Source organism: Nostoc sp. CMAA1605, assembly GCF_021596505.1.
In the GTDB taxonomy this organism is placed as follows: domain Bacteria; phylum Cyanobacteriota; class Cyanobacteriia; order Cyanobacteriales; family Nostocaceae; genus Trichormus.
Genome location: NZ_PJIZ01000048.1, coordinates 1 through 56063, shown reverse-complemented (window position 1 = coordinate 56063; position 56063 = coordinate 1). Strand labels below are relative to the sequence as shown.

The 56063-nt window shown below is 39.9% G+C and carries 50 protein-coding genes and 2 pseudogenes; 24 read left to right on the top strand and 28 right to left on the bottom strand.

What is annotated here, in order from left to right:
- The coding region (locus tag CV014_RS17145) for an S-layer homology domain-containing protein (RefSeq protein WP_236143131.1) at positions 1-671 on the top strand (671 nt) is incomplete at its 5' end.
- Between the two features lie 242 nt (positions 672-913).
- Here CV014_RS17145 and CV014_RS17140 read toward each other — a convergent pair.
- The 3 genes from CV014_RS17140 to CV014_RS17130 form a co-directional block, all read right to left on the bottom strand.
- Positions 914-2077: a helix-turn-helix domain-containing protein gene (locus CV014_RS17140; RefSeq protein ID WP_236143130.1), complete on the bottom strand. Its 1164-nt coding sequence runs from the start codon at positions 2075-2077 to the stop codon at positions 914-916.
- Between the two features lie 914 nt (positions 2078-2991).
- Positions 2992-3375 carry a beta-lactamase hydrolase domain-containing protein gene (locus CV014_RS17135; protein WP_236143129.1) on the bottom strand — a complete coding sequence of 128 codons (384 nt, stop codon included), beginning with the start codon at positions 3373-3375 and terminating at the stop codon, positions 2992-2994.
- A 136-nt stretch (positions 3376-3511) separates the two neighbouring features.
- Positions 3512-3679 (bottom strand): hypothetical protein, encoded by a 168-nt coding sequence (locus tag CV014_RS17130; RefSeq protein WP_236143128.1) that lies wholly within the window; start codon positions 3677-3679, stop codon positions 3512-3514.
- A gap of 898 nt (positions 3680-4577) precedes the next feature.
- Between CV014_RS17130 and nifJ the strand changes: the two genes are divergently transcribed.
- From nifJ to CV014_RS30135, 6 genes and pseudogenes are all read left to right on the top strand, one after another.
- On the top strand, positions 4578-8228 hold the full coding sequence (gene nifJ, locus CV014_RS17125) for a pyruvate:ferredoxin (flavodoxin) oxidoreductase (RefSeq protein ID WP_236143127.1): 3651 nt from the start codon (positions 4578-4580) through the stop codon (positions 8226-8228).
- 97 nt (positions 8229-8325) lie between these two features.
- On the top strand, positions 8326-9357 hold the full coding sequence (locus CV014_RS17120) for a dihydroorotate dehydrogenase-like protein (RefSeq protein WP_236143126.1): 1032 nt from the start codon (positions 8326-8328) through the stop codon (positions 9355-9357).
- Between the two features lie 225 nt (positions 9358-9582).
- On the top strand, positions 9583-10662 hold the full coding sequence (locus CV014_RS17115) for an ATP-dependent 6-phosphofructokinase (RefSeq protein ID WP_236143125.1): 1080 nt from the start codon (positions 9583-9585) through the stop codon (positions 10660-10662).
- Positions 10663-10715: 53 nt separating this feature from the next.
- Positions 10716-10970: a hypothetical protein gene (locus CV014_RS17110; RefSeq protein WP_236143124.1), complete on the top strand. Its 255-nt coding sequence runs from the start codon at positions 10716-10718 to the stop codon at positions 10968-10970.
- 24 nt (positions 10971-10994) lie between these two features.
- Positions 10995-11120 (top strand): annotated as a pseudogene (locus tag CV014_RS17105) (IS5/IS1182 family transposase); the annotation flags it as partial.
- 113 nt (positions 11121-11233) lie between these two features.
- Positions 11234-11365, top strand: coding sequence for a hypothetical protein (locus tag CV014_RS30135; RefSeq protein ID WP_268964752.1), 132 nt, complete (start codon positions 11234-11236; stop codon positions 11363-11365).
- A 9-nt stretch (positions 11366-11374) separates the two neighbouring features.
- Here the strand turns inward: CV014_RS30135 and CV014_RS17100 are convergent, their stop codons facing one another.
- Entirely contained in the window at positions 11375-13315 is a 1941-nt protein-coding gene (locus tag CV014_RS17100; protein ID WP_236143123.1) for a tetratricopeptide repeat protein, read from the bottom strand.
- A 288-nt stretch (positions 13316-13603) separates the two neighbouring features.
- Entirely contained in the window at positions 13604-14071 is a 468-nt protein-coding gene (locus tag CV014_RS17095) for a toll/interleukin-1 receptor domain-containing protein (RefSeq protein WP_236143122.1), read from the bottom strand.
- A gap of 345 nt (positions 14072-14416) precedes the next feature.
- Here CV014_RS17095 and CV014_RS17090 point away from each other — a divergent pair, with 345 nt between their 5' ends.
- Positions 14417-15409: a glutathione S-transferase family protein gene (locus tag CV014_RS17090; protein ID WP_236143121.1), complete on the top strand. Its 993-nt coding sequence runs from the start codon at positions 14417-14419 to the stop codon at positions 15407-15409.
- A gap of 324 nt (positions 15410-15733) precedes the next feature.
- Here the strand turns inward: CV014_RS17090 and CV014_RS17085 are convergent, their stop codons facing one another.
- A complete protein-coding gene (locus CV014_RS17085; RefSeq protein WP_236143120.1) occupies positions 15734-16480 on the bottom strand; it encodes an ABC transporter ATP-binding protein in 747 nt (248 codons plus the stop codon).
- A 116-nt stretch (positions 16481-16596) separates the two neighbouring features.
- Between CV014_RS17085 and CV014_RS17080 the strand changes: the two genes are divergently transcribed.
- The gene (locus CV014_RS17080) at positions 16597-17148 is read left to right on the top strand and encodes a Uma2 family endonuclease (RefSeq protein ID WP_236143119.1); all 552 of its coding nucleotides are present in this window, start codon (positions 16597-16599) and stop codon (positions 17146-17148) included.
- A 48-nt stretch (positions 17149-17196) separates the two neighbouring features.
- Here CV014_RS17080 and CV014_RS17075 read toward each other — a convergent pair whose 3' ends face one another.
- From CV014_RS17075 to cysE, 7 genes are all read right to left on the bottom strand, one after another.
- Positions 17197-17973, bottom strand: a complete 777-nt coding sequence (locus CV014_RS17075; RefSeq protein ID WP_236143118.1) for an ABC transporter ATP-binding protein — start codon at positions 17971-17973, stop codon at positions 17197-17199.
- 41 nt (positions 17974-18014) lie between these two features.
- Positions 18015-18944: a branched-chain amino acid ABC transporter permease gene (locus CV014_RS17070; protein WP_236143117.1), complete on the bottom strand. Its 930-nt coding sequence runs from the start codon at positions 18942-18944 to the stop codon at positions 18015-18017.
- A 23-nt stretch (positions 18945-18967) separates the two neighbouring features.
- A complete protein-coding gene (locus CV014_RS17065; RefSeq protein ID WP_236143116.1) occupies positions 18968-19570 on the bottom strand; it encodes a Uma2 family endonuclease in 603 nt (200 codons plus the stop codon).
- A 21-nt stretch (positions 19571-19591) separates the two neighbouring features.
- The gene (locus CV014_RS17060; RefSeq protein WP_236143115.1) at positions 19592-20542 is read right to left on the bottom strand and encodes a branched-chain amino acid ABC transporter permease; all 951 of its coding nucleotides are present in this window, start codon (positions 20540-20542) and stop codon (positions 19592-19594) included.
- Positions 20543-20654: 112 nt separating this feature from the next.
- Complete coding sequence (locus CV014_RS17055) at positions 20655-21872, bottom strand: ABC transporter substrate-binding protein (protein ID WP_236143114.1); 1218 nt, start codon at positions 21870-21872, stop codon at positions 20655-20657.
- A 224-nt stretch (positions 21873-22096) separates the two neighbouring features.
- Positions 22097-22687: a Crp/Fnr family transcriptional regulator gene (locus tag CV014_RS17050; RefSeq protein WP_236143113.1), complete on the bottom strand. Its 591-nt coding sequence runs from the start codon at positions 22685-22687 to the stop codon at positions 22097-22099.
- Between the two features lie 178 nt (positions 22688-22865).
- Positions 22866-23594 carry a serine O-acetyltransferase gene (gene cysE / locus CV014_RS17045; RefSeq protein ID WP_103136644.1) on the bottom strand — a complete coding sequence of 243 codons (729 nt, stop codon included), beginning with the start codon at positions 23592-23594 and terminating at the stop codon, positions 22866-22868.
- 350 nt (positions 23595-23944) lie between these two features.
- Between cysE and CV014_RS17040 the strand changes: the two genes are divergently transcribed.
- Together CV014_RS17040 and CV014_RS17035 are read left to right on the top strand one after the other, a co-directional pair.
- Entirely contained in the window at positions 23945-24397 is a 453-nt protein-coding gene (locus tag CV014_RS17040) for an RrF2 family transcriptional regulator (RefSeq protein WP_225977528.1), read from the top strand.
- Positions 24398-24690: 293 nt separating this feature from the next.
- Positions 24691-25527, top strand: coding sequence for a class I SAM-dependent methyltransferase (locus CV014_RS17035; RefSeq protein ID WP_236143112.1), 837 nt, complete (start codon positions 24691-24693; stop codon positions 25525-25527).
- 171 nt (positions 25528-25698) lie between these two features.
- Here CV014_RS17035 and aroA read toward each other — a convergent pair whose 3' ends face one another.
- On the bottom strand, positions 25699-27048 hold the full coding sequence (gene aroA, locus CV014_RS17030; protein ID WP_236143133.1) for a 3-phosphoshikimate 1-carboxyvinyltransferase: 1350 nt from the start codon (positions 27046-27048) through the stop codon (positions 25699-25701).
- An 896-nt stretch (positions 27049-27944) separates the two neighbouring features.
- On the opposite strand from aroA, the gene CV014_RS17025 reads away from it, so the two are divergent.
- Positions 27945-28457: a hypothetical protein gene (locus CV014_RS17025; RefSeq protein ID WP_236143111.1), complete on the top strand. Its 513-nt coding sequence runs from the start codon at positions 27945-27947 to the stop codon at positions 28455-28457.
- Here CV014_RS17025 and CV014_RS17020 read toward each other — a convergent pair.
- From CV014_RS17020 to CV014_RS17010, 3 genes are all read right to left on the bottom strand, one after another.
- Positions 28419-28637, bottom strand: a complete 219-nt coding sequence (locus CV014_RS17020; protein ID WP_236143110.1) for a hypothetical protein — start codon at positions 28635-28637, stop codon at positions 28419-28421. The genes CV014_RS17025 and CV014_RS17020 overlap by 39 nt on opposite strands.
- Positions 28615-29196 (bottom strand): thioredoxin family protein, encoded by a 582-nt coding sequence (locus tag CV014_RS17015; RefSeq protein WP_236143109.1) that lies wholly within the window; start codon positions 29194-29196, stop codon positions 28615-28617. The genes CV014_RS17020 and CV014_RS17015 overlap by 23 nt, the downstream gene beginning before the upstream one ends.
- 256 nt (positions 29197-29452) lie before the next feature.
- Positions 29453-29668: a chlorophyll a/b-binding protein gene (locus CV014_RS17010; RefSeq protein ID WP_236143108.1), complete on the bottom strand. Its 216-nt coding sequence runs from the start codon at positions 29666-29668 to the stop codon at positions 29453-29455.
- Positions 29669-29818: 150 nt separating this feature from the next.
- Between CV014_RS17010 and thyX the strand changes: the two genes are divergently transcribed.
- From thyX to CV014_RS16995, 4 genes are all read left to right on the top strand, one after another.
- Complete coding sequence (thyX, locus tag CV014_RS17005) at positions 29819-30541, top strand: FAD-dependent thymidylate synthase (RefSeq protein ID WP_236143107.1); 723 nt, start codon at positions 29819-29821, stop codon at positions 30539-30541.
- Between the two features lie 46 nt (positions 30542-30587).
- Positions 30588-30839 (top strand): DUF433 domain-containing protein, encoded by a 252-nt coding sequence (locus tag CV014_RS17000; protein ID WP_236143106.1) that lies wholly within the window; start codon positions 30588-30590, stop codon positions 30837-30839.
- Positions 30823-30948: a hypothetical protein gene (locus tag CV014_RS30130; protein WP_268964750.1), complete on the top strand. Its 126-nt coding sequence runs from the start codon at positions 30823-30825 to the stop codon at positions 30946-30948. Before CV014_RS17000 ends, CV014_RS30130 begins: the two co-directional genes overlap by 17 nt.
- 261 nt (positions 30949-31209) lie before the next feature.
- Positions 31210-31908: a dCTP deaminase domain-containing protein gene (locus CV014_RS16995; RefSeq protein ID WP_236143105.1), complete on the top strand. Its 699-nt coding sequence runs from the start codon at positions 31210-31212 to the stop codon at positions 31906-31908.
- A 12-nt stretch (positions 31909-31920) separates the two neighbouring features.
- Here CV014_RS16995 and dcd read toward each other — a convergent pair whose 3' ends face one another.
- Together dcd and CV014_RS16985 are read right to left on the bottom strand one after the other, a co-directional pair.
- On the bottom strand, positions 31921-32502 hold the full coding sequence (gene dcd / locus CV014_RS16990) for a dCTP deaminase (protein WP_442946919.1): 582 nt from the start codon (positions 32500-32502) through the stop codon (positions 31921-31923).
- 86 nt (positions 32503-32588) lie between these two features.
- On the bottom strand, positions 32589-33125 hold the full coding sequence (locus CV014_RS16985; RefSeq protein ID WP_236143103.1) for a P-loop NTPase family protein: 537 nt from the start codon (positions 33123-33125) through the stop codon (positions 32589-32591).
- A 331-nt stretch (positions 33126-33456) separates the two neighbouring features.
- On the opposite strand from CV014_RS16985, the gene CV014_RS16980 reads away from it, so the two are divergent.
- From CV014_RS16980 to glmS, 3 genes are all read left to right on the top strand, one after another.
- On the top strand, positions 33457-34041 hold the full coding sequence (locus CV014_RS16980) for an adenylate kinase family protein (protein ID WP_236143102.1): 585 nt from the start codon (positions 33457-33459) through the stop codon (positions 34039-34041).
- Between the two features lie 310 nt (positions 34042-34351).
- Complete coding sequence (gene rph, locus CV014_RS16975; RefSeq protein WP_236143132.1) at positions 34352-35086, top strand: ribonuclease PH; 735 nt, start codon at positions 34352-34354, stop codon at positions 35084-35086.
- 378 nt (positions 35087-35464) lie between these two features.
- Complete coding sequence (glmS, locus tag CV014_RS16970; RefSeq protein WP_236143101.1) at positions 35465-37339, top strand: glutamine--fructose-6-phosphate transaminase (isomerizing); 1875 nt, start codon at positions 35465-35467, stop codon at positions 37337-37339.
- Between the two features lie 158 nt (positions 37340-37497).
- Here glmS and CV014_RS16965 read toward each other — a convergent pair whose 3' ends face one another.
- From CV014_RS16965 to CV014_RS16935, 7 genes and pseudogenes are all read right to left on the bottom strand, one after another.
- A complete protein-coding gene (locus CV014_RS16965) occupies positions 37498-40614 on the bottom strand; it encodes a HEAT repeat domain-containing protein (RefSeq protein ID WP_236143100.1) in 3117 nt (1038 codons plus the stop codon).
- A complete protein-coding gene (locus CV014_RS16960; RefSeq protein ID WP_236143099.1) occupies positions 40611-40931 on the bottom strand; it encodes a hypothetical protein in 321 nt (106 codons plus the stop codon). The genes CV014_RS16965 and CV014_RS16960 overlap by 4 nt, the downstream gene beginning before the upstream one ends.
- Positions 40932-41023: 92 nt before the next feature.
- Positions 41024-41182 (bottom strand): hypothetical protein, encoded by a 159-nt coding sequence (locus CV014_RS16955; protein WP_236143098.1) that lies wholly within the window; start codon positions 41180-41182, stop codon positions 41024-41026.
- Positions 41183-41253: 71 nt separating this feature from the next.
- Entirely contained in the window at positions 41254-42696 is a 1443-nt protein-coding gene (locus tag CV014_RS16950; protein WP_236143097.1) for a RecQ family ATP-dependent DNA helicase, read from the bottom strand.
- An 87-nt stretch (positions 42697-42783) separates the two neighbouring features.
- Positions 42784-43645: pseudogene (dapF, locus tag CV014_RS16945) on the bottom strand (diaminopimelate epimerase).
- A gap of 103 nt (positions 43646-43748) precedes the next feature.
- Positions 43749-45353: a 2-isopropylmalate synthase gene (locus CV014_RS16940; RefSeq protein WP_236143096.1), complete on the bottom strand. Its 1605-nt coding sequence runs from the start codon at positions 45351-45353 to the stop codon at positions 43749-43751.
- 84 nt (positions 45354-45437) lie between these two features.
- Positions 45438-45959 carry a LabA-like NYN domain-containing protein gene (locus CV014_RS16935; protein ID WP_103136109.1) on the bottom strand — a complete coding sequence of 174 codons (522 nt, stop codon included), beginning with the start codon at positions 45957-45959 and terminating at the stop codon, positions 45438-45440.
- A 665-nt stretch (positions 45960-46624) separates the two neighbouring features.
- Between CV014_RS16935 and CV014_RS16930 the strand changes: the two genes are divergently transcribed.
- Entirely contained in the window at positions 46625-48964 is a 2340-nt protein-coding gene (locus tag CV014_RS16930) for a serine/threonine-protein kinase (protein WP_236143095.1), read from the top strand.
- A 182-nt stretch (positions 48965-49146) separates the two neighbouring features.
- Here CV014_RS16930 and CV014_RS16925 read toward each other — a convergent pair whose 3' ends face one another.
- A complete protein-coding gene (locus CV014_RS16925; protein WP_236143094.1) occupies positions 49147-49875 on the bottom strand; it encodes a rhomboid family intramembrane serine protease in 729 nt (242 codons plus the stop codon).
- A 543-nt stretch (positions 49876-50418) separates the two neighbouring features.
- Here CV014_RS16925 and CV014_RS16920 point away from each other — a divergent pair.
- Positions 50419-51111, top strand: coding sequence for a class I SAM-dependent methyltransferase (locus CV014_RS16920; RefSeq protein ID WP_236143093.1), 693 nt, complete (start codon positions 50419-50421; stop codon positions 51109-51111).
- A gap of 338 nt (positions 51112-51449) precedes the next feature.
- On the opposite strand, the gene CV014_RS16915 is transcribed toward CV014_RS16920, so the two are convergent.
- The gene (locus tag CV014_RS16915) at positions 51450-52304 is read right to left on the bottom strand and encodes an Rpn family recombination-promoting nuclease/putative transposase (RefSeq protein ID WP_236143092.1); all 855 of its coding nucleotides are present in this window, start codon (positions 52302-52304) and stop codon (positions 51450-51452) included.
- A 69-nt stretch (positions 52305-52373) separates the two neighbouring features.
- On the opposite strand from CV014_RS16915, the gene xseA reads away from it, so the two are divergent.
- The 3 genes from xseA to CV014_RS16900 form a co-directional block, all read left to right on the top strand.
- Positions 52374-53591 carry an exodeoxyribonuclease VII large subunit gene (xseA, locus tag CV014_RS16910; RefSeq protein ID WP_236143091.1) on the top strand — a complete coding sequence of 406 codons (1218 nt, stop codon included), beginning with the start codon at positions 52374-52376 and terminating at the stop codon, positions 53589-53591.
- A gap of 177 nt (positions 53592-53768) precedes the next feature.
- Entirely contained in the window at positions 53769-54002 is a 234-nt protein-coding gene (gene xseB / locus CV014_RS16905; RefSeq protein WP_103136103.1) for an exodeoxyribonuclease VII small subunit, read from the top strand.
- A 776-nt stretch (positions 54003-54778) separates the two neighbouring features.
- Positions 54779-56063 (top strand): GAF domain-containing protein (locus CV014_RS16900; RefSeq protein WP_236143090.1); only part of this gene is annotated, 1285 nt, incomplete at its 3' end.

Sequence of the window (56063 nt, the reverse complement as noted above, 5' to 3'; positions counted from 1 at the left end):
AACCTATTCCAACACCAACGCCAATACCTACACCAACACCCAAACCAACGCCAATACCTACACCAACACCAACACCCGCACCAATTTCTGTAGATTTAAAAGATATCGCAAATCATTGGGCTGCACCATTTATTCGAGAATTAGTTAAACAGGGAATCATCAGTGGTTTCCCAGACGGTACATTTAAACCAGACGCGACGATGACACGCGCACAATACGCTGCATTGTTAGTGAAAGCATTCAACCCAGCACCAAACCGGGCTGTAGTTAGATTTAAAGATGTACCGGAAAACTTTTGGGCGTTCAAGGTAATTTTACAGGCATATCAAGGACTATTTCTTTCTGGTTATCCTGATGGTAGTTTCAAACCAAACCAGAATATTCAGCGTGTGCAAGTGATAGTCTCCTTAGTTAACGGGCTAGGATTAGGACTACCTACTAACGCTGCTAACGCTATTAAAATATTCGATGATCAGGCTAAGATTCCTGAATATGGTAAAAATCAGGTAGCCAAAGCCATTGAAAAGAAAATTATCGTCAATTATCCCAATACTAAAATACTCAATCCTACCCGCGATGCAACACGCGCCGAGGTAGCTGCAATAGTCTATCAAACTCTAGTTGATGCTCGTCGTGTAGTGGCAATTAACTCGCCTTACATTGTTGGTTAAGGCTGTTGCTTAAGGCAAAAGGTAAAAGGCAAAAGTAAAAAAGTAGAAAGAAAGATACTTTTGCCTTTTTATACTGTTTTTTGATGTAAATGCACTTTATTACTTACTGTAGAGACATTGTATGCAACGTCTCTACATCATTTATTTGGTGCAACCTTATAGAGAATTGGTATTACTTTTTACTGCTTTTGGGACTGGGAAATCAGGAAAAATCCCCTTAATTTCCTTTTTCCTGCTAATCTCTAATTTCTTACGATTATATGTTTTCTTGAATCAAAACTAATCAATCCCTGTTGTTGTAATTTACCGATTAATCTTGTAATTGTAACTCTGGTAGTACCGCAAGCACTAGCGATATCTTCATGAGTTAAGCGAATATTTAAACGATATCCATCTGATACAAGTTCGCCAACTTCTTGTTTCAGAAATTGTAAAAAATAATTTAGCCTATCTTCTAATTTTCGCTTACCAGAAAGGAATAATAGCGATTCTGTTTGCTTTAATCTCTGATTGATTTTGGGGCAGATAATATGGCTAAGTGTGGAATTTAAAGATAATTCATTTAAATGAATCGATATTAACTCTACATCTGTTAAAGATGTAGCTTGGTAAATAGCTAAAGATGTCATACTAGAACCAAATACCATTCTGGGTGTTGCTAATCCTAGTAAAATTTCTTCTCCGGTTTCGCAGAAAGTATTTAACTTGACTAATCCTTGGCGAACATAGAAAATGCCTAAAGGGTTTAAGGGAATATCTTCACCTTTACTGTATATATGAATCGGACGATTCTGACACAAAAATTCATCATGGTTAATTGCTGCTAGATTATTAGATTCATGCTGATTCATATGACGTAATAACCATCGCAAACCAGTAGGTTTACCAGATTGGTTACGAACTACTGTTACTGTTAAACTAGCATCAAAAGCTTTATCTCTACCTGCTTGAACGCGTAATAGTATTTCTTTACTGCTATCAGAATGCAATAGCTGATTGAGTTCAAGGCGTAAATTTTCTCGTTCTTCAATAGAGATAAAGTTAAGCATTGATTGCCCAATTAACATCTGCTTAGAAACATTTAGCAATTTAACTGTGGTTAGGTTTGCTTCTTGAATAATCCCTTCAACATTAGTTACAAAATAAGCATCTGGTGCAAATTCAAATAAATCATAATAATGCAGTCTTTCTGCTTCTAATAGACTTCTGGTTTGTAAAAGTTCTGCATTGTGCTGATAAAGTTGTTCAGCTGCTAACTGTACCATCTTAGAATTACTATAAAGTTCTTTAAAGGCTTGCGGTAGTAAATCTGGTGGAATCCAAGGTAGAACGCTAGCAGTTTGATATAAATCTGCTAACTGTTTGTGTAGTGCTTCAGCTCGTTGGATAAATAATTCTATATTCACTTTAAATTTTTATTACTTAATTGCAGCATTGATTTGAGATTCCAAGTTTTAGATTTTAAATCTTGAATCATGGGATTATTTTTGATAGTCCTATCGAAACAGCAAGCTAAAGCCCCGTTCCTTTTGGGGTGAACAAGTCTAAAATACTCGTTGCACTGTGTCCGGTACGCTATCATAAATTGAAAATATTCCAGCTGCGTCACTTTGTGGGCGCAGTCAATCCCAACTTACATTCTCTAAAATCTAAAATTGTTCACAGTGATGAAATTTAAAATCAACGGCAAATCTACATTTATCCTGAGATTTAGAGAATTGGAGTATTTAACGCAAAACAGCCAGCAATACCATTAAACCATTAAAAATCACTATTGAATTGAAACTAACTATAGATTTTCTCCGAAAAACTGTTTAATGATTCTTGGAGTTGCTTATTTTGACAAGCCAACCCGTGATTGTATATTTTTTCATCGTAAAATTCTTCTATCCTTAGTAGTAGATTTGAAATGTTCCGTGATTGAAAGGTGTAGCTCTGAATATTCCAAAAAAAGACCGTATTGACTTGTCATTAACGATAACGAAAATCTCTCAGCTATACTTCTGTCAGTAGCGTCAAATCTCTACTACTTTATATATAGATGTAACTTTATATTAGTTTGTATTCGGCAATACAGTGGTTTGTAATGTGAGTGCTGAGTTGTGAGTGCTGTTAGCGGTAGCGCGGCGTTTAGCCGGTGCTGAGTAAAAATCTTAGTCGCTCTTTTATGCAAAACTTATAAAATAAGTTTTATCGGGACTGTCTAGCTTGATGGTAATGCTTTTGCAAACTGTTCTCTGTCTTTGTTTGATACAGTTTGGTTAATTTTATTCTTAAAAAGAATTGTTAAAAATTTTTATTTTTAGGCAGAAAAATAAGATTATATTAAACCCAGACTCATTGTTAACTCAATAGCCTTTTCAAAGGTAATACCTTGTTTAGTCGCAATATACAATAAGGCTATTACTGCTGAACGTATAGAATTGTCACAATGAATTAAAGCTGGCTTAGGTAATTCATTGATGATTTGTAGGACTTGCAGTGTAGTTTGACAGTTAATTTCTTCAACTTTGGTAGGTATATTAAGATAACGCAAACCAAGAAATTCTAGTTTATCTTTTTCATCATCTAGCCAGCCTTTTTCATCGGGCGATCGCAAATTCAATATAGACTTATAACCATCAACAAGAAGTTGGGGAAATTGCTCTGGAGTAATTTGCCCTGCGATGGATAATTCATGGTTAATTTTTCTGATAATATCCATATCACAGCTTTGCCATAAAAGTTAGTAGTAAGGTGGTTAGCCTTACTACGCCGATTAAAACTGTTTAAACTTGCAAGCATTTTAATTGAATTTTTCAGCTTAAATCCAATTGAAAACATGACTTGTACTTTGGAGTTTAGAAATCTTGTTTTTTGGGAATGTCACCATTAAAAGGCTGTACACCCGTTGCTGGATAATTGTCATCTCTGACGCTGAATATTCTAGAAACTGCGCCAGAAAGGTAGTTAATTAATTGTTGACCTAAGTTTTTCATATTTTGTAATAAGCTCTTAACAGTAAACATAAATTTCCTCCTTGTATATAGTGGTTAAATACCGATGGAATGGGAATCATTTCTGGAATTGTATTTATCTGATAACTCTGTTGCATGAATTTGCCAACATCTTTCAAAAAACTGAATTAGATCATAATTCCAACAATTCTCTAATATCTGTCGATTGTGATAAATGTGCCAGAAAATAAGAGGATTAAAAACAGTATCATGATGAATAATCGGCTGATTTAAAAAGATGCCAATTGCTTTGATGAAGCTTTTGAAATGTTTTTGCTTGAACATTGAAAATAGCAACTTAAGATGTCAAGGTAATAAATTTTTAATGAGAAATAGTAGATAAATAAAGCCAGCATCGCTTTTCGATGAACCCATTAGCGAAGTTGGATACTCATAGCTAATTCCTCTCGTTGATGACAACCATGACTTCTGAATCAACTACCTAAAAAGATGACTGTAGAAGTGATAGTTGTAACCAGTATGTTTGGGAAGCAAGCTATTGAGGCTGTCCAATTACTGCTGGCGGTTTCTACATTTTTAATTTATGGCAACAATTTGAGGAACTTGTGAGGAAATTGCTCAAAGGGAAATTTTTTTTTAGTTTCAGGTTAAATCTTCTAAAAGTTAGTATTTTTACTTACTGTATTGTTAATTTCATTAATTATTTAATCAGAGAAAAATTGCCCAATCACGCTGTAAAAACTGGCTCAACTGACACACGGAAAACTCTACAGCTATTTTCTTGTGATTGGGGGATTCTCCTCACAAGTTCCTCAAACTTTCATTTTAGTTTGAAAAGGGAATCTTCCCTAGACTCCTATTTGTACAGACAAGACTAATCAAGTCAATACACCAAAAATTACACATCTAAACAGTAAAAATTATTATCTCTTATTTTTGAGACACAACTATGAACAAAAAAAATTTTGCAACTATAGATGGTAATGAAGCTGTGGCTCAAGTTGTCTATCGACTCAATGAAGTTATAGCTATTTATCCTATCACCCCATCTTCACCGATGGCGGAATGGGCGGATGCTTGGGCTAGCGAAAATAAACCGAATATTTGGGGTACTGTACCAGCCGTAGTGCAGATGCAGAGTGAAGGCGGAGTTGCAGGTGCGGTACATGGGGCTTTACAAACGGGGTCACTAACAACTACATTCACTGCATCCCAGGGATTATTGCTGATGATCCCGAATATGTATAAGATTGCTGGGGAACTTACACCTACAGTATTTCACATTGCGGCGCGATCGCTAGCAGCCCAAGGCCTATCAATTTTTGGCGACCACAGCGATGTTATGGCTTGTCGGGGTACTGGTTTTGCTATGTTGTGCGCTGCGTCCGTCCAAGAAGCCCATGATTTTGCTTTAATTTCCACAAAAGCAAGCCTAGCATCACGCATCCCTTTCTTACACTTTTTTGACGGCTTCCGCACTTCCCATGAAGTCAATAAAGTGGAACTATTAACAGATGCAGATTTACAAGCACTTATTCCTGATGAATTAATTTTGGCTCATCGTTCACGGTCATTAACGCCAGATAAACCCGTATTACGTGGTACAGCCCAAAATCCCGATGTCTATTTCCAAGCCAGAGAAACTGTTAACCCCTATTATCTAAGCTGTCCTGACATTACGCAACAAGTCATGGACGAATTCGCCCAACAAACTGGAAGACAATATCAACTATTTGAATATCACGGCGACCCCACAGCCGAACGCATCATTATTATTATGGGTTCTGGTTGTGAGACAGTACATGAGACAGTAGATTATCTCAACACCCAAGGCGAAAAAGTCGGTGTCATGAAAGTGCGCCTATATCGCCCCTTTGATAACCAAAGATTTCTCGCCGCCTTACCCCCCACCACTCAAAGCATCGCCGTTTTAGACCGTACCAAAGAACCAGGAAGCATAGGCGAACCTTTATATCAAGATGTAGTCACAGCACTAAATGAAGCAAATCCAAAATCCAAAATCCAAAATCTAAAATTGGTCGTTGGTGGTCGCTACGGTTTATCATCCAAAGAATTTACACCCGCAATGGTGAAGGGAATTTTTGATAATTTAGCCCAACCTACACCAAAGAATCATTTTACTATCGGCATTAACGATGATGTCACCCACACCAGCTTAGACTATGACCCCAACTTCAACATTGAACCAGACAATATAGTTAGAGCTATCTTTTACGGTTTAGGTGCAGATGGGACAGTAGGCGCAAATAAAAACTCCATTAAAATTATTGGGGAAGAAACCGATAACTACGCCCAAGGCTACTTTGTTTACGACTCCAAAAAATCCGGTTCTGTCACCGTTTCACACCTGCGTTTTGGTTCGCAACCCATCCGTTCTACTTACTTAATAACCAAAGCCAACTTTGTCGCTTGCCATCAGTGGGAATTTTTAGAAAAGTTTCCCATCCTCCAAGACATTATACCAGGCGGCACTTTCTTAATAAACGCTCCTTTCGACAAAGAAGAAATTGGGCAACAACTCCCAGAGACTATCAAAGCCCAAATTCAAGAGAAACAACTGAAAGTTTATGCCATCAACGCCTACAAAGTAGCCCGTGAAGCAGGGATGGCTGGCAGAATTAACACCGTGATGCAGGTTTGTTTCTTTGCTTTATCTGGAGTATTGCCCAGAGAAGAAGCCATTGCAGAAATTAAAAAATCGATTCGCAAAACCTACGGTAAAAAAGGCGAACAAATCGTCCAAATGAATATTCAAGCCGTAGATACAACTTTAGATAACTTATATGAATTGGGGACTGGGGACTGGGGACTGGGGACTGGGGACTGGGGACTGGGGACTGGGAAAGAATTATCTTCCCATGCCCAATGCCCCATGACCAATGCCCCACCTTTTGTCCGCGATGTCTTAGGTAAAATTATTGCCCGCGCGGGGGATGAATTACCTGTAAGTGCTTTACCTGTTGATGGGACATATCCCACGGGGACAGCGAAATGGGAAAAACGCAATATTGCCCAAGAAATTCCGGTTTGGGACACTAATGTCTGCATTCAATGTGGAAAATGTGTGATGGTATGTCCCCACAGTGTAATTCGCAGTAAGGTTTACGAAGAACAAGAATTAGAGAATGCGCCACCTACTTTTAAGAGTGCTAACGCTAAAGATCATGATTGGCATGGGTTAAAATTTACCATCCAAGTAGCAGCAGAAGATTGTACTGGTTGCGGTATCTGCGTGGATGTGTGTCCGGCTAAGAATAAAGCTGAACCGCGCAAAAAAGCAATTAATATGCAGCCACAATTACCCCTACGGGAAACAGAAAGGGAAAATTGGGATTTCTTCTTGAGTTTGCCTAACCCCGATAGACGCAACTTAAAGCTGAATCATATTAATCAGCAACAGATGCAAGAACCGTTATTTGAATTTTCTGGGGCTTGTGCGGGTTGTGGCGAAACACCCTATATTAAGTTAGCCACACAATTGTTTGGCGATCGCATGATTGTTGCTAACGCCACCGGTTGTTCTTCCATTTACGGCGGTAATTTACCTACTACCCCTTGGACATATAACGCTGAAGGACGGGGGCCTGCTTGGTCAAATAGTTTGTTTGAAGATAACGCCGAATTTGGCTTAGGTTTCCGTATTTCTATTGATAAGCAAACGGAATTTGCTATTGAATTATTACAAAAATTAGCGGAGGAAGTAGGTACAGAACTAGTAGATCACCTGCTAAATAATCAGCAAAAAGATGAAGCCGATATTTGGGAACAACGCGATCGCGTTAAAATGCTCAAGCAACGACTCACAGAAATAGCCAACCCCCAAGCGCAACAACTCCTGAGTCTGGCTGATTACCTAGTGAAAAAGAGCGTTTGGATGATAGGGGGTGATGGTTGGGCTTATGATATCGGCTACGGTGGCTTAGATCACGTCATCGCTAGTGGACGCAATGTGAATATCCTCGTTCTTGACACAGAGGTATATTCCAACACAGGCGGACAAATGTCTAAATCTACACCAAAAGGGGCTGTAGCTAAATTTGCGGCTGGTGGTAAACCTGCGGCGAAAAAAGACTTGGGTTTAATTGCAATGACCTACGGTAATGTTTACGTGGCGAGTGTCGCAATGGGCGCAAGGGATGAACATACCCTTAAAGCATTTTTAGAAGCTGAAGCCTATAACGGCCCTTCGCTAATTATTGCTTATAGCCATTGCATTGCCCACGGCATTAACTTAAGTACAGCAATGCAGAATCAAAAAGCTGTCGTTGAATCTGGGAGATGGTTGCTATATCGTTATCACCCTGATTTAACCAAACAAGGTAAGAATCCTCTACAACTTGACTCACGCTCACCGAAGCTATCAGTAGAAGATTCCATGTATTTAGAAAATCGCTTCAAGATGTTAACAAAAATTAACCCTACCGTGGCTAGACAATTACTGCAAGAAGCGCAAAATGATGTGAATACAAGATGGCAAATGTACCAATACCTAGCAGCCAGACAAGTTGTTAATGCTAATCATAAGTCATCAAAAATCAATGATCAAAACGGCTCAAATGCAGAAGGAGTAGGAGTTTAATAGTTTAATGCTGTAAGTCTTATTACTTACAGCATATGTATATTTGTATAACTTCCTAAAATTTTAATCCCATTAAATCAGCAGGAAAAATATCAACATGGATTTAACAACAACTTACATGGGGATGAGGTTGCGATCGCCGCTTGTGCCTTCAGCCTCTCCCTTGACAGGAGATATTGATAACATTGTGTGGATGGAAGATGCAGGCGCAGCCGCTATTGTCCTCCCATCACTGTTTGAAGAACAGTTAAGCATGGAAACTTACGAACTCCATCATCATCTCACCTACGGCACAGAAAGTTTTCCTGAATCTTTGACTTATTTCCCTGAACCAGAAAATTTCCGTCTAGGCCCAGACGAATATCTAGAGTTAATCTACAAAGCCAAACAAAAAGTAAAAATCCCCTTAATTGCCAGTCTTAACGGTTCTTCCTTAGATGGTTGGACAGATTACGCCAGAATGCTTGAGCAAGCAGGCGCAGCCGCCCTAGAATTAAACATTTACTCTGTACAAACTGATCCAGACAAAACCAGCGACCAGATAGAACAAAGCTATATCAATATGTTCCAGGTCGTCAAAGCCGCCGTTGCCATTCCTGTCTCAGTAAAACTGAGTCCCTATTTTACCAACATGGCAAACATGGCAAAACGTTTTGATCAGGCCGGAGTTGACGCTTTAGTATTATTTAACCGCTTTTACCAGCCAGACATTAACTTAGAAACCCTAGAAGTACAACCCCACGTACTATTAAGTACCCCCCAAGCCATGCGTTTACCTCTGCGCTGGATTGCCATTCTTTACGATCGCATCCATGCCGACTTAGCCGCCACAAGCGGGATTCACACTGCCCATGATGTCTTAAAAATGCTTATGGCTGGGGCAAACATTACAATGCTGTGCGCTGTCTTATTACGACATGGCATTAACCATTTGCGGTGTATAGAACAAGAAATGCGCGAATGGATGGAAAAGCACGAATACGAATCCGTCCAACAACTACAAGGCAGCATGAGCCAGAAAAACTGCCCCAACCCCAGTGCCTTTGAACGCGCCCAATATATGCGCGCTTTGCAGACATATAAACCAGAATGGGGCAGAATTTACGAACCTTCTTATTATCACGGTTGATGTTGGGCATGGGGCATAGGGCATGGAGCATAGGGCATAGGGCATGGGGCATGGGGCATAGGGCATAAGGAATTGACTATTAAAAATACAATTCTCTTCTTGTCTTCCTTGTCCCTTTAATTTCCCAATTCCCAATTCCCAATTCCCCATGCCCAATTCCCAATTCCCAATTCCCAATTCCCCATGCCCAATTCCCCATGCCCAATCCCCAATCCCCAAATTAATATGCGAAAAAGAATAGGTATTCTCACTAGTGGCGGTGATTGTCCAGGTTTGAATTGTGTAATTCGTGCAGTTGTTAGCCATGCCACACTGACTTATGATTGGGAAATTTTAGGTATTCCCTATGCCACTCAAGGTTTACTAGAACGGCAAGCGATCGCTCTCAATCTCCACGGTTGGGATTTGCGCGGTATTGACCCCTTACTTAATATGGGCGGTACAATTTTAGGCACAATTAATAAGGGTGACACCCTAACTCATGTAGATGATATCCTTGCCAGTTATCAAGCATTGGCGTTAGATGCCTTAATTGCTATTGGTGGTGATGGTAGTTTGGGAATTATTAATCAACTGGCAAACCAAGGTAATTGGAATTTGGTGGCTATTCCCAAAACCATAGATAATGATGTCGCCATGACAGAACGCGCCATTGGCTTTGATACCGCAGTCAATACCATTGTGGATGCTTTAAATCGTCTCACCTTTACCGCCGCTAGTCACGATCGCGTCATGATTGTTGAAGTTATGGGACGCACAGCCGGACATTTAGCCCTACACGCTGGTATTGCTGGGGGTGCAGATGTAATTTTAATTCCAGAAGTCAACTACACAATTAAGGGATTATGTCAACATATAGCCGAATTGCGCGATCGCTGGAAACGAAAATTTGCGATCGTTGTAGTAGCTGAAGGTGCAAAGTTGTGCATGGAAGATATGTGTAACACCACAGATACTACATCTCCAATCCCTACTTCTTCCCCCAAATGCGGTATAGGTCAATATGTTGCAGAGCGAATTGCCCAATTGAATGACGATATGATTGATACTAGGGTTTCTGTTTTAGGGCATATTCAACGAGGTGGTATTCCCTCAGCACTAGACCGTTTAACGGCTACTGTTTTCGGCAAAGCAGCCGTAGATTTAGTAGCTCAAGGACAGTTCGGTAAAATGTTAGCATGGCAATATGGGGAAGTTGTACCCGTTCCCATCTCCGAAGCCGTAGCCCAAAGTCCCCTACACGTTGATCCTCAAGGTTACTTAATCCAAAGTGCGCGTTCTCTGGGAATTTATGTTGGCGAGTAGAAAAAAGCAAAAGGCAAAAGGCAAAAGGCAAAAAATTGAAACTGGAAGACTAAATGTTTGAACCTAAAGCCTTAACGTTTGAACCTAAAGCCTTAACGTTTGAACCTAAAGCCTTAATGCTTGAACCTAAAGCCTTAATGCTTGAACCTAAAGCCTTAATGCTTGAACCTAAAGCCTTAATGCTTGAACCTAAAGCCTTAATGCTTGAACCTAAAGCCTTAATGCTTGAACCTAAAGACTTAATGCTTAAACCTAAAGCCTTAATGCTTGAACCTAAAGCCTTAATATTCAAGCTAATCGTCACTTAACCTTGTTTTTCTTTGCTTCCGAGCAACATCTTGCCAAGTTCAACGGTATACAGCTATTAGCGCAAGGGAGTTTAGAAAAAATTGAACCATACACTTTGGGGTCAAGTTTGCTCAAAATTAGGTAAATCAACACAACCTACCGCGATCGCACTTTTTACTCGAAAATTTGTGTTCAGAGGTCGAAGGATCGCCTTTTTAACTCGAAAATTTGTGTTCAGAAGTCAAATGATGAGGCTTTGAGGTGGAGCGATCGCCTTTTTTGGTTGACAATTCTTGTTCCAAACTGGAAAGATGAGGCTTTGAGGTTGAGCGATAACTTCGGCACACTTCGTAAACGCATCCTCAACAACAAGCGATCGCTTACCTTTGAAATTATGAATATTTTATTAACTTAATAAACGCCCCTAACAACTGTTCCTCTCATTTTTCAAGAACTCTAAGTTTTCACAAAATAGAGCGCTACTAGGATCGAGGCGAACAGCTATTTCTAATTCGGTGATCGCAGCTTCTAGCTTCCCTTGATTATACAGCGCTACCCCCAGCTTATTGTGAACCTCTGCATAGTTTGGGTTGAGGCGCAGGGCTGTTTGGTAGCTGGAGATCGCTGCTTCTAGCTTTCCTTGAGCGTATAGCGCTAACCCCAAGTGATAGTAAACGTCTGCATAGTTTGGGTCGAGGCGCAGGGCTTTTTGATAGCTGGAGATCGCTGCTTCTAGCTTTCCTTGCTCGAAAAGCACTAACCCTAAGCCATTGTGAGCCAGTGTATTGTTTGGGTCAAGGCGCAAAGCTGTTTGGTAGCTGGAGATTGCAGCTTCTAGATTCCCTTGCTCGGAAAGTGCTAACCCCAAGTTATTGTGAGCCATTGCCAAGTTTGGGTCGAGGCGCAGAGCTGTTTGGTAACTGGCGATTGCTGCTTCTAACTTGCCTTGATTGTACAGCGCTAACCCTAAGTTATTGTGAGCGTTTGTATTGTTTGGGTCGAGGCGCAGAGCTGTTTGGTAACTGGCGAGCGCTGCTTCTAGCTTCCCTTGATCTTCCAGCGCGCACCCCAAGTTATTGTGAGCCATTGCATTGTTTGGGTCGAGGCATAGAGCTGTTTGATAGCTGGCGATTGCGGCTTCTAGCTTCCCTTGTTTGTGCAGCACACCACCCAAGTTATTGTGAGCCATTGCATTGTTTGGGTCGAGGTGCAGGGCTGTTTGGTAGCTGGCGAGCGCTTCTTCTAGCCTACCTAGCTCGTCCAGAACAAACCCCAATTTAATGTGAGCGAGTACAGAGTTTGAGTCAAGACGGATGGCTGCTTGGTATTTCAGGGCTGCTTCCTCGAACTTTTTATCTTCGCGTAAACGATCAGCTTCGTTGATCAGGCTTGTGACTTTATCTTGGCGCTTTTCTTGCTCTTGTGCAGTGACTTGCTCCTCAAGCAAAGTTACATCCTCATCCCTGAGTTTTAGCATCTGCTGATAATTCTTTAACCCTTCACGGCTGTGTTGGCTGAGTGGATACTTCCATTGCAGGACTTTGATTAATTCTTGCTCGTATCGGCGCAACTTTTGCTGATAGTCCTCTAGTGATACTTCTACCTTTTGAATACTAACAACCTTGAGATACAAATCTCCCCGTTGATTGGTTATCGGGTTCAGTTTACCTTTACCTCGAATCCGCAGTTTTTTACCAGGACTAGAACCAGATGGAACAGTCACAGTAATTGAGCCATCTTCCAGCGCAATCTTCTTTTCTGTACCGTAGGTTAATTCAGCGATGCTCAGAGGGAGTTCTAGCGTTAGGTCAGTTTCTATTTGATTACCAGGTTGAGATGGAGCATTATCTGTTGCGGGTTTGAGAGCAAGAGGCTTTTGGTTTGCTGATCTGTCTTTGGGAGGTGAGTAATTCGCGCTAGCAACTAATCGCGCCACTTCTTGCCGAATTCCCTTGACAACTTCTAAGAATGCTTCATCTCGGTCACTCCAGCTTTTTATCGGTTTGCGATTACTTGGCAGGGGTGACAATTTATCAATGGGAGGATTGTCCCAATCTGCATGGCGTAGCAATACGGGAATCACACGAGCTTTACCTGCGGCATTTTGTTCTAAGGCGCGTGTAACTTCAACTGTCCAGTGATAGTCTGAAGCAATAAAATCTGGACTCACTAACAGTAAAATTAGCCCAGCTCGTTTGAGGTACTTATTAATTTCAGCTTGAAACTCTTGCCCAGCGATAATTTCACGATTGTGCCAACTAGTAATAAGTTGTTCCCGCAGCAAAGTTGCTAGATGCTTCTCTAACTCTTCGCGCAGTTCTTCATCTTTTTGGTGATAAGAAATAAAAACTTCAATAGACTTCATAAAGGATATGGCAAGAGGTTGGCTAGTTTCAAAGAAAATTACAAAAGTTTTTGCTCGATTTCCTCAAGTTGCTGGTCTCATCTATGTTGTTCTGTTTAGGCTTCCTGAATTTGCACTTCTAGCTTCAGTTTTAGTGAAAGTCCCAGATGTAGTAAGTAGAACGGTGTAAATAATTAAAGGTTTGTAGTGAGGACTTTAGTCCTTACTACGAACTAAATTCAGTTTTTTTTTACATTACTTTACATAGTTTGGTTTTTTCAAGTCGTTCTACTTAGTTCCAGCAGCAGTTCAAGAGGAGGATTTTGATTTAGCAATATCTTCAACTACTCTGCGAATCCCTTGAGCGATATTTAAAAAAGCCTCATCTTGGTCTTGCCAAGTGGTGACAGGTTTGGCATTTTTGGGCAGTGCTTGCAGTTTCCCAAAAGGCGCACCATTCCAGTCTGTTGGTTTGAGAATAATGGGAATTACACAAGCTTTCTTGGTTTCATGTTGCTCCATAGCCCGTGTCATTTCTTTGTCGTAGCAGTAATCTGAAGCCAGAAAGTTAGCACTTACCAGCAGCAGAATTATATCTGCAACTTCCAGATTTTCATCAATAGCATTTGCCCATTCACTCCCAGCAGTGATTTCGCGGTCATGCCAAGCTTCAATAACTCCCTGACGTTTCATCATGATCAGATGAGTTGCCAATTCATCACGTAAGGCTTCATCTTTGTGGGAGTAGGAAAAAAATACTTTAACCGCATTAGGCATCTTCGTTAAATTTACTCAATTAAATGGCTTTATACAATTATATAAATCAAATTTGCCTAAATAATCTCCTCAAATATAAAGCTCAAACAAGAAATTATTAATCATCCTCTGTGAGCCAACTGTGGTTTATTACTGAGAGATATCCATTATATTTATCAGGTTGTAAACTAGAACACCATTCTATTCGAGTTATTTTTCTACTTGCATCGTACAAGTGCAAAGGTAGATGTAACATAAGTAAATATGGGTTTGTCCATTAATGAATTGTTAAAGCAATGGTTTACGCCTTGCTTTATAGCGATCGCATCTCAATTATTATGAATAAACTAGGGGAAACTTCCCATCATGACTGCGAATAAAACTCACAAAAAAGGTAAATCTTTACCTCCTAAACTAATTATCGGCATGGGGAAGTTTGTCTGGACAACTCTTTGGCAAATCATGATGTCAAAAATTGCTCCCCGAAATCAATCAGGTGAGTATATTCGTCCCAATAGCGAATTGAGAAATTGGGTTAAATCTGAAGAAAATAGCCCCTATCCACCAGCAAGCGGACGTTATACCTTATATGTAGGGATGGGTTGTCCGTGGGCGCATCGCACGTTAGTAGTGCGCGCATTAAAAGGATTAGAATCAGTTATCGATGTATCTGTTGTTTCACCTTCGGCTGAGTCTGGCGGTTGGGTGTTCGACTCACCAGAATTAGGTTGTTCTACACTCGCTGAATTATACGCCCTTGCCCAACCTGGATACAATGGACGCTCTACAGTGCCGGTGTTGTGGGATAAGGAAACAAAAACTATTGTAAATAATGAGAGTGCAGAGATTATTGTGATGCTTAACTCTGAATTTAATGAGTTTGCGGCTAATCCTACACTCAATCTTTATCCACAGGAACTAAAAGAACAGATTGACCAATGGAATGAAAAAATATACACATACGTAAATAATGGTGTATACCGTTGTGGTTTTGCTCAAACGCAAACTGCTTACAACCAAGCTTGCGAACAACTATTTACAACCTTAGATGAGATTGAGGCGGCTTTAGCTAACAGTAAATATCTGTGCGGAAATCAGGTGACATTAGCCGATGTGCGCCTATTTACAACACTATTTCGGTTTGATATTGTCTATTACGGTTTATTTAAATGTAATGTGCGCCGCATCCAAGATTATCCACATTTAAGCATTTATTTACGTAATTTATATCAGCTACCAGGAGTTGCAGATACTTGTGATTTAGAAAGTGTAAAACGTGATTACTATGGTAATCTTTTCCCTTTAAACCCTGGCGGAATTATTCCTCTTGGCCCCGATATATCATATTTAAAAAAGTAAGATTAAGCAATGTAAAAATAATATAATTCAGTTCGTAGTAAGGACTTTAGTCCTTTTCTGTTTGCGGAGCATCAATTTATGATGACTAATTAAAAGATGATTAAGGGAATACTAAAAAATAAATTATCCCAAATCAACAGCTTAGTAGGGTGCGTCAGTATGAATAATCTCTTTGTATGGTTAGGTTTTCTTGCACTGACGCACCCTACAGTTTGGATATTTTTTTATCTGGAAGTCCCTAATCAAGTAAAACTTAAATTTGTAGTGGCGTGTTCATCCACGACAAAGTATTTATTTAAAAATTAAATATGAATCCTATGATAATTATCCCAAATAAGCTTTTTTAACTCTTTCATCGTTGATTAAATCTGAAGCCGCACCTGTTAAAGTGATAGTGCCAGCTTCTAATACATAGCCTCTATCGGCAATTTGTAAAGCCAGGTTAGCATTTTGTTCTACTAGTAAAATTGTGACTCCTGTAGCACGTAAATTCTCAATAATAGTAAATATTTCTCTGACAATTGCTGGTGCTAAACCTAAACTTGGCTCATCTAATAATAATAGTTGTGGTCTACTCATTAAAGCACGGGCGATCGCTAACATTTGTTGTTCTCCACCACTGAGAGTTCCTGCTAGTTGATTGCGTCGCTGTGCTAATCGGGGAAATAACTCAAATTGCTTTTGAATATCAACTTTAATTTCGGCTTGATTTGACCGAATATAAGCACCTAAAAGTAAATTATCTAACACTGTTTGTTTAGCTAACACTCGTCTCCCTTCTGGACAATGGGCAATTCCTAGTTTGACGACTTCATGGGGTTGGCGGCGAGTAATATTCCGTCCACTATAAATAATTTGTCCGCTGTAAGGATTTACTATTTTAGATATGGCGCGTAGTGTTGTGGTTTTACCTGCACCATTGGCACCAATTAAAGTAACTACTTCACCTTTTTTAATGTTTAAATTAATTTTTTTCAGGGCTTGAATACCGCCATAATTAACATCAAGGTTTTGTACCTCTAACATGACAAAATCTTCAATATTTTCAGTTTGGTGTTCATTGGTGTTCATTGGCGGTTTCAGAAAAATCGATTACTCAGACAAACCTTACATAATATCAATATAAGGTTTTTGCAGTGCGTTTAAAATAGGAAAATATCAAGAGTCTTGGGGAGGAATCAAGCATCATGACTATGATTACTGCTAAGTGGTCAATTGACGAATATCATCGCATGATTGAGGCGGGAATTTTAAGCGATCGCAAAGTTGAACTACTCCAAGGAGAAATCATCGAAATGTCCCCAGAAGGCGAACCCCATGCTTATTGTAGCCATGAAGCTGCAAACTATCTGATAAAGTTGTTAGGTGACTTAGCTACGATACGCCAAGCCAAGCCTATCACTTTACCTAACGAATCTGAGCCTGAGCCTGATATTGCTATCGTCCAAAATTTAGGACGAGAGTATTTACTGCATCACCCTTATCCAGAGAATATTTTCTGGGTGATTGAGTATGCTAACTCTAGTTTAGAGAAAGATTTAGAAACAAAAAGTAAAATTTATGCCCAAGCCGGAATTTTAGAATATTGGGTTGTGAATTTGCGAAAGCTCAACTTAGTTGTATTTCGAGATATTCTAGATGGAGAGTATGCAACTAAACAAACATTCACAACAGGAATAATTCAGCCACTTGCATTTCCAGATATTGCCGTCGAAGTAGAAAAAATTATTAATAAGTGAATAATCATCATATTCCCGATTGTTTGCAGCAGTCGGGGGTATATTTAATCATTCATTACCTAAATAAGCCTCAATTACAGCCGGATCATTTCTAATTACCGATGGTTTACCCAAGGCGATTAATTGACCAAAATCTAACACAGCGATGCGATCACATAATCCCATTACTAAGGGGACATGATGCTCAATAATAATGATAGTTAAATTGAAGCGATCGCGGATATCCCGAATAAAATCACTAAGTTGCGCCTTTTCGCTAGGATTCATTCCCGCCGCAGGCTCATCTAGGAGTAATATTTGCGGTTCTAAAGCTAACGCGCGCGCAATTTCTAAGCGACGCTGATCACCATAGGCAAAATTTCGGGATTTTTCCTCAGCGCGATCGCTTAATCCCACCATCTCTAATAATTCTAAAGCCTTCCGTCTACTTTTATTCTCCTCTTGAGGTGCTGGTGGTAAACCTAAAACCCCTGTAATTAAACTACTATTAGTATGTAAATGTCGAGCAATAATTACATTTTCTAAAGCTGATAATTCCCCAAACAAGCGAATATTCTGAAAAGTTCTAGCAATTCCTAAATTAGCAATTTGATGAGAACGCAGTTGCGAAATTGCTTTTTCTTGATAAGTTAACTCACCACTAGAAAGAGGAATCAACCCTGTAATTAAATTAAATAAAGTTGTTTTACCCGCACCATTAGGGCCAATTAACCCAAAAATTTCATATTGATTAACACTAAAAGAAACATTATTTACCGCCACCAACCCACCAAAACGGCGAGTAAGTGAATTAGCTGCTAAAATAGGTTGCTTGTTCTCTGTCATTGTTGACTATTGACTATTGACTGTTGACTACTGACTACTGACTACTGACTATTCCCCCGTTTACCCCTTTTAAAACTATCAGGAGTAATCAAACCTTGAGGAAAGAAAATTGTACCTATAACTATCAATAAACCAAAAATAATTAACCTACCATCTCGAAGAAATTGAGCTAACCACACAGGAAAACCACCTGTATCAGCTAGACTGCGTAAAACCTCTGGTAAAGCTGTAAATACCATACCACCTACAACTGAACCTAAGAAACTTCTTGAACCACCAATTAAAACAAAAGTTAAATAAATAATACTCGCGTCAAATGTGCCTTGTCGTGCGTTCCAAGTGTTAAGGAAATGCGCGCTAATTGCACCAACTGTACCCGCTAAAATAGCTCCTAAAGTAAAGGCTAAAACTTTATAATAAGTGGGATTAATTCCCATTGCACCTGCGGCTAATTCATCTTCTCGAATTGCAGTAAACGCTCTACCAACTCGCACCCTTTCTAAGCGATAAAATAGCACCATACTAATTAATAGTAATGGTAAAGCAATCCACAAGTATTCTATTTGAGTTTGGAATGGTTGAGGGATAGCAAAAATCCCCACAGCACCACCTGTAATTTCTAAATTCAAGGAAAAAACGCGTAAAACTTCTACAAATGCAATAGTGGCGATCGCTAAATAAATTCCCCGTAATCTTAAAGCAGGAATTCCTATAACTATACCCAATAAACCCGAAACTAACCCAGCAATTACCATCTCCAATAACAACAAGTGTATGGGGAATAAGTTACTATTAGATGTAAAAACTTTAGTCGATAAAATTGCTGCTATATAACCACCTAAAGCATAAAATCCTGGACTAGCTAAAGATAATTGTCCAGCCATCAATGGTAAATAAAGTGAGAGTCCGAGTAACGCCCCTAATACCATTGAAACAATGAGTGAGCCATAAGTCGAGAAAAATTCAGCCATTGCTTAAATTGCTTAATGAAATTCTAAGCCGTCAAGATTTGTGATGCTGTCAGTTGTAATTCTGGAAAAGTTCTAGAGACTATTAAATCAGCACCTTTAAAAGATGTACGCTCATATTCACCATCAGCATTTAATAAAAAAACAAACACTGTCGGTTCTTTGGGTTGTCCCAAGTATTTCCTATCACCAATTGCCAAATAATCCACAATCCAATATTTAGGAATGCCTAATCTTTGATATTCATCCAATTTATCAATATAGTCATCTTCCCAATTAGTTGATGTTACTTCTACAGCCAACTGAATTGGTTGACTCAGTGCAGCATAAGCCGAACGATCTGCACGCCATAAATCTCTATCTATGAAGCTAACATCAGGCTTGCGTCCTTGTTCTATACCATTAGCAGTTACAGTTCTAAAAACTGCCGTATTTTTGACGACATAATTCAAATTAAGACGTTTAATTTCTTCTTTGAAAGAGTCGGCTGTAAAATCAGCAACATCATCATGATTTCTAGTTGAACGCACTTCTACTATTTCCCCATTAACAAGTTCATAAAAACCTTCCTCTGGAGATTGATCAAGAAACTGCTCAAAGGTTAATTTCGGTTTTGTAAATGTTGTCATGGCTTTGTAACTCAACTATCCTTATACTTTCTGGATGAACCGACGACCTAATAAACCTTGGGGTCTAACTAATAGCATGACAAATAAAATGCCAAAAGCTACAGCGTCTTTATAGCCAGAAAATTCCGCCGGGACGAGTGCTTCCACGACACCAATGAGTAAACCCCCCAAAACCGCACCAGGGATACTTCCTAAACCACCCAAAACAATCACCGCCAAACCCCGTAACCCAAAGGCGATACCAAAATAGGGGCCTGCAATACTGACGCTAGAGGCTACCAAAGTCCCGGCTAACCCTGCTAGAAAACTGCTGAGGAAAAATGTCAAGATGATAAAGCGATCGCTATCAATTCCTAATAGACTAGAAGTAACTGGATCTTCTGCGATCGCCTGCATAGCTTTACCGTATTTAGTACGATTAATAAAATAGGTGAGGATAGCCACAATTACCATCGACACCCCAAAAATAATCACCTGTACACTCCGAATGGGAATTGGTTTTTCTACACTCCCAAAATTAATGGCGGCTGGTAAATTACCAAAAGTATTAGCAGGAAAAGTATAACTTTCTGCACCTACTAAATACTGAATTAAATTTACAATTACTACTGCTACCCCTAAGCTAGAAACTACTGTTAGTAAAGGGTCAGAACCTTTATTTCGCAAAGGTTTGAATGCAATGCGTTCCATTCCCACCCCCACCAATCCAGCCAAACCACTGCCTATAATTAAAGCCATAGCAAATGGTAATTGTACTGGTAGCATCAAATTAGCAAATAAGCCATTAAATCCAAAACTACCACCCATGAGTGCATAAGTAAAATATGCCCCCAGAGTAAAAATTGCCCCATGCGCTAAGTTAATAATCCCTAAAATGGAATAAACCAACGTATAACCCAAAGCAAAAATTGCATAGACACTACCAATAGATAGGCCATTTAACAATTGTTGAATAAATAAACTAATGTCCATAGTAATTTATGAGGGATTGGCTATTGGGGATTGGAGACTTGAGTTCGTAGTAAGGACTTTAGTCCTTTTTTAACTAAAGTTCTCACTACAAACTATTCCCCAATCCCAATCTCTACTTCAAGAATGCAAACTTACCCTGACTACCATCTTTTTCCATTTTAATTTGAGCCACATAAAAATCTTTCTGTACAACCTCACCTACAGGAGTAAAACTAATTTCTCCTAAAATGGTATTGTACTTACCTACCAAGATTTGCTTGTTTAATTCTGTTCTTAACTGTGGTAGTTGTAACTGAGCAACTTTGCTTTTATTATCTAACTCTTTGAGCGCATCTACATATACTTGCACTGCGGTAAAAGCTTGCGCGCTAAATTGAGGGGGTTCTTTCTTAAACTGATCTAAGTAAGCTTTACGAAAAGCCGCGTTAATCTCGCCAGGATGTTCTGGACTGTAAGCTTGAGCTATCAACACACCATCGCACAAAGCTTTACAAACCGGGAAAATATTTGATGTATTTAATCCATTTCCACCAATAATTAAGCCTTTATAACCTAGTTCCCTCAATTGTCTAACTAAGTTACCACCATCAGCCGCTAATCCCGAAATAATTACTAAATCTGGTTTTAAATTAATGGCGTTGGTAGCTTGGCTTTGAAAGTCAGTGTCAGTTGTTTGAAACTTTTGAACTGTGACTAATTCTAAACCTTGGTCTTTAACAGTCTTTTGAAAAATTTCCGTTTCTGATTTGCTAAAAGCATCATTTTGAGCAAAGAAAACAGCAACCTTTTTAATATTAGGATTTTGTTTGAGAGCAGCTTTGACAGCATTAGGTGCAACTACAGAAACCGGAACAGAAACACGAGCGACATAATCACCGATTTCAGGTATACCTTTAGCTGTATTTGATGGGCCGATGACTGGTACTTTAGCACGTTCAGCTACAGGGTCAGCACTAAAGGCTTGCTGCGATAAAGTAGGGCCGACAATCCCAACTACTTTATCTCTATTAATTAAAGTTTGAAAAGCATTAATCGCGCCTGCTTCGTCTCCAGCAGTGTCTTGCAATACTAACTTAATGAGTGTACCGTTAATACCACCCTTATCATTAAAATACTTTTCGGCAATTTTCACTCCAGCTACCTGTTCTTGACCTAACAAAGCGACATTACTAGTTTGAGCGATCGCAATACCAATAGGAATTGTTGTAGATTGGTTTGAGCTACTAGGTGTCTCACTTGTAGAATTATTTGCGGTATTACTTCCACAAGCTGTTATGAGTAGCACACAGGCAGATGTTAATATACTTTGTCGAGATAATATTTTTTTCATTGGTAAATAGTTATTTAGTTATTAAAAAAGTTGTAAAACGCAACACTTTATGCCCACACAAGAAAATGTAGACATACATTTACAAGAATTTTATTAAATCATTTTTCCTGACTAAAAAACAGTCGGGTATTAGTCAATAGTCAATAGTCAATAGTTATTAGTCATTGAGATACTTGTCTACCTTGTCTCCCAGTACCCAGTCCCCAATCCCCAATCCCCAACAACTAAATCTCGTAATACCAAATCTCTTCTTCTCGCAGAATAATTCTATTGAGCGATCGCCTGTCAATCAATCCCTCCTGCTCAAACTGTCCCAAAATGCGAGTTACTGTCACCCTTGTCGAACCAATCATATCAGCTAAGTCTTCGTGAGTCAGACGCATATCTATCAAGCGTCCTTTCTCTACTTCTGAACCAAACCTGTGAGATAACCACGCCAACAACTTCAGCAGCATAGTCTCTACTTTCTTGTAGCTGCGAATCACGGCTAACTCTTCAGCTTGTTGGATGTGCGCCAATAAAGTTTCTGTCGGATAAGACCATTCATCTAAGGGTAAGATTCTCGCCTCCACCTTAGTCAAACACTCCATTTGATAAGGTTCTAATTTTGATAGAGCCTTACCAATAACATCTCCAGCACCCCATAACCCCAAGGCTACAGTTGTACCATTTTCCAGATATGTAAAGGTTCTAACAAAACCCGTGTCAATCTGCCAGAGGCTATTTTGATACTCCGGTAAAAATGACCGTCGTGTAAACAACAGCTTAGTATTGTGACTAGCTGAGTTAATAAAGCTTGATTTTAGTGACACCACTGGATATTACACTTAACCGATTCATTAACCGTAGTATATCTATAGTAGGCGTTCTGATACAAGGGGGGATTGGGGATTGGGGATTAGGGATTAGGAGACAAGGTAGACAAGGTAGAAGAAGTATTAATAACTAATGACTAATGACTATTGACTATTGACTATTGACCATTGACCAAAATCAAATTCCCGCACCATCTAAAAATTCTTCAATCATGGAATCGGACTCAGTTTGGTGAGAGTTGTAAAGTTGCTCTAGCGTTATGTAAGTGGGGACTGGGGTTGATTTAGTTTCTAGCTGTTCTATTTGTTTTTCTAAATTTTTGACTCTCTCAAACAACGCTCGAATCACTTCTGCTTCTACGTCGCGCAGTTTTCCATGCGCCAAAAAATCTGTATTGGAGTTATTTTCACGGGTTACACGCCCTGGAATTCCCACCACTGTAGTGTTGCTGGGAACATCTCTTAACACAACTGAGCCTGCGCCAACACGGACGCGATCGCCGATGGTAATATTACCCAATACCTTCGCACCCGCACCTACAACTACATGACTACCTATTGTCGGGTGACGTTTACCTGTCTCTTTCCCCGTACCCCCCAAGGTGACACCTTGATAAATTAAAGCATAATCACCAATAATGGCTGTTTCACCAATAACTACACCCATACCGTGATCAATAAATACGCCCTTGCCAATAACTGCCCCTGGGTGAATCTCAATCCCAGTTAGGAACCGACTAATATGAGAAAGAAACCGTGGTATAAACGGCACATTCAGTTTATACAGCCAGTGTGACAAGCGATGAAACAATAACGCTTGCAACCCCGGATAACAAAACAACACCTCCAGCCAATTCCGTGCTGCTGGGTCACGCTCATATATGGTTCGTAAATCAGTTAGTAGCATGATCTTCCTGAGTAAATGGATGGATTTAGGGTTATAGAAGTATGAAGATATGAGGTTTAGGGCTATAAGGAGTCGATAAGTGCCTGAAATCACCGCAAAGTGATTTTCAAACAATCTTTTACGCCCTCATACCCTTACACCCCCACACCCTTACACCCCTTGTTGTTGTGTCCTCACCAAGAACAGTTGAAGCAATTGGGTAAAATTGTGTAAGATAATCTACGGTAAGTCGATAGATTTATGTCTTTACTTTATAAGTCGGATGTTATCACATCTAAGACTGAGAAAAAATTAAATTCGCATAAATTGCGTTAAATCAATCAACTAACCGTATTATCTTGAGTACACACTTGAATAGCCAAAACTACGCTCTTTTAGATTTATCTGCCAAAGTTGAATACGCGCTACTGGCACTATTAGAATTGGCAACTCACCACGGACAGAAAGTTCTGACTGTGGGTGAAATTACTGCCAAACAACCCATACCTGAGCGATATCTAGAACAAATTTTGACTACCTTGCGGCGTGCTGGCGTGGTACAAAGTCAACGTGGTGCCAAAGGAGGGTTTGTTTTAGTGCGTGAACCTTGGCAAATTACCTTATTAGAAATCATCACTTTGGTAGAAGGTGAGCGCAAAGACAAAGATATTTCCGAATCTCCATCTTTAGAAAAAACTTTAGTTCATGAAATTTGGGATCAAGCTAATGCAGCCTCGACGGAGGTTTTGAATCGCTATACACTCCAAGATTTGTGTCAAGAAAGAGAGGCACGTACTCAGCAGAGTCCCATGTATTACATTTAGGAGATATTAGATAATTAAATCTGATAGTCAACAACACATTTATAATCATCCTAAATCATTTATGATGATTTGGGTTAGGAGCCTGGATAGGAGACTTCCAGAAAATAATTTATTTTTTTAGCTGGCAGTCTCTAGTGTAGAGGTGTAGCTTTTCTCGCTATCACTTTCCTTTCTGCCTGCTGCTAAAAGCTTTTCTAGTTTGCTGTGTCAGTTTTGGATGGGCAAGTTAAGTTAATAGGTGATATGTTGCCAAAATATTGGCACTTGGTATAAAGCTCACTTGCACACAACTTATGAAAGATTTAGAACAAAGAAAAAGTTGGTATAGCCAAGTAGCAAATATCTACACTTCGCAGCAGAGAAAAAACTGGTATAGCGAAGTAGCTGATGCCTATAACAAAACTAGACCACGCTATCCTCAGCAATTAATTCACCGTGCTGTAGAGTTAGCTAAACTTCCACAAGACGCAGTTATTTTAGAAATCGGCTGTGGCCCTGGAAATGCTACAGTTGCTTTTGCTCAGTTAGGTTTCACAATGGTCTGTCTAGAGCCAAGCCAGAAACTTTGCCAAATAGTAGAGCAAAATTGTATACAATATCCTTCTGTAGAAATTACTAATACATCTTTTGAAGAGTGGCCGCTAGAGCCTGAAAAATATCATGCTGTTTTAGCGGCGACATCTTTTCATTGGGTTTCACCAGAAATTGGCTATGCAAAAGCAGCCGATGCTTTAAAAGCAGATGGTCATTTAATTTTGCTGTGGAATATGACACCCCAACCCCAGTATGAAGTTTACGCGGCTTTTGAGGAGGTTTATCAGCATCAAGCCCCAGCTTTAGGAAGATACGAAGAACGAGAAACACAGCACAAACAAATACTCAGATTCGGACAGAGTGTGATTGATTCTGGTCTGTTTAAGTGTTTTGTCTCGGAAGAATTCCCTTGTGAGTTCACTTATAGTATTGATGATTATTTAACGCTTTTAAGTACCCTGTCGCCATACATAGCTTTAGATCCGCAACAAAGAAATGCTTTATTTGCTGGCTTAAAGACTGTGTTAGAAAAAAACTCCATTACTAATATTTCTGTATCGTTTTTATCAGCCCTGCAAATAGCCCAAAAGATGTAAGTGGGGTTTGCGGCGGAGACAGAGAGAGGGCAGGGGGCAGGGAGCAGGGGGGAAGAATCCAATGATCATATTTTGGTCTGATTTATTGAATCAGTTATTTTCTGGAAGTCCCCAATGCCCAATGCCCAATGCCCAATGCCCCAATCCCTAATCCCCAGTCCCCAATCCCCATTACCCCAAAATCTGTTTCAGTGTGTTAGTGAAATTAGGATAAGAAATAGCGGCGGCTTCAGCGCGGTGAATTGTGGTCACGCCACTGGCGTTTAAGGCGGCGATCGCTAAACTCATGGCGATGCGATGATCGGTATGGCTATCAACGTCTGTTCCTCTTAAGGGAGTCCCGCCTGTAATTTCCATCCCGTCTGGTAATTCCGTCACTTGCGCGCCGAGTTTATTGAGTTGTTGCGCCATCACTGTAATGCGATCGCTTTCTTTGACTCTCAACTCTTCTGCATCCCGAATTACGGTAGTACCTTCGGCAAACACCGCCGCCACAGCCAAAATCGGGATTTCATCAATCATGCGCGGTACGATATCCCCAGCAATGGTGCAACTGCGTAAACGACTATAACGCACTCGCAGATCCGCCACAGGTTCCCCGGCGACTTCACGCTGATTTTCTAATTGGATATCCGCCCCCATCATTTCCAAAGCTTCTAAAATTCCTGTGCGGGTGGGATTCACGCCGACGTTTTCCACCACCAATTCTGAACCAGGAACAATCGCCCCAGCCACTAACCAAAAGGCCGCAGAACTAATATCCCCTGGGACAATGACTTTTTGACCGTACAATTGCGCCTGGCCTGTGACCGTCACGCTTTTGGTTTCTGGATCAACACTGACATCTGCACCAAACGCCCGTAGCATCCGTTCGCTGTGGTCACGGGATAGGGCTGGTTCTGTCACCGTAGTTTTACCCTCAGTGAATAAAGCCGCCAGCATAATACAGGATTTTACCTGGGCAGAGGCGATGGGTGAATGATAGTGAATGGGTTTGAGGATTTGTCCTTGTACCGCCAAAGGTGCTAAAGAATTATCCTTACGTCCCCAGATTTGCGCCCCCATTTGTTGCAGGGGTTTGACGACACGGGACATGGGACGCGATCGCAAAGAATTATCACCGGTGACTGTAAAAAAGCGTCCTGGATGAGATGCTAACAATCCCAACATCAGACGCAGTGTTGTCCCAGAGTTACCCGCATTCAACACATCTACAGGTTCTTGTAAATTACCTAAACCAATACCTTTCACCCGCACCAATTCAGTATTCAACGGTGAAATTTCTGCACCCATAGCTTGAAAACAGCTAGCAGTGCTACGGGGATCTTCACCCAAAAGTAACCCTTGGATTTCCGTTTCACCTTGGGCGATCGCACCCAACATCAAAGCCCGATGGGAAATTGATTTATCCCCTGGTATCTGGATACGACCCTGTAAGGATACCCCAGTAGCAGGTGTTTGAATAATTAACTTGTGGGAAAGGTCTTCTTGAGATTCTAATGTTATGGCAGCAGCTAACATCACAATATACTTTCTGAAAATTAGAGATTGGGGACTGGGAATTTGAGATTTTGCGAAAAGTTCTACAGCCGGGTTTCCCGCGTACAGAACTTTTCAAGACGGATTTTAGATGAAACTCTCTTCAAAATAGTCAATCCAAAACCCAAACTTGAACAATTAGCAACAGGGAAACAGCAGAAGCATTGTAAGCAGGTGGAGAAAAATACAACCCCCATACCCCATGCCCTATACCCTATGCCCATTATTGATAGAGACTGCCTAGTATAGTATCGCTTTTTGCTCTCTCAAAATTGCTAATCAGCTAAGTTGGGGTGAATTTCGATGGAATTTTGAGAAAACTGTCTGTAGCTGAAACAAGCTGCTTTTCATTGCGCTTAATTATCTATTCCCTATCTTGCTAACTATAGGACTCGTATTTGATTTTTGCGAAGCTAGGTACACTTTTATTTCTTCTTCCCTGTTCCCTGTTCCCTGTTCCCTGTTCTCTGTTCCCTGTTCCCTGTTCCCTGTTCCCTACCTACGCAAACAATTTCACCGAATCAAAGCGGATTCATATAGCAACTTGGGTTAGTATAGATTTATTTTTTAGTTATTGCTACTTCACTCTTATGTGGGATACTCAGTAAGTATTCTGATGGTAACTCTTAGTTGTCTTTTTTCACAAAAGTATAACTTTTCACAGAGTTTACTTAATAAATTTCATTATTCTTACATGAACTTTTGAGATTCATATTCAACTTATTTTGATGTTTGTTTATATAGCTTACTAAAAAAGCATCTTCAGTTAATATTAAGCAAGTTTTACTATGTTTTATTCTTTAGTTGCTTACCCAATCAACTGAAGTATCTGGTATTAATTTCATCTTGTTCAATAGCTTTTAGCCTTCAACGCTCCCATGCTCACTCATCACCGCAAGCCCGTGTGCTTATCACATATTTCCACAGACCTGCCATTCTGGTCAGTGGTAGAAACTGCTGGCACGCTGTATCAGAAAGACACTGATAGATTCCATCTACTATTAACTGCACCGCCTCTAATCACCTGTGAAGTTGCATTTCCCCACGAAATAGAAGATACAGCGACCCCACACAAAACTAAAGCTTATACTCCCACTAGCCCTAGAGTGCTGTGGTTGGAAATTTCTCCTTATCGGATCATTATGACCATGCAAGGTAACGAACAGGTGAGTTACCGTCACTTTTGGGAACAAGGTGTTTATGGGGTGAGCCGATATTGGCTACCTACAGAATCAATACAACCCAATGATCCCATCCGCTTACGCAACTTTACCAAAAATCTCACCCTCAGTGGCAATCCCCTGCCAGAGCATCTACGTATAGAGTACGAACTTTGGGCAGAAAATGTCCAATTAGGACACTATATTCTCAATTTGGAAATTCAACATTAATGGGGAATGGGGCATGGGGCATGGGGCATAGGGCATAGGGCATAGGGCATAGGGCATGGGGAATAGGAAGGAGTCAAATCTACCTTGTCCCCAGTCTCCAGTCCCCAGTCCCCTGCCCCCTGCCCCCTGCCCCCTGCCTCTTCCCAATCCCCAACCCCTACCCAAAATAACTGGGTTCATTCCCCGCTTTCCATTTGATATTGCAACCAATGCTAGGCTTTTGTTCAATAGTCACAGGTTGACTGGCTAAAGCGGCATCAATCGCAGCACGTAAATCTGCGCCTGTGACTGGTTTACCGTTACTGGGACGACTATCGTCTAACTGTCCGCGATACACAAGTTTGCGTTCTGCATCAAACACGAAAAAGTCAGGTGTACAAGCGGCTGTATAGGCTTTGGCTATGGCCTGGGTTTCGTCGTAGCATACCGGAAATTGCCATCCCTTTTCTATGGCTAATGCTTTGAGGGAGTCAGGCGCGTCATCTGGATATTTTTCAGCATCGTTAGAGCTAATAGCGGCGATCGCTAAATCACTCGTGCGATAATCTTCTCCTAGCTTGGTAATTTCGTCTTGAATATGCTTCACAAATGGGCAATGACGACAAATAAACATCACTAACAAAACTTTTTGCTCGGCAAAACTAGCTAGGGAAATTATTTTGCCAGACACTACTTCAGGTAGATGAAAATCTGGTGCTTTTGTGCCTAATGGCAACATGGTAGAAGCAGTTAAAACCATAATTTGTGAAAGGTGACAGATTATGAGGTTACAGGAACAAAATGATACCAATTGGCAATTCAGACAGATGAAGTTTAAAAGAGTCTCTCAAACAAGAATCTATAGGCAAATTTTAGAGAATTGGTTTAGTCTGTTTCTTCTGCCCTTGGTCACTGTCAAAATATCACAAAAGTCTGAATACATTAAGAGACAGGAAATTTCCTGTCTCTGATTTTGTTAATTTACTATTTTTACAAAACTTAAGATTTTATTATTTTTATAGATTTGAGAAGAAACCAAAAATACCATGTCCTGTAAACACTTCTAAAGCAATTAGAGCAATAAACCCAATCATGGCTAAACGACCATTGAGTAATTCTGCATAGGGAGTGAAGCCGGTGCGATCGCCTTGTTCATCTACATACACCTTTGGCTCAATCGCGAAATTATTCATTAAACCTTGATCGTCAACGATGGCATTGTTTGTACGCATTTTGTTTTTCCCAGTTATTTATGATGTAACAAACTGTAACAAATATATAAATTTTTGTAAAGCATCTTAATCTGTCCAAAGAGATATGATTGTGAGTCGGGTTAAAAACCACCCTCCCAGAACAAATACAAATCAACCGTTCAAAAGCCAATGGATCGATTCCGAGTAGAAGTTATAGCTAAAACACCAAACCCCCAGCAGGTGATTTATGCAGCCATGCACCAAGACTATACAGATGGGTTCGTGTTTGACGAACGTGACTCTTGGCCTTCGGAGTCAGAATGCGGCGAAATTATTGTTAAACGACTATTAGCAGGCGAAAGAGGACATTACGGGCCGCTAGAACATCCTCAAATTGTCTTCAACTGCGGTTATTTTCCTCATAGTGTCATGCAACAAGCGCGTACTCACAGAGTAGCGGTATCATTTGATGTTCAATCCTTTAGGTATACAGGTGAACAGTTTATTGATGTAGTCGAAGGTAGAAAAGACATTGAAGACGTTTTTTACCTACGCCCAGTTGGTTATTATACAGACAGGCAAGGTAAAAAATATTACTATTCTCCTGAGCAAAGAGCCTCTGATTTAGAGTGGTGTTTGGAAGCTGCTAAACGATATAAAGCTGATTTTGAAGGGGGAATGTCAGAAGAACACGCCAGAGGTAAAGTTCCCTTTGATTATCGTCAACATTTTGTAGTCAGCTTTAATTTGCGTTCATTTTTGCATTTTTGCGACTTGAGAAATAAGAAAGATGCTCAACTGGAAATTCAGAAATTGTGCGAACTGATGTGGCCGCATTTTGAACAATGGACTCCCGCGCTTGCTCAGTGGTATGAAAAAACTCGTTTAGGCAAGGGCAGATTAGCACCTTAGAGCTAGATTAAAATCTAGATGATGTCTAAATCCCCACTGCAAGACGATGGATATTCAAAAAGTGCTGTGCGATCGTCAAATTACCGAATCTAATCCAGAGATTATGAGTGGAACTCTTGTATTCGTTGGAACAAGAGTTCCATTGCAGACTTTTTTCGATTATCTAGAAGGCGAAGCAGGTCTAACCGAATTTTTAGAAGACTTTCCACATTTGCAAACTCAAGTTTTACAAGTTTTAGAGGTAATTGCTAAGGCAATGTTAAATAAAGAGGAAATTAATTATGTTAGTTCTGCTTGATGAAAATCTATTGAGCAAGAAATTAAAAAAGCCCTTTATCGATGCACAACATTCAGTGAAAAATGTGGAAGACATGGGCTGGCGTGGTATAAAAGATGGAGAATTTTAGTGATAAGCTAAAAATTCTCATAAATTAGTATTTGAGCAAAATTCGCTGTGATATGAACACGAAGCTTATTAATTTTGAATTGTCTTGACTTTCGGTAAATTTACTATCTTTTGCTGCTCCTGAAATTTAATTTCAAGACCTTCTTGTTACATAGATTTAAGCTTATTAAATAAATACTGTGTGCAATACATTACTAAAAAGTAGCAGTATAATCAAGTAGCAGTATAATCAAGTAGCAGTATTTTAAGAGCAACAACTATTATGAGTGTTGTCCCATTTATATTGGATGGTAGCAATAGAACAGTGGTGAAAAGCCAACAAGAGTATGATGAAGCAGGGGGTATCAATGGAGATGTGATTTTTGTACAAAACCTTGACACAACCCAAATTAGCGATACAGAATCTAGTAATGCAAGCTATGACTTAAGAGTAGGTAGTGAATATAGAGATCATAGAGATTCTGGGAAGACTGATTTATTAGATAACGGCAAGATATCTCTTCAACCCGGATCTGCCGTGATAATTGAGACATCTGAAACAGTCCATTTTCCAAAATCTAGATTTGGTCATGTAGTTCCAAAGGTGTCTCTCTTACAAGATGGCTTGTCTAATACTTCATCCAAGATAGACCCTGGATATAGAGGAAAGCTTTCTATTACAGTTTTCAACTTAGGTAAAAGAACCATCTTTCTTGAGAAAGGACAGAAGTTTTGTACACTCTATTTACTCGATGTAAAAGAGGGTGTTATTCCTTACAAAAAAGATGGTAAAAAAATTCGTGGAAATCCTAACAAGGATTTATTCAGTAAAGCTAGAGATTTTATTGAAGTCAATCAAACATATTTCACTATTTTACTGACTATTGTAACTATACTTTTAACCATAACTCAGATTGTTCAGATATTAAAACCACAAGAAACACAAAATTTGCCTCAAGTCAATAAAAGTCGAAATCAATGATTCTTTGGTAATTTACACTTTAGCAAGAGTTACCATTTGTAATTGGTCTTGATATTTTCCCTGACGTGTTTGATAACTCACTTCGCAAGGTTCTCCTTCCAAGAACATAAGTTGCACTATGCCCTCATTGGCATAAATCCGACAATCGGCACTGGAAGCATTCGACAATTCTAGTGTTAAGTAACCGCGCCAAGCTGCCTCAGCAGGTGTAACGTTAGCAATTATACCACACCTTGCATAAGTGCTTTTACCTATGCAAATTACTGTAATGTTATCTGGTATTTCTAACCTTTCAAGAGCAACGCCAAGACCATACGAGTGAGCTGGGAGAATAAAATAGCTACCGTTAGCATCTTGATGAAGTTTAGTTTCCTCCAAGTTTTCAGGATTAAAATTCTTGGGATCTACTACAGTTCCAGGAATATGCCTAAAAATACGGAAATCTCTTGATGATAATCTGATGTCATAGCCAAAACTGCTTAAACCATAGGAAATGACAGGTAATTGCTCAGATTTACTAATTAAACCTGGCTCAAAAGGAGAAATCATTCCTTTTTGAGCCATCTCAGTAATCCAGATATCGTTTTTAATCACAAGTTCACAATTAATATAAACGGAAATACTAGGATATCGTGAACTGTGTATTTTGTTGAGAGTAGATTTGTTTAGTGCCGATTTGTTTAGGGGCGATGAGAGCGACGAATTTCGGTAATTTGATCAGCTACATCGAGAATAGACGACAGCATTTCTGTACCAGTAAGAATAATATCTACATGAGAAGGGCGTTGCGAGAGAAAAGCCAAAACCTCTGATTCAGCAATTAAACCAAAGTGAATCGCCAAACTTAACTCATCGAGGACAACCAGAGAATATTTGCCCTCGTTTACTACCTGCTGTGTGTGTTGCCATAATTTTTGTAAAGCTTGGTGTTCAGATTCATCTAGATGTGGTGTATCAATGCAACGGGGTAAGTCACAGCGTAACCAATCTAAATTTTGTCCTAACTGAATCGGGCGATCGTGTCCTTGTTTAATGCCACCTTTGAGAAACTGTACTATCAAAACTGGTGTACCTTGTCCAGCAATTCTGAGTGCTTGTCCCATGACGCTGGTGAAAAAGTTGCGGTGAGTGCTGGTGAAGACTTGCACCAGACCTTCAATTGGATGCAGTAGGCTAGGAGTGGAATTCGCACTGGGAGTTTCTAACTGGGCAACCATAGGATAAATTTCAAAAAATCACAATAAATTCATCAGATTTAGCAGAGATTCCTTTGAGAAAATCACCTGTATAATCAATTTGTTTTTGCTCAGTTTGATCAACCTGGCAATCTGCTCTATAAGTCAAACACTAGGTTGTGCGGAAGTCAAGAGTGATATGAGGGAGTGGGGATTGGGGATTGCTTGGTGTTTTCCTACTCCCTTTAGTTGCTGCTGCTTTGAACCAGAAGGTAAACAGTATGACTCTTGGGTTAAATGTGAGATTTTCTACACGGTTGGGCAAAACAAACTTATTATGTGGTAAATGTGACGGGTTGAGGAGTGAATAGTTGTGAGACTAGTAATTCTAGGAGGCTCAGGATCAGGGAAGAGTACACAAGCGCAAAGATTAGCGAGATATTTTGAAGTACCAGAGATTTCTACAGGGGAGATGTTACGGGAAGCAATATCCGGCGGTAAGACTTTGGAAAGTGTCTATGCTAATTTGGGTGAACTTGGCCGCTATGCACAACCCTATGTATCTAAGGGGGAACTAGTACCGGATGAAATGATTATTGAATTAATTCGGTTGCGACTGAAAAAACCTGATGTTAGTGGTGGTTGGATTTTGGAAGGTTATCCCCGAACTGCGTTTCAGGCGGAGGAATTAGATTTTTTGTTGGATGAATTGGGACAAAAGTTAGATTGGGCAATTTACTTACAAGTCCCAGAAGCGGTGATGGTGAGTCGCTCTTTGGGTCGCTCTCTACCAGATGACCAACCAGAGATTGTACAGCGTCGGGTAGAGATTTTTTATGACCGTACTGTGCCTATTTTAGAGTATTATGACCGCCGCCGCCGTTTGTTAACGATTAATGGTGATCAATTACCAGAGCTAGTTTTGCAAAATATTTTAACGTTGTTGGAAACTTCTTAAATCAGTCTTTAGTTATCCTAAAATTTTTCTGGATTAGTGATTGTTTATTACACAATAAGACTTACACTTTAATTTCAATCTTATGACTTTGTCTTCAGCTAGAGATGCTGACCTTAAGATACAGACTCAGTATGAGTGGCGATACTAAAGTAACTTTAACAGTGAACAGTAAACTGTGTTGGGTAAAGTCATACCTGCGAAACACCACACCAATTGGTGAAAAGCATTGGTGTCCTTTATAACCCTCCACCGTATACCTGATAGCTGTTCTAAAGTACAGTTTTACAAACAAGATATAGAGGCATCTCTGATGGCTTGGCAGCGTCCCGACGGTCGAAAACCCTATGAACTCCGTCCTGTATCCTTTGAATCTGAATTTACTCGATTCGCACCTGGTTCTGTGTTGACAGTATGTGGTGAGACTAAAGTATTGTGTACTGTTAGCGTTGCTGAAGGTGTTCCCAGGTTTTTGTCAGGAACAGGTCAAGGGTGGTTAACTGCTGAGTACCGGATGTTACCCTCAGCGACACAACAACGTCAGGAAAGAGAATTATTGAAGTTGTCTGGTAGAACACAAGAAATTCAAAGATTGATTGGACGTAGTTTGAGGGCGGCGATAGATTTTGAGGCTTTGGGAGAGAGGACTTTAACGGTAGATGCGGATGTGCTGCAAGCTGATGCAGGTACAAGAACAGCAGCGATTACGGGGGGATTTGTGGCGTTAGCTCATGCTATTTCCCAATTATTGCAGCGAGGAGTGTTAGAGCGATCGCCCCTGTGTGGACAGGTAGCAGCTGTTTCCGTCGGCTTATTAGAACAAGAGGCGTTTTTAGACTTGAACTATATAGAAGATGTCGCCGCTACAGTGGACTTTAACGTAGTCATGAATCAAAATTTAGGTTTCATCGAGACTCAAGGTACAGCTGAAAAAGGCAGTTTTACCCGCACTCAATTAAACCAGCTACTAGATTACGCCGAAAAAGGCATCCAACAATTATTAATTGCCCAAAGAGACGCAATTCCAAATTGGGAAAATTTATTTTAATGACCTACCTGGAAGGGAAGCAAGCTACACGTTAGCTTCTCAAAGAGAAGTCTGGGTAAGGGAATTGCTCCCCCTGCACCCTGCACCCTGCGCCCTTTCCCCTAATCATTAAACCTCTTGCATAAATATTTTGGTGGTGCTAAAAATACTATTTAAAAGCTCACGCAAAGGCGCAAAGGCGCAAAGGTGCAAAGAAGAACGCAGAAGGGTAACTCTGGAGTTTATGTATTCGGAGTGTTCAATTATTCGTGCAAGATGTCTATTAATTTTTCTGCCTTCCACGCCCCTAAATTCCTACCTTCTACCTTTGAGAAGAACCGACTTTTGTGCTAACAACTATACTGGATTTAGTTATCCGAACAAAAGGTGGTGTGAGCAATGTGCGGCATAGTAGGGTATATTGGCACTCAAGCGGCGACAGAAATTTTATTGTCTGGGCTAGAAAAACTGGAATATCGGGGGTATGATTCCGCCGGAGTTGCCACTGTTTGGGAAGGAGAGGTAGATTGTGTTAGAGCTAAAGGTAAACTCCATAACCTGCGTTCTAAACTAGAACAGTTAGCAACTCCAGCCCAAATAGGTATCGGTCATACACGCTGGGCAACACACGGCAAACCAGAAGAATATAATGCTCATCCCCACATGGATACAGCCATGCGAGTTGCTGTAGTCCAAAATGGGATTATTGAAAATTACCGTGAGTTACGCGAAGAACTCAAAAGTAAAGGGCATCAATTCCGTTCTGAGACGGATACAGAAGTAATTCCCCATCTGATTGCCGAATATTTAAAAAATCTTCCATCACCGACTGTTCCCCTTTCTCCTTCCCTGTTTTTAGAAGCAGTACGTCAAGCAGCTAATCATTTAGAAGGGGCATTTGCGATCGCAGTTATTTCGGCTGATTATCCCGACGAGTTAATTGTAGTGCGTCAACAAGCACCTTTAGTCATAGGATTTGGCCAGGGTGAATTTTTCTGCGCTTCCGATACTCCGGCGATCGTTGCTTATACTCGTGCCGTCTTACCCTTAGAAAATGGTGAAATTGCTCGTCTGACACCATTAGGCGTAGAAATTTATAACTTTGCTGGCGACAGGCTAAAAAAACAGCCCCGAATGCTCAACTTGAGTCCCACAATGGTAGAGAAGCAGGGATTCAAACACTTCATGCTCAAGGAAATTTACGAACAGCCTGGAGTAGTGAGAGCTAGTTTAGAGGCATACTTTGATCATGAGCGCGTAAATTTGGGTTTACCAGAGGAATTTTATGCAGATTTAACCCAAATTCATATCGTTGCCTGCGGTACAAGTTGGCACGCCGCCTTAGTCGGTAAATACTTACTCGAACAATTAGCGGGAATTCCCACTCAGGTGCATTATGCTTCTGAGTATCGCTATGCACCCTCACCTTTAACACCCAATACCCTAATTATTGGTGTTACCCAATCTGGGGAAACCGCCGATACCTTAGCGGCTTTAGCAATGGAAAAAGAACGCCGCCAAGGACTAACGCCTGAATATAAAGCTAGACTATTAGGCATTACCAACCGCCCAGAAAGCAGTCTTGGTTTGATGGTGTCTCATATCATCAACACCCTAGCAGGGATTGAAATTGGTGTAGCCGCTACTAAAACCTTTATTGCCCAACTGATGGCATTTTACGCCCTAGCTTTGGATTTAGGCGATCGCCGTCAGACTCTACCAGCAGAAAAACTTGCAGAGATCATCCAAGGTTTGCGCCAAATTCCCCAAGCCATCGAAGACACATTAGAAAGTCAAGAACAATTAACCGAACATCTAGCCCATGACTTTGCAGATACCAAAGATTTCATCTTTTTAGGTAGAGGGATTAACTTCCCTATTGCTTTAGAGGGGGCTTTGAAATTAAAAGAAATCAGCTACATTCACGCTGAAGGTTATCCGGCTGGGGAAATGAAACATGGCCCCATTGCTTTATTAGATGCGAAAGTTCCGGTAGTGGCGATCGCAGTTCCTGGTAATGTGTATGAAAAGGTAATTTCTAACGCCCAAGAAGCCAAAGCCAGAGATTCGCGGTTAATTGGTGTAACACCTGTAAAAGATGGCGAAGCGGCGGAAATCTTTAATGATTTGCTACCCGTTTCATCAGTCGATGAATTACTATCGCCAATACTTACAGTAGTACCTTTACAACTCTTGGCTTATCACATCGCCGCCCGTCGCGGTTTAGACGTTGACCAGCCCAGAAATTTAGCAAAATCAGTGACTGTGGAATAAATAGATACGAATATCTCAGTAAATATTTGTAGAGTAGACAAGATTAATTCTAGATGTGGCTATCATGTCACATCTACAATTATTTTTTGGGCATTGTCTACAGTAACGCTGTGTCTATCTCACTAGCACTGATTTGTCAGATGGTAATATCAGCTTGTCTAACCACATACCAAATCCCATAGCAGATTGATTCCATCTCCAATATATTTTGAATCTTGGTTTTCATTAATCCATTGAGAAAGATTAATGACTACACTATGAGTTTTTTCGTCGATTTTCTTCAGCGCACCTGCGGCACTAGAACGCACATTAGGTTTTGAGTCTTTGAGGAGTTCTAGTAAGCCAGGAATTGCAACTTCTGCATCTATTTTACCTAACGCACTAGCGGCACTAGAACGCACATTAGGTTTTGAGTCTTTGAGGAGTTCTAGTAAGCCAGGAATTGCAACTTCTGCATCTATTTTACCTAACGCACTAGCGGCACTAGAACGCACATCAGATTCTGAGTCTTTGATAAGTTCTATTAAGTGAGGAATTGCAACTTCTGCATCTATTTTACCTAACGCACTAGCGGCACTAGAACGCACATCAGATTCTGAGTCTTTGATAAGTTCTATTAAGTGAGGAATTGCAACTTCTGCATCTATTTTACCTAACGCACTAGCGGCACTAGAACGCACATCAGATTCTGAGTCTTTGATAAGTTCTATTAAGTGAGGAATTGCAACTTCTGCACCTATTTTACCTAACGCACTAGCGGCACTAGAACGCACATCAGATTCTGAGTCTTTGATAAGTTCTATTAAGTGAGGAATTGCAACTTCTGCACCTATTTGACCCAACGCATTTGCGGCACTAGAACGCACATTAGGTTTTGAGTCTTTGAGGAGTTCGAGTAAGCCAGAAATAGCAGCTACTGCACCTATTTGACCCAACGCATTTGCGGCACTAGAACGCACAATAGATTCTGAGTCTTTGAGGAGTTCTAGTAAGCTGGGAATTGCGTCCGCACCTATTTTACTTAACGCAAATGCGGCACTAGAACGCACAATAGATTCTGAGTCTTTGAGGAGTTCTAGTAAGCTGGGAATTGCGGCTGCACCTATTTCACCTAACGCAAATGTGGCACAAGAACGCACAATAGATTCTGAGTCTTTGAGGAGTTCTAGTAAGTTAGGAATTGCAACTTCTGCACCTATTTTACCTAACGCAAATGCGGCAAAAGAACGCACAATAGATTCTGAGTCTTTGAGGAGTTCTAGTAAGCTGGGAATTGCAACTTCTGCACCTATTTTACCTAACGTAAATGCTGCTCTATGACGCACATTATATTCTGAATCTTTGAGGAGTTCTATTAATCTATCAACTGCTGTCTTTTCCTCTCCTAATGCAGCACAATATTCTTGAAATCTTACTGGTTCTATTTGTTGCTCTTTCTCTTTTAACAATTGCAAAGCTTGAGTTTGAAAAGCTGTTTCATTGAGACTACACAAAGTTTGGAATACTTGTGATTTAATTCTAGGACTAACTTGCAAGGAATCGCTGACTTCAAGATTTACTAAATCTTGTAAAATTTCTATAGCTGGAGAACCTTTTGCTGTTTTTAAATTTTTGATATCTTCAGCAAGGCAATTCCCTACAAATAATAAGTCACGATGTAAGCATTGTTCATATTCGCTATTCCTGCTGAGAATTCTTCTAATGGCTGTAGCTGCTTTGTTTGGTGCTTGCTGAGTAATCAATAACAGTAATACCTCTCGCCAATGCGGGTCATGAAGATGCTGATCAATATACTGTAAAACAATATCAAAATCGTCTTGATCATCTGCTTGATAATTAATTTCTCTAGCACATAGATATTCTTGAAAGGTTTTATGCACAAAAGCATAGCAATCTTGACCTTGTTCATTAAGTAGTCCAGTACGCTCCTGAATCAAACTTAAAAACCGTTTCGCTTTTTCCTCGGCTTTATAAAGCTCAATGCCTTTCAGAGATTTGATTTCTTTTTTCAATTGGTCAAGCAAATCTTCACGAGCAATTAGTGTTCCTCCTTCTTTATCTGCTGTACTGCCTTGTCCATGAATCCAAAAGGCTATTTTTTGCATTAAAAATAGCAAGTCTTCAATATCAATATCTTGTAAGAAATGGTTAACGCTAATTTCCTTATTAGCATCCCAAGAAGTTAAGAGAGTTTCTACGGCTTTCTCATAAAGTTTGTGGCGACCTTTAGGTAAAACCGCTTGATAGCGATGAATCAGAGCAATAATCGTCAACAACAAAGGATTACGTGCTAGCAATTTGAGACGCTCATTCTCATTTATTGCTTCCCGTAAAGTTGTTTTACGTCGCTCCGCCTCTGACTTATCCTGAATACGACTGTCATACCAACAGTTAATAAACTTTTCTATTTTTTCATCATCAAAAGCTAAAAGTTCGTAATGGGCAAACTCTTGAGTATTGAAAAAATCACGTTTATAGCCAGCAGGACGAGAAGTAATAACTGCACAATTTTTCGGAAACTGCCCTAAAAAATTCTCGATTTTCCGTACTACCTCATATCGTTTACTTTCTTGAGCAATTTCATCTAAACCATCAAAAAATATAAAAGTGTGTCCATCTTCTAACCAATATTCAAAAAAACCTACAGGCAAAGTTTTAACAGATAGATTTTTTTCAACAAATTGCTTAACATATTCAAGAATGCTAGTATTTTCTTGTCTAGCAAAATCTCGTATAGGAATTATAATAGGTAAATAGTCTGCTTCTGCTTTTATATTCAATTGCTCAATCCGCTTCTGAGCTATCATCACCACAAAATAACTCAGTAAAGTCGTTTTTCCAGAACCAGGCGCACCTAAAAGCACAAACTTTTGACAGTTTGTTTGATTTAAAATTTGGGAAGCTAACAATTTTCTCCCAGAAGAGTTGCGTAAAGCACGTTGTCTCTGTTCCCAAAGTAATTGTTGCTGACTTTGGCTCAAATTAGATGAAAAAAACTCTGTTTCGATGCTGGAGTTTAGAGCATTTAAATTATTTTGGTTATCCTCCTGCACTTCCGGTAACACAAAAATATTGACTAGTTTCTCCGATTTGTCTACTTCTTGTCCTGGTACAGCAATTCCAACAAACTTCACATCATCAAACCAGTTGACTAATTGCTGACAATAGTTCTCTTTGGCAACCTGAAACTTGATACAATTATCTGTATTTTCAAAATAAGTTTTAACAAAAACCTCCATCCATGAACGAATATAATCAATTTTAATTTCTTTCATTTTGAGTCAGCTAAAGCTGCTTTTTGGAAAACAACAGCTAAATAATCTACATCAGGCTTTCCCTCATTTTTTAAAGGCTTCTGTAGCTCTGACAATCCTTGTTCTTTAAAAAAATTACATAAAAATTTTGGTATAAAGTCTGGTGGACAAGAATAAAATAATTGAGTTTCTTGCTTACAAGCTTCTATAGTTGCAGTTTTAATCGCCTTATCCAAATCACTAGGGTTAAGTTTGCTCGTAACACCACTCAATAAAGCTTTAGAAACTTCTACTGTGACTAACTCTCCTACCCATGCACCAATCATTGCACCAATCATTATTATGATCTCCAGATAGTTGATTTAAATGAATAAGTATAGATTTCAGGTTGATACTAATGATATCAGTATGTCTACTGTATTAGTTAAACTTACGTCAATTTTTGCTGATTTTTGGCTGTTTTAAGTCTTTTATCATCTAATTTTAGACAGCGATCGCACTGACAATCAAAAGCCCAGTTTAATTGCTCAATCTGGTTCTGTAGTTGTAACAGGCGATCGCACTTTCGGGAAACTTCCAAAGCAATCATTTCAATCCTGGTATTGAATATGCAACGAATTTGGAATTAAACATATTCAAATCATGTGATTAAAAAGAGTATTAACGACAATTATCGCAGTGTCCACAACGCCAGTTAGCGGCTTCTTTCTCAAAGCCAAAAGCAGTTAATAAAAATTGCCAGCGACATTTTTTTGTATTTAAATATTGAGTCATCTGTTGAGCAGCGTGTAATTGCGTTAATGGCTGACTTTTGGCTTTATGTTCTATTTTGTAATGGAAGGGGTCAAGCCAATGTAACTGACCACTACTATGAAGTAGAGCTAAAGCGATCGCACTATCGGGAAATTCTTTATTTATCTTGTTAACTTCTCCCTGTTGTGGTAGTTTTTTAATTAGCTGCTGGGCTTTTTGCTGTTGCGATCGCATTTGTTCTTGAAAAAATTCCTGTCTTTGTTTATCCTCTGGGTCTAGCCACCCTGTAGGTTCACTGATTAAGGTTAAAGCCTCCGCAGGTTTCCCATCTCTACCCGCACGCCCAATTTCCTGCACATATTCAGATAATAGATGTGGTGCATGATAGTGGATAACCCAGCGCACATCAGGCTTATTTATCCCCATTCCAAAGGCGCAGGTACACACCACAAAGGGAATTTTACCACCCAACCAACTTGCTTCTACTTCTCGGCGTTCTGTTGCGCCTAAACCCGCATGATAACTAGCGGTTTTATAACCCATCTCTGCTAACCAAGCCGCTAAGTTTTCACTATCTCGCCGAGTCCGCACATAAATTAAGCCAGCTTGTTGTGGTCGATTTTGAATAAATTTGATTAATTGTTGTTTCCTCCCCCTTGGTGTCCAAGCGATGCGGACGGTAGGATGCAAATTCGGACGGTAAGGATTAAGGCGAAATATTTCCGGTTGTTGTAATTTTAAAACAGTTTGAATAGTTTTTTGGGCTGAGGGGTCAGCAGTGGCGGTAAAGGCAGCTATACTGATTTTAGTCCCTGGTGGTTTATGTTTGAGTAATGCAGGTCTAACAGCCCCTAATCTGCGATAAGCTGGGCGAAAGCTTTCACCCCACTGCACTAAACAATGGGCTTCATCTAAAATCAGACCATTAATTTTTAGTTGTGGCTGACATAATCTTTCCCAAACTGGCGGACTTAATAAAGTTTCCGGTGATAAATATAATAATCTTAGTTGCTGTTTTTCTAATGCTTGCAATGTGGCACGCCGTTGAAATGATGGTAGTTCACTGTGCAGTAAGGCCGCTTTTTGCTGACGTTCTATTAGTTCCTGGACTTGATTTTCCATCAGTGCAACTAATGGCGATATTACCAACGTTAAACCAGTTTGTAGCAGTGCAGGTAGTTGAAAACAAATAGATTTCCCGCCACCTGTGGGCATAATGATTAGTGCATCTTTTTGCGTTAATAAAGTATTGACAATTTCACCTTGTGGCGGACGAAAATCTTCATAACCCCAAATTTTTTGAAAAGCTATACGAACTTCTTCCCAAGATTTTGTTTTGTGATTATTCATAAATGGTAGTAGATGCCCATATTTTGAATTTACACGCTACTACCTAAATACTGGTTCAGTAATTTTCTCAAATATTGCTAACAGGTTTTATGCGAATAACTCTGCTGATAATTCTCCTTGAGCAACTTTTGTAACAGCACCAGTCATAGAGATATTAAAGTCATCTTTAATTTGAATCAGAATTTCTCCGCCAGGCATTTTTACGGTAATTTCAGAATCACACAAACCAAGTTTATGTGCAGTAGCCGCCGCCGCACTGCTACTACTACCTGATGCTAAAGTGTAACCTGCTCCTCTTTCCCAAATTTCAATTTGAATAGTATTTCTATCCAATACTTTCATAAACTGCACATTAGTACGATTAGGGAAAAGAGGAAAAACTTCAAATATGGGGCCGAAATTTCTGGCGACATCGGAATTGATGTCATCTAAAAGAATTACACAGTGTGGATTACCTATTGTGGCTGCACAAAATGTAAAAATGCCTTCATCAAGAAAGATTTTTTCTTGAATTACTTCTCTATCATCGCCAACAACAGGTATATCACGACTCCAAAAGCTGACTTTCCCCATCTCGACTTGAACTATTTTACCTGCATCTGTGATTACAGATTGCACTATTCCACCGGCAGTTTCAATTGAGAATGGCTCTTCGTCAACAAGTCCGATATCCCACAGGTAACGGGAAAAAATCCGCAGTCCATTACCGCTTTTTTCGGCTTCACTTCCGTCAGGATTGAAGATACGTAAAGCGAATTTTGCTGTGTTTGATGGTAGCGGCCCTAACAAAATACCATCAGAGCCGATACCGAAATTGCGTAGGCGTAGCCCGTCGTAAGACATCGCAAATTATTTTAATTTTTTCAGGCGTTAAATCACATGATAAATCTTGGGGATTGATTACTAAATAATCATTACCCAAAGCATGGTATTTATAAAATTTCCACATTTTAAGCTATCTCTAAGACTGTCTTGAATCTCCACAGTCATGAGTGCTGAGTCTCAAGTGAAGATTCTCACTCAGCACTCAGCACTTTTAACTCAGCACTCTTTTACACTTTGTTAGCAGTTACTTCTGTTTGCTTCTCTTGCGTTTGCAATGCTGCGTACAAACGATTAAGCGCATTCACATAAGCTTGTGCAGATGCAACTATAATATCCGTATTGGCTGCATGACCGGAAAATACTCGCGATTCATGTCTCAGACGGATAGTTACTTCGCCAATTGCATCGATACCGGCTGTTACTGACTGCACAGAGAACTCAATCAACTGGTTAGGAACATTTACTACACGGTTAATAGCTTTGTAAACCGCGTCTACTGGCCCTGTACCGATGGCTGCGTCGGTGAGTTCTTCGCCTGTGGGGGTGCGGAGGGTAACTGTAGCTGTGGGTTGGGCGTTACTACCGCAGGAAACCTGGACTAATTCCACGCGGAATAAATCAGGTGCTTGTTGAATTTCATCGTTGACAATGGCTTCTAAATCCCAATCAGAAATTTCTTTCTTTTTGTCAGCGACTTCTTTAAATCTGACAAAGGCTTTATTGAGTTCGGTTTCTGATAATTCAAAGCCCAATTCTTTCAAGCGTGTCCTAAAAGCATTCCGCCCAGAATGTTTACCTAAGACGATTTGATTGTCTGTTAAACCAATCAATTGAGCGTCCATAATTTCGTAGGTGAGTTTATTTTTCAAAACTCCATCCTGGTGAATTCCTGACTCGTGAGCAAAAGCATTTGCACCGACAATTGCTTTATTGGGCTGGACTAACATTCCCGTCAAATTGGACACCAGACGAGATGTTTTGTAAATTTGTTTGGTGTCAATGTTGGTGAGGGATTCTTCAGAATTTTCCGGTCTACCCAAGAAGGGATTAAAATATTGCCTGCGGACGTGTAACGCCATGACTAATTCTTCTAAGGCGGCGTTTCCTGCCCGTTCACCAATACCATTGATGGTACATTCTAACTGTCTAGCACCATTTTTGACGGCTTCTAAGAAGTTAGCAACTGCTAAACCTAAATCATTGTGTCCGTGAACAGAAATAATTGCTTGGTCAATGTTGGGGACATTTTCTTTAATCCCCTTAATTAATGCCCCAAATTCGTTGGGTGTGGTGTAACCAACTGTATCGGGAATATTAACTGTTGTCGCGCCAGCCGCGATCGCTCTTTCTAAGACTTGATACAAAAATTCAGGATCAGAACGCCCCGCATCTTCAGGGGAAAATTCCACATCATCGGTGAAACTCTTGGCATAAGCTACCATTTCCTCGGCGATCGCAATTACTTCTGAGCGAGTTTTTTTGAGCTTATATTGCAGGTGAATATCAGAAGTAGCAATAAAGGTGTGAATTCTCCCTTTCGCTGCTGGTTTTATCGCCTCGGCTGCGGCTTTAATATCATCATGTTTGGCTCTCGCCAAGCTACAAATTACCGGGCCATTTTCTGTTCCTACAGCTTGAGCAATTTTGCTTACCGCTTCAAAATCTCCAGGACTTGCAAAAGCAAAACCCGCCTCAATAATATCCACACCCAACCGCGCCAACTGTTTAGCGATTACGAGCTTTTCGTCTATATTTAACGTTGCTCCTGGACATTGTTCACCATCGCGGAGGGTCGTATCGAAAATAATGATTCTCTCTGATTTACTTGTCATTTTGGCTCGTCGTTTTAGTTTTACTTTTAATATCGCTTACATTAGTTTTTCGTGTCTTAACTTTGTAAATAATTGCTAAGAGTATTAACCTTCTGCTTTTTCTATTTGGTCTCTAATATCATTTAAATCTATATATCTATCAGTGGCGTTACGTAACTCTCTCGCAATCATTCCTTCTGTGGAAACTACTGTAATGTGAGTATTTTTGGATCTTAATAATTCAATTGCCCTTTCAAAATCGCCATCGCCACTAAATAAAACTACTCGGTCATACTGATCTACTGTATTAAACATATCAACAACAATTTCAATATCTAAATTAGCTTTTTGCGAGTAGCGACCGGAGGAATCATCATAATATTCTTTGAGAATTTTCGTTCGGACTGTATATCCTAAGCTGATGAGCGCGTCTCGAAAACCTCGTTGATCTTGCGGATCTTTTAAGCCAGTGTACCAAAAAGCATTGATTAACGTTGTTTCTGACTGCTCATGTTTGAAGTATTCTAATACTCGTCGGGGATCAAAAAACCAACCATTTTTTTGTTGAGCATAGAACATATTATTTCCGTCTACAAAAATAGACAGACGATTCATTGGGGAACCCATAGAAAAATACACCTAACAATAGTAAAGAATTTAGATTGAACAATAGATTATAGCAATTCTCATTTGATCAATATGCTAATGCCTCAAGGATAACGTGCTATGTATAGCTTTTATCTTACCTCTTGCAAAGCATAAATTTATCTGTACCCTAGTATTTTATGTGTTGAGCATTGAACCTTTTAACTCCCTATACTATAAGAGATGTCCTGTAATCAAAATCTACCAATAAAATTGACTGCTTAACAGGAAAATTTACGCTTGAGTCATTAAGTTTACTTCTAAAGACGTAAGACATAGGTTTGAGATTCGGATAAGGACTAATGAAAGTCTGTAAGATTATGCAGTCAACAATATTTGCATCCGCACTCAGTTATAGACGTTTTACAAAAGCTATACCCTGTGAATAAGGGTATAAGCTAGCGACAAGCCAAATCAGAGCCGGTGTATTTCCGGCTCAAATCATGGAGAAACCCTGCTTTAGTCTCACTCACAAACAAACTTTTGCCATAGTGGGCGACTAATTTGCCTGGCAAGTAAAGTTTTATGAAAAATAAAAGTTATATTACAAATGTCTAAGCTGCTCATTTAAGTATTATTTCAATGTGATTGTAGTATTAGGTGATCACTATAAATCAAAACAGTTGTACGTAAATTATTAACATGATATGGCAGAAGAACCTACATCCACATCTAATAAGAAATATGTCTCTACTGCCAATATAGCGTCAAGTAAACCAACAAAAGCCAATATTACAGCTTCATTACGCCAGTCACAACAGATGATGAGATTGGGAAATCTCCTCAACATTGTGTCAGCAGTAGGTGCAGCTATGATAGCAACTTCTGGCGGAACTACAGCCCAATGGTTAGAGAACCAAGCGGTATCTGCATTTTGGCAAATTCGAGGGCCATTAGCACCGCCAGAAGATATCGTGATTTTAGCAATTGATGATCAGTCCATATCACTACCCGAACAGTACTATAGAACAGATCCACACAATAACGCCTACCTAGAACCACTGAGAGCATTTCCTTTTAAGCGTGCTGCTTATGCTCAGGTGGTGACAAAATTAATAGAGGCGGGAGCGCGGACTGTGGCTTTAGATATAGTTTTCGATACACCTGGTAGTTACGGTGCAGCAGACGATCGCCAACTGCAAACCGCATTACAAAAATACGGTAGCAAAGTTACCTTAGCAGCGCAATATGATACTTCGGCATCCCACCAAGGGACGTTTATCCAGCAGAGATTGCCCTACGAAAAATTTCGGAAATATCCAGTTAATATTGGTACAGTTAATTTCCCTGTGGAAGTAGACGGGAAGATTCATCGCTTTGCTGGGGAATATACCAAGATTTTGGCTAACAATGGTTTACTCACAGAAAAAGTACCTGCATTTGAGGAAGCAGTGTTAAGGGCGGCCTCGTTTCCCCTTCCCCCCAACTCCACCAGAGGCGAACGTATTCATTTTTGGGGGCCATCTGGGACATTTGAAACTATTCCCTTTTGGTACGTCCTTGATCCGCAAAATTGGAATACCTACTTGCAACAAGGGAAGGTATTTCGCAACAAAATTGTGATTGTGGGAGCAACAGCCCAATTAGCAAACGATTATCATGCAGTCGCCATTGGTAGCAGTTGGTTAACCCCAGAAAAGATGGCAGGAGTAGAAATTCATGCTAACGCCATTGCTACCCTCATGCAAGGCAAAGCGATCGCACCAGCAATTAATACTCCCCTACTGCGGGGTTTGTTTGTCCTGGCTTTAGTTAGTGGTGCATCATTGGTGATGAACACCAGCAAAGGTGGAGTCAAGCGATTTTTTATTAGTCTGGCTTTGGCAAGTATTTGGGGTGGTATTGGCTACATGAGTTTTATTCATGCACAGTTAATATTACCGACGACTTTACCCCTACTGGCGATGGTTTTTAGTGGTACATCCTATCTGGGGGCGGAATTTGCCAAAGAAAAAATCAGAACCCACCAATTAGTTGCTATCTTCCAAAAATATAAAACTTCCCCCGTAGTCCAGGAAATTATCAGCCAACAAAATGATCTGCAAGACCTGATTCAACAACGAGATTTAGAACTAGCAGGAAAAATCCTCGGCGGACGGTATCAAATTATCAAAGTCCTGGGTGCTGGAGGATTTAGCGAAACATACATCGCCGAAGATATACAGCGTCCTGGTAATCCGCAGTGTGTGGTCAAGCAACTAAAACCAGCTAAAACTGAAACTAAGGCTGTGGAATTAGCTAGACGTTTATTTGCCTCAGAGGCACAAACTTTAGAAAAATTGGGTAAATATCCCCACATACCCCAACTTTTAGCTTATTTTGAACAAGAAGCCGAATTTTATCTAGTCTTAGAATATATTATTGGTCATCCTCTATCTCAAGAATTAGCCGCAGGTAGAGGGATTTTAGAGCCGAAAGTAATTCACATTGTCAAGGAACTACTACAAATATTAGTATTTGTTCATGAAAATCAAGTAATTCACCGAGATATTAAACCCAGTAATATTATTCGCCGTCGTGCAGATAACCAGTTAATATTAATTGACTTTGGCGCAGTCAAAGAAATCACCACACAACACGTAGAAGATCAATCACAAGTTCCTTTTACTATTGGAATAGGGACGAAAGGTTATGCACCTAGCGAACAATGTTTTGGTCGTCCCCAGTACAATAGCGACATCTATGCAGTAGGAATGATTGGAATTAAGGCGTTAACCGGTATCGCCCCCCATGAACTTCCTAGAGATAGCGATGACGAGTTGAAATGGATTGATAAAGCATTAGTTAGTGATGGTTTCGCCAAAATTTTAACTAAAATGGTGCGGGATGATTATAAAGAGCGATATCAGTCTGTTTTAGAAGTTTTAGCAGATATTCATGAGTTAGAAAATATTCATACTCAAAAACCTTTGAAAACTGAAATCAAATTAGTCTCCCCAGATGATTCTGATCTACCCACCGCACCTTGGCCAGATGATTTTCCTTAATAGCAATTCGCAATTCGCAATTCGCAATTCGCAATTCGCAATTCGCAATTCGCAATTCGCAATTCGCAATTAAGGAAGTGATAGCAAATTGGGATAGGTCTTATTGTTTCAAAATTCTGGAATAGGCTATGAATATAGGCTTTTAATCCAAAATCCCAAATCCCAAATCTAAAATCCAAAATCTAAAATCCCAAATTGGTATCAGATTCTTCCCGTGGTTTATCGCTAAATAAACCCAATAAAGGAGCCAGAATTGCGCCAAAGATAAAACCGCCGGCGTGCGCCCAGTAAGCAATCCCGCCGCTTTCCATACCGATATTAGTGCGGGTTTCTAAGCTGGCTAGTCCGTAAAAAGACTGTTGTAAAAACCAAAATCCCAAGAAGAAATAAGCGGGAACGCGGAAAGTCGGGAAAAACAAGCCTAGAGGGACAACACCGAGAATTTCAGCTTTAGGGAAGCGGAGAATATATGCACCCATTACGCCGGCGATCGCCCCACTCGCACCCAAGGAAGGAATGTTAGAATCTTGGGAGAAAAACCACTGTGTCAAGGCTGCTAAAATGCCGCAGGACAGGTAAAACAGTAAATACTTAGCGTGACCTAATTTATCTTCTACATTGTTACCAAAAATCCACAGAAACAACATATTCCCCGCTAGGTGTAAAAAACCGCCGTGGAGAAATTGCGAAGTGATTAAGGTTGTCCACTCTGGTACAGGTTGATGCACATCAACACCAGCAAAACTTAAACTCAGTTCATGAGGAACTACAGCCGCTAAATGTAGAAACCCGTCTAATGCTTGGGGAGGAAGACTCGCTTCATAAAGAAAAACTAAGACGTTGATGGCAATCAGTCCAAAGGTTACATAAGGTGTAATTTCTGTTGGATTATTATCTCTAATGGGTACCACGGCTTTGAGTTGATTTTTGAGACACCAAGTTTACAATACTGAATCATATTAGTAGTTTCTTCTACCTCATGTATGATTTGTACCCATTGAGGTTGAGCAACTGATTTGGTTAGTAAGAAAATATTACGGTGTATTTCTTAATGCTTGGAGAGAAAAGTTAGATTTTTCAATGGTTATGAGAGGTTCAACTGCACATCTCTATTATGCGATCGCCCAGGCGGAGGAGCGATCGCTGCATAGCTACTTCATCATGTAGTAAATAAATAACAGGCTTCAGCAATAATATAATAACTGCGGTAAATCTATCGACTTACCGCAGTTATTAGTGATAAGCTGATATAAAAGTGCTTTTCCTAAAAAGTTAATTATCCTAAAGCGATATGTAATGACAAATTATTGGTTAGCATTATCAACTAATCTATGGAATTTTTTAATCCAACCATACTACAGCTAATTTATCGACTTCTTGAAGTATATAAAAATTAAGTTGAGCAACAAATTATTTAGTAATTTGAATATATAATTCATTAAGATAAAAATACAATGACAGATAATATTCTTCAGCAACAAATTGAGTATTACCGCGCTAGAGCAAATGAGTATGATGAGTGGTTTTATAGGATAGGACGCTATGACCGTGGCGAAGAAAATAACCAGCGTTGGTTTAATGAAATAGCTGTTATTCAACGTGCAGTACAGCAAATTGGAAATATAAATAATGTTTTAGAGTTAGCCAGTGGCACAGGAATCTGGACACAGGAGCTTTTAAAGATTAGTAATAAAATTACTGCACTGGATGCTTCTGAAGAAGTAATTGCAATTAACCGTTCTAAGTTAAATTCCCCAATTATTGAATATCGGCAACTTGACTTATTTACATGGCAACCTGATACAGAATACGATTTGGTATTCTTTGCATTTTGGCTATCTCATATACCGCCAATATTAGTAGACTCATTTTTGGCGAAAGTTTATCAATCTGTCTGCATTGGTGGACAAGTATTTATTATTGACTCTCGCTTTGAACCTACATCTACAGCTAACAATCATATTTTAGAGAACGACGAAAATATATATAGAACCCGCAAATTAAATAATAATCAAGAATATCAGATTGTCAAAGTTTTTTATCAACCTGATGAACTTCAAGAAAAGTTAAGTAAAGCAGGTTTTCAGGCTGATGTAAAGGTTACAGATAAGTATTTTATTTATGCTTACGGAAAGAAGGTTGAGTAATATCAATTCAAGGCATTTTAAGTCAGTAACGATATTCGCTAAGTTGTAAAAAATTATATTCCGTAAGCAATATGCTAAAAATTGTCATTCTAATGTGTCAATCGCCAATTTTATAACAAATTGCTGTATTGAAAAGTATCAATGAGATAATAGCTGCGACCGAGCAAGGAAGTTAAATCTCATTGGCTCTTGAAAGCCTGAACAGTCAATACTTCTATCCATTCATCAATTTCTTTTTCTTATCCTTTTCTTACTTGGTATTTGTCAAAAGCGATCGCCCTTAAGAAATGAAAAGCGATCGCCATTCTTTGTGTAACAAAAGTTACTAATCACCTGAATCAATTCTGTTGCTGGGCAATTTGTCTCACTGCTTCAACATTCAGGCCTAACTGTTGAGCTATTTCTTCTACACTGATACCTGCTTTTAAGAGCAACGGTACTGCGGCTAGTTTACCTTCTTGCCTTCCTTCTTGCCTTCCTTCTTGTCTCCCTTCTTGTCTCCCTTCTTGTCTCCCTTCTTCTCTTCCTTCTTCCCTACCTTCGTTTAAGGCTTCTTGATAAACTCTAGTTTGTTTGAGGGCGTTCAGTTTCAACATATCTTCTATCTCTTGGCGGCTTAATAGAGGAAACTTATAAACTATGATCGTTTCAATTAAATCTATGATGGCTTGGGTAGAAAGACGATCTGTGATTTCCTGTCTAGTTTTGTTAATCAGTTCTACAGCCAGGTTTGGTGCTGTTGCTTCTGGTTCTACCACTAATTTTATGATATCGATACCCAAGGTTTGGGAGTTAGGTTCGATTTCATCAAGATACACTCTTTGAACTTTGGCACTGGCTAACAATATTTCATGTAGTCGGCTGTTATTTGGTTCTAAAGAACGTTTGGGGTAGATAATCACCACATACCAGTCATAAATAGCTGGGTTTTGGTCTATAAAAAGAAATAGCTCTGCAAACACTCTATGATATAGCAGTTCATCCTTTTGGAATTGCACCTCACAAAAATAGACAGTTTGATCAGAACTGTTGTCTGTCGGTAGAAACACTCCATCAATGCGAAAGGCTGTTTGTTTGATTTCTACCGAACGGAATTGATAACCTTGGGCATAATCGGCAGAGTATCCGATTAACTCAAAGAAAATGCCGGGAAACTCTGCAAATAATTGATAAAAAATACTGTCAGTCTTCACTCTGAGTGCTGAATTTATATATAAAAAAGGCGTTATGTTGATTCTAAGTGCATAGTGGGTTGAAATAAAATGAATCTTGACTTTCCTGATACCGCTTTATCTGTAGCAGGAATCACCGAATATCTCCAAGCCTTGTTAGAAGAAAATCCCATTCTGCGACAAGTTTGGGTAACTGGTGAGGTATCTAGCGCAAATCAACATCGCAGTGGCTTATTTTTCACACTGCAAGATCCCAATGGAACAGCCGCAATTAAGTGTGTAGTCTGGAATAGTCAAGTTAATAAACTGATGCAACTACCTGCTGTTGGGGAACAGATGATGATTTTAGGTAGTATTCGCGTCTATCCCCAAAGAGGAGAGTATCAGTTAACAGTATGGCAAGCTTTAGGTGCTGGTGAGGGCTTGCAAGCACTACGTTATCAACAATTACGTAACCGCTTATTAGAAGAAGGTTTATTTGATACAGCAAGAAAGCGATCGCTCCCACCCCATCCCTACACCATCGCCGTAGTCACATCCCCAACGGCAGCAGCTTGGGGAGATATTCAACGCACTCTCAAGCAAAGGTATCCAGGGTTACGGGTGTTATTTTCACCTGCTACCGTTCAAGGTGAACAAGCCCCCGAATCGATTGTGAAGGCGATCGCCAGAGTAGAACAAGATGGACGTGCCGAAGTATTAATTTTAGCGCGGGGTGGTGGAGCAGTGGAGGAATTAGCTTGTTTTAATGATGAACGCGTAGTGAGGGCGGTGGCTGAATGTTCTATCCCAGTAATTACAGGAATTGGCCATCAACGGGATGAATCGCTAACGGACTTAGTAGCGGATGTGTGCGTACATACACCCACGGCGGCGGCGGAAATTGTTGTTCCTGCTTTGGCACAGTTATATACTCAACATCGTCAGCGAGTTGATGCTTTGTATGATGCCCTGCTAGCTTCTCAGAGTCAAGCCGCCTATAGACTGCAAACCTTACGCCATCGCCTACGCAACCTGCGTTTAGATAGACAAGTGCAGCAAGAAGCCAACAAACTCACTTGGCAACGGCAAAGATTACTGCAACTGATCAAAGGGCGATCGCAACAAGCACAACAACATCTAGAATTATTAAGACAAAAACTAGCCACCCTCGACCCCAAAGCCGTATTACAGCGTGGTTATGCTGTAGTTAGACAAGAAAATGGCGAGATTGTGCGTGTTGCGAATGAACTCACTGTAGGGCAAGAATTAGGGCTGCAATTGGCACAGGGTAAAGTGAAAGTAAAAGTCATCGCAGTAGAGAAATAGGGTAGGGAAGAGGAATTGGGGCAGGCTTCCGCCGTGAGCGTCAGCCGAACGGGTGCTGGGGGCAAGGGGGAGAAAAATTGCTCCATTTCTCTCTGCACTCTGCCCCCCTGCCTAATTTATGGTTTAATGTGGGTGAAAACTGATAAATTTATTTTCTAAAAAACAAAGACACAATCAATGGTCAAGCGGAAAACATCCCCTAATTCTGATGATTTAAGTAATTGGAATTATGAGGAAAAAGTAGCAGAAATAGAAAAAATTATCACTCAGATTGAATCAGGTAATTTAGAGTTAGAAGCTGTATTTGATCAGTTTGCTAATGCTGTTGAATACCTGCAAGAATGTGAAAATTTCCTCAATAAGCGTCAAAAACAAGTTGATTTGTTAATTGAAACCTTAACTGATGAGTAGAATACGTGTAAGAGGATGTTTTAAAAGCTAGTAGGTTAGGCTTCGCCTTGCTCAACCCAACATAGATATCGATGTTGGATTGACGTAAGAAAAACCAACCTACAATTTTTTTGGTATTTTGTACTGCAACATTTAAGGCTTGACACAGCACTATATATACTTAGATTTTTTCTCCCAATCAACTCGGATTCCTATATTTGCCAACTTGTTGCCAAAAAAGATTGATATCAAACAATGAAACAATATTCTTACGGAAATATACGGATATCAATTCTACAACTAAGACTTAAAATTTACAGCTTATAATGGCTGATTCATAAATTTTGTTAACTATAAGTGAAAGTAACATTGCTTACTCGTTAAGTTTGTGAACTGCAATGTTAAAGTCTTCATATTTCTGGGAAAGCTAGGCTTAATGATTTATGAAATTTCTCTGTGGTTATGGTAAATCTCCCAGTATTAGGCATTGCTCAGTCTAGCTTGCTACTCCCAAGAGGTGTGAATAATTATCCACACGACTCGCATTTTCGATGTTCACAGGAGTCGAACTGCAAAAGATTTGAGATTTGACAGTTGCAATCACATCCTGATGCTATTGCCAGGAATAGTAGAGCATTTTCCTGCGATCGCCTATGGTATCGCCGACGAAACTTAAACCAGTTTGATACCTCATCCTGATTCTCATCAGTGGGTGGCTGCAAAGTCAGAAAGTATTGACAACAGTAGTGCAGTGAGATGAATCATTCATTACCATCAGTTTTTAGACGAGGTGTGTCATGTATTCAGTTAACCTCAGAAAAATTTTTCAGAAAAAAGAACTACTCTCTCTCCTGCAAGAGTTAGTGAACCCACTCAACATCGGACTTGATGTGGAAACAGTAGACGGTACAACACTCCTGAGTATTGGTGAGCAAATTGGCAAACAGCGACATCCAATTGAGGTATCAGGAGAAACTATTGGTTGGGTATTAGGAGCAGAACAAGCAAAGGTAGTGGCAATTTTGCTTTCGTTTTTAGCCAAGCAAGAAGCAGAGAAGAAGGAACTGGCTAAAGAATTACTGGAGCGATATCAAGAAATCGATTTGTTTGAGGGTATTTCAACGCAACTGACCACAAGTCTAGATAAGCATCAGATAGCCGAGTTAGTGCTTCAGGAAATGAGTCAATTGGTTGAATCTTCTGCGGGAATGATTCTGCTATTGAATCCCCATACTGGTGCTTTTGAAGTTATCGGTGAATATGGACAGTTGTTTGACAACCACCAACCACTAATAGATAGAGGAATTGTTGGACATATTGTCAAATCTGGTCGAGCAGAACTCATCAACGATGTGCCAGCAGATTTGCGATCGCAAGGACAAGAAAACGTCAAAGCTCTGATTTGCGTACCTTTGCGAGACAAAGAACGAGTCACAGGCGTAATTGCTATCGGTACAACCAAGCCTGACGCATACAAAGCTGAACATCTCAAACTGGTGAGCATTTTTGCCTCACAAACTGCGATCGCCATTGAAAAAGCTTTAATGTATGAGCAAAGCACCAAAGCCACCGCCCAAGCTCAAGCTCAAACAGAAAAACTCCAGCAGGCTCTGCATAATTTGCAGCTAGCACAAACCCAGCTAATTCAAAGCGAAAAAATGTCAAGTTTAGGGCAACTCATCGCTGGTGTTGCCCATGAAATTAATAATCCAGTTAACTTTATCTGTGGCAACTTAAGACACGTTGCTGAGTATGCCCAAGATTTATTACACCTACTGCAATATTATCAACAACTCTCACCCGTAGCTCCTGAACAACTGCAATTAGACCTAGAAAATATCGATGTGGAATTTATCATGGAGGATCTTCCCAAACTCCTAGATTCCATGAAATTAGGGACAGATCGCATCGTCGAAATCGTCAAATCCCTAAAAAACTTCTCTCGCCATGATGAAGCTCAAATGAAAACCGTCAATATTCATGATGGCATTGACGGAACGCTGATGATTTTACGCCATCGTCTCAAAGCCTCCAGCAATCGTCCAGAGATTGTCATTGTTAAGATTATGCCGACTTGCCCCA

Excerpts from the sequence above, each read along its gene's own strand:
- nifJ (WP_236143127.1), top strand. The coding sequence starts at position 4,578 with ATGAACAAAAAAAATTTTGCAACTATAGATGGTAATGAAGCTGTGGCT.
- CV014_RS30130 (WP_268964750.1), top strand. The coding sequence starts at position 30,823 with ATGTTAGTTCTGCTTGATGAAAATCTATTGAGCAAGAAATTAAAAAAG.
- glmS (WP_236143101.1), top strand. The coding sequence starts at position 35,465 with ATGTGCGGCATAGTAGGGTATATTGGCACTCAAGCGGCGACAGAAATT.
- CV014_RS17090 (WP_236143121.1), top strand. The coding sequence starts at position 14,417 with ATGACTGCGAATAAAACTCACAAAAAAGGTAAATCTTTACCTCCTAAA.
- CV014_RS16930 (WP_236143095.1), top strand. The coding sequence starts at position 46,625 with ATGGCAGAAGAACCTACATCCACATCTAATAAGAAATATGTCTCTACT.
- thyX (WP_236143107.1), top strand. The coding sequence starts at position 29,819 with ATGGATCGATTCCGAGTAGAAGTTATAGCTAAAACACCAAACCCCCAG.
- CV014_RS16965 (WP_236143100.1), bottom strand. The coding sequence starts at position 40,614 with ATGAAAGAAATTAAAATTGATTATATTCGTTCATGGATGGAGGTTTTT.
- CV014_RS16985 (WP_236143103.1), bottom strand. The coding sequence starts at position 33,125 with ATGGTTGCCCAGTTAGAAACTCCCAGTGCGAATTCCACTCCTAGCCTA.
- CV014_RS17120 (WP_236143126.1), top strand. The coding sequence starts at position 8,326 with ATGGATTTAACAACAACTTACATGGGGATGAGGTTGCGATCGCCGCTT.
- CV014_RS16950 (WP_236143097.1), bottom strand. The coding sequence starts at position 42,696 with ATGAATAATCACAAAACAAAATCTTGGGAAGAAGTTCGTATAGCTTTT.
- CV014_RS17065 (WP_236143116.1), bottom strand. The coding sequence starts at position 19,570 with ATGACAACATTTACAAAACCGAAATTAACCTTTGAGCAGTTTCTTGAT.
- CV014_RS16995 (WP_236143105.1), top strand. The coding sequence starts at position 31,210 with ATGAGTGTTGTCCCATTTATATTGGATGGTAGCAATAGAACAGTGGTG.
- CV014_RS17075 (WP_236143118.1), bottom strand. The coding sequence starts at position 17,973 with ATGACAGAGAACAAGCAACCTATTTTAGCAGCTAATTCACTTACTCGC.
- CV014_RS17020 (WP_236143110.1), bottom strand. The coding sequence starts at position 28,637 with ATGAACCCAGTTATTTTGGGTAGGGGTTGGGGATTGGGAAGAGGCAGG.
- CV014_RS17070 (WP_236143117.1), bottom strand. The coding sequence starts at position 18,944 with ATGGCTGAATTTTTCTCGACTTATGGCTCACTCATTGTTTCAATGGTA.
- CV014_RS16940 (WP_236143096.1), bottom strand. The coding sequence starts at position 45,353 with ATGACAAGTAAATCAGAGAGAATCATTATTTTCGATACGACCCTCCGC.
- CV014_RS17095 (WP_236143122.1), bottom strand. The coding sequence starts at position 14,071 with ATGCCTAATGCGGTTAAAGTATTTTTTTCCTACTCCCACAAAGATGAA.
- CV014_RS16960 (WP_236143099.1), bottom strand. The coding sequence starts at position 40,931 with ATGATTGGTGCAATGATTGGTGCATGGGTAGGAGAGTTAGTCACAGTA.
- CV014_RS17025 (WP_236143111.1), top strand. The coding sequence starts at position 27,945 with ATGCTCACTCATCACCGCAAGCCCGTGTGCTTATCACATATTTCCACA.
- CV014_RS17130 (WP_236143128.1), bottom strand. The coding sequence starts at position 3,679 with ATGTTTACTGTTAAGAGCTTATTACAAAATATGAAAAACTTAGGTCAA.
- CV014_RS17085 (WP_236143120.1), bottom strand. The coding sequence starts at position 16,480 with ATGAACACCAATGAACACCAAACTGAAAATATTGAAGATTTTGTCATG.
- CV014_RS17060 (WP_236143115.1), bottom strand. The coding sequence starts at position 20,542 with ATGGACATTAGTTTATTTATTCAACAATTGTTAAATGGCCTATCTATT.
- rph (WP_236143132.1), top strand. The coding sequence starts at position 34,352 with ATGGCTTGGCAGCGTCCCGACGGTCGAAAACCCTATGAACTCCGTCCT.
- CV014_RS17110 (WP_236143124.1), top strand. The coding sequence starts at position 10,716 with ATGTTTGAACCTAAAGCCTTAACGTTTGAACCTAAAGCCTTAACGTTT.
- aroA (WP_236143133.1), bottom strand. The coding sequence starts at position 27,048 with ATGTTAGCTGCTGCCATAACATTAGAATCTCAAGAAGACCTTTCCCAC.
- xseA (WP_236143091.1), top strand. The coding sequence starts at position 52,374 with ATGAATCTTGACTTTCCTGATACCGCTTTATCTGTAGCAGGAATCACC.
- CV014_RS17010 (WP_236143108.1), bottom strand. The coding sequence starts at position 29,668 with ATGCGTACAAACAATGCCATCGTTGACGATCAAGGTTTAATGAATAAT.
- CV014_RS17000 (WP_236143106.1), top strand. The coding sequence starts at position 30,588 with ATGGATATTCAAAAAGTGCTGTGCGATCGTCAAATTACCGAATCTAAT.
- CV014_RS17015 (WP_236143109.1), bottom strand. The coding sequence starts at position 29,196 with ATGGTTTTAACTGCTTCTACCATGTTGCCATTAGGCACAAAAGCACCA.
- CV014_RS17080 (WP_236143119.1), top strand. The coding sequence starts at position 16,597 with ATGACTATGATTACTGCTAAGTGGTCAATTGACGAATATCATCGCATG.
- cysE (WP_103136644.1), bottom strand. The coding sequence starts at position 23,594 with ATGCTACTAACTGATTTACGAACCATATATGAGCGTGACCCAGCAGCA.
- CV014_RS17115 (WP_236143125.1), top strand. The coding sequence starts at position 9,583 with ATGCGAAAAAGAATAGGTATTCTCACTAGTGGCGGTGATTGTCCAGGT.
- CV014_RS17100 (WP_236143123.1), bottom strand. The coding sequence starts at position 13,315 with ATGAAGTCTATTGAAGTTTTTATTTCTTATCACCAAAAAGATGAAGAA.
- CV014_RS17035 (WP_236143112.1), top strand. The coding sequence starts at position 24,691 with ATGAAAGATTTAGAACAAAGAAAAAGTTGGTATAGCCAAGTAGCAAAT.
- CV014_RS16955 (WP_236143098.1), bottom strand. The coding sequence starts at position 41,182 with ATGATTGCTTTGGAAGTTTCCCGAAAGTGCGATCGCCTGTTACAACTA.
- CV014_RS17135 (WP_236143129.1), bottom strand. The coding sequence starts at position 3,375 with ATGGATATTATCAGAAAAATTAACCATGAATTATCCATCGCAGGGCAA.
- CV014_RS17055 (WP_236143114.1), bottom strand. The coding sequence starts at position 21,872 with ATGAAAAAAATATTATCTCGACAAAGTATATTAACATCTGCCTGTGTG.
- CV014_RS16935 (WP_103136109.1), bottom strand. The coding sequence starts at position 45,959 with ATGGGTTCCCCAATGAATCGTCTGTCTATTTTTGTAGACGGAAATAAT.
- CV014_RS16920 (WP_236143093.1), top strand. The coding sequence starts at position 50,419 with ATGACAGATAATATTCTTCAGCAACAAATTGAGTATTACCGCGCTAGA.
- xseB (WP_103136103.1), top strand. The coding sequence starts at position 53,769 with ATGGTCAAGCGGAAAACATCCCCTAATTCTGATGATTTAAGTAATTGG.